Here is a 57157-nt window from a genome sequence, read left to right on the forward strand (position 1 = left end):
CCGTCCAGCTGAAAATCCTCGAATTGCTCAAGCAATTGCAGGCCCGTTTGGGCATGGCGCTGCTACTGATCAGCCATGATTTGAACCTTGTGCGAAGAATTGCGCATCGCGTATGTGTCATGCAGCAAGGTTGCATCGTCGAACAGGCATCGTGCGAAGAACTGTTCCGCGCGCCGCAGCATCCGTACACTCGGGAACTGCTGGCAGCGGAGCCCGACGGCAAGCCTGCAAGCAACGTGATCGGCCCGCCCTTGCTGGCGGTCGAAGACCTGAAAGTCTGGTTTCCGATCAAGAAAGGCCTGTTCAAGCGCACGGTGGATTACGTCAAGGCGGTCGACGGCATCAATTTCAGCCTGCCCCAGGGCCAGACCCTGGGGATCGTGGGAGAAAGCGGTTCCGGCAAATCGACCCTGGGCCTGGCGATTTTGCGGTTGATCGCCAGCAAAGGCGCCATCCGCTTTGAAGGCCAGCCGCTAGACTGCCTGACGCAGCAACAGGTACGGCCGCTGCGGCGGGAGATGCAAGTGGTGTTTCAGGACCCGTTCGGCAGCCTGAGCCCGCGGATGTGCGTGAGCCAGATCGTTGGCGAGGGCCTGCGGATCCACAAGATGGGCACCGAGGCGCAACAGGAACAAGCGATTATTGCGGCACTCAAGGAGGTAGGTCTGGATCCGGAAACCCGGCACCGCTACCCCCACGAATTTTCCGGCGGGCAACGGCAGAGAATCGCCATTGCCCGGGCATTGGTGTTAAAACCGGCGTTGATTTTGCTGGACGAGCCGACTTCGGCCCTCGACCGCACGGTACAACGCCAGGTAGTGGAGCTTTTGCGTTCACTGCAAAGCAAGTACAACCTGACGTATCTGTTTATCAGCCATGACCTGGCTGTGGTGAAAGCGCTGAGCCACCAGTTGATGGTGGTCAAGCATGGCCAAGTGGTCGAACAGGGAGACGCGCAAAGCATTTTTGCCGCCCCCCAACATCCGTATACACAGCAGTTGCTGGAAGCCGCTTTTTTGGCTCCGGCCACTGCGCAATAACCTGAAAGAGGAGCAACACATGGGTTTTCTCGCCGGTAAGCGCGTACTGATCGTCGGTGTCGCCAGCAAGCTGTCCATCGCATCCGGCATCGCTGCCGCCATGCATCGCGAGGGCGCTGAGCTTGCCTTCACTTATCAGAACGACAAACTCAAGGGTCGTGTCGAAGAGTTCGCACAAGGCTGGGGTTCGAACCCTGAGCTGTGCTTCCCGTGCGACGTGGCCAGCGATGAAGAAATCGCCAAGGTCTTCGAAGCACTGAGCAAGAAGTGGGACGGCCTGGACTGCATCGTGCACTCCGTCGGCTTCGCCCCGGGCGACCAACTGGACGGCGACTTCACCGAAGCCACCACCCGCGAAGGTTTCCGCATCGCTCACGACATCAGCGCCTACAGCTTCGTGGCCCTGGCCAAGGCCGGCCGCGAAATGATGAAAGGCCGCAACGGCAGCCTGCTGACCCTGTCGTACCTGGGCGCCGAGCGCACCATGCCGAACTACAACGTCATGGGCATGGCCAAGGCTTCCCTGGAAGCTGGCGTACGCTACCTGGCCGGCTCCCTGGGCCCGGACGGTACTCGCGTCAACTGCGTATCGGCAGGTCCGATCCGCACCCTCGCCGCTTCCGGCATCAAGAACTTCCGCAAGATGCTGGCCGCCAACGAAGCGCAAACCCCACTGCGCCGCAACGTCACCATCGAAGAAGTCGGCAACGCCGGCGCCTTCCTGTGCTCGGACCTGGCGTCCGGCATCAGCGGTGAAATCATGTACGTGGACGGTGGTTTCAACACCACGGCCATGGGCAGCATCGAAGAGTAATCTTCGGTCAGCCCATAAAAAACCCGCCTGTTTTGGCGGGTTTTTTATGGGCACCACAATCAAAAGATCGCAGCCTTCGGCAGCTCCTACACAGATCTCTGTAGGAGCTGCCGAAGGCTGCGATCTTTTGACCTTCAGAGCAAGCAGTTCGCAAACAACCGCTGAATAGGCTGATTACGCTGGCTGTAACGCTGCAACAAGACAATCTCTCGAAAGAAGGTCAGCTCGCCCAATCGGATCACCCTGACCTTCGCCCCATGCTCAAGCCACAACCCGGCCTCCGGCAACAGGGAAACCCCCAAGCCACACTCGACCATTTTCACGATGGCCTCCAGTTCATCCAGTTCCAGCGCCACCTTTACCTCGATCTGCCGCTCCCGCAGAAACCGCGTCACCAGCCGCCCGTCGAATGAATTGCGGTCGTAGCGCACATGAGGGTGCTCGGCGAGCAGTTGCAGCGGATCACCTGGGGCAGGAGCCCGGTCTGGGCGGTGGCCACTGCACCGATTTTCAGTTCGCCACGGTACTCGCTGACATCGTCACTGACGGCCATGCGGCTGAAGGTCTCGAGCATTTCCCTGGCCATCGGCAACGCTCGCTGCCCCGCCGCATTGAGCAGCGCCTGGCGGCCGGTGCGGTCGAACAGACGGATGCCGAGAGCCTGTTCCAGGTTGCGAATCTGCGCGCTCACCGCCGACTGTGTCAGGCCGATGTGCATGCCGGCGGCGGCGAAGGTTCCGTAACGCGCCACGGCGATAAAGGTTTTCAGTTCTCGCAGCATGGCGACCTCGATTGATCGAAATAATTTGAGCTCGATGCAAAAATTATCGTCTTTCAATCAAGAATCACAGGACTAAACTCGACACATTCCCAGCCACACCGAGGTAAGCCTGATGCAACTGTCCCCTTTTCACTTGGCCATCCCGGTCTACGACTTGGCGGCCGCCCGACAATTCTATGGTTCAGTGTTTGGCCTGGAAGAAGGTCGTTCAAGCGAGCATTGGGTGGATTTCAATTTTTTCGGCCATCAACTGGTGATTCACCTGGCACCGAAAAACCCCGCGCAAGAAGCCGCGCACACCAATGCCGTGGATGGTCACGATATACCGGTGCCGCATTTTGGCGTGGTGCTCGGGATGGCCGAGTGGGAGGTGCTGGCCGAGCGGTTGAAGTCACTGGGGACGCGCTTCGTGATCGAACCGGGGATTCGTTTTCAGGGGCTGGTGGGCGAACAGGCGACGATGTTTCTGTTTGATCCTTGCGGGAATGCGCTGGAGTTCAAGGCGTTCAAGGACATTGGGCAGTTGTTTGCCAAGTGAAAGTTGTGGTGCCTGTTCGGGCCTCTTCGCGGGCAAGCCCGCTCCCACAGGGATTGAGTGAACAATACTGGCCTGTGTGGGAGCGAGCCTGCTCGCGAAGAGGCCCGCTAATACAACACCGCCCTAACGGCTCATCACCCGCTCGGCCTCCTCAAGCAGCTCCTCGATTGAGTCATGAACAATGGGGTCATATTCGACCTGGGTAACGCTGAACCGAATGTCATAACTGCGATGCGCCGTGGCGTTGCGCTCATCGAGCATCTCAGCGAGCCGTGCCTTGATCGCCGCAATCTCCACGGCGCTGGACCCGGTCAGCAGCGCCACGAACCGGTCGCCGTCGAGTCGGCCGACCACATCGTTTTCACGAAAGCCGATCCGCAGGACATCGGCGAACGTCCTGAGTGCGTCGTCACCTTTGTCCCGGCCATACAGATAGCAGATGAGCTTGAATTCATCGAGGCTGAAGTACAGCAGCGTCGCCGGGGTCTCCAGATGTCGACAGACGTCCAGCCCGAGTTGGGCCAGAGCGATGAAACCATGGCGATTGGACAGCAGCGTCAACTCGTCCATGCTCGCCATCTGCACCCCTGCCAGTTCTTGTTCTGCCTGGCGAGCCAGTTCGCGCAAGCGTTCACGCTCTTGCTGTGGCGTGAGCAGCGGGTTGGCTGGTCGGCCCGATTTGCCTGTTTTACCTGAGATCAACATCGTTCACTCCCTTGGCGGGTATGTACGTTAGAGTCGCCCATACCCACATTGACTCCCTGTAAGCGTGCCGCTGGTCAGCTACCCGCCACCGGACACGGTCCTCCCGCATCGGCCCAGCGCTTGAACCGGGTGACGAAAATATCGTGAGGAACCGGCACCGGCGCGCGATTGCCGCCGGGGTTCCAGCCCCACAGCACCAGCTTGTCGTCGCTGACGTGCTTGATCAGCGCGGCAAAATCCCGATCGCCGTTGCTGGAGCGATCCTTGATCATCGCGCACAGCCGGTCGGCGGGCAGGCCGATCCAGGCCATGCGGTGCGCGGCCGCAGGCAAACTCCAGTGCGGCGCACCCGGTGGCGCGTGAGGTCCGTAACTGGCCGGTGGATTGCTTTCGGCATGACATGTGGCACAAGGCAACCCGGCCGAGCCCTTGCCGTCCATGCCCCGCACGACATTCATGGCATGGGGAACGCCGGCATCGAATTGCAGCGGCGATTCCCCGGGAATGTGGCAGTTCTGGCAACGGGGGCTCTGGAAGACCTTCTGCACAGTATCGAACGCCTGCAAGGCCTCGCGGTCATCGGCGAACACGTGGGAGGCGTAGGCGACGAGAACGATCAGGATCACCGTCCCAAGCAACCAGTGATGTCGTTTCATCTCACACCCCCGACAGCTGCAAGGGCAGCTCCCGCAGGCGCTGCCCGGTCAAGGCAAACACCGCGTTGGCCACCGCCGGCGCCATGGGTGGCACACCGGCCTCGCCGATACCCCCGGGTTTGTCGCTGCTGGGCACGATATGCACTTCGACCACAGGCATTTCGTTGAGCCGCAGCACCTGATAGTCGTGATAGTTGGACTGCACCACCTGCCCGTCCTTGAGCGTCAGCTTGCTGTGCAAGGCGAAGCTCAGGCCAAAGGTAATGCACGACTCCATCTGCGCGGCGATGCTCTGCGGATTGACCGCAATACCGCAGTCCACCGCACAGACCACCCGGTGCACGCGGATGGCGAGGTTGTCCTGGGACACCTCGGCCACCTGGGCCACGTAGCTGCCGAACGACTCATGCACCGCCACACCCAGGGCGTGGCCGTCCGGCAGTGGCGCCGTCCAGTTGGCCTTCTCCACCGCGAGGTTCAGCACACCGAGGTGGCGCGGATGGTCCTTGAGCAAGGTGCGCCGATATTCCACCGGATCCTTGCCGGCCGCCGTGGCCAGCTCATCGATCAGCGACTCCATGACAAACGCGGTATGGGTGTGCCCCACCGAACGCAGCCACAACACGCTGATGCCGGTTTGCGGGGAGTGCAGTTCGATCTGGTGATTGGCCAGTCCTTCGAAGTAAGGGCTGTCGGCCACGCCTTCGACGGAGGTCTTGTCGATCCCGTCCTTGACCATGGTCGCTTCAAGCGAGGTCCCGGCCATGATCGACTGTCCGACCATCACATGTTTCCAGGCCAGTGGCAGACCGTCGGCGCCCACCCCGATAAGCGCATGGTGCAGGAACGCCGAGCGGTAATAGCCGCCCCGGATGTCGTCCTCCCGCGCCCACACGGTTTTCACCGGCGCACCGGCGGCCTTGGCGACATACACCGCTTCACTGACGAAATCCGACGTCGGATTGGCCCGGCGCCCGAAGCCGCCGCCGAGAAACTCGGTATGGATCACCACCTGTTCCGGTTTGAGACCGGTGATTTTCCCGGCGACTATCTGGTCCAGGGTCTGGAACTGGGTGCCGGTCCAGATTTCGCATTTGTCCTGGGTAATGCTCACCGTGCAGTTCAGCGGTTCCATCGGCGCGTGGGCCAGATACGGCACACTGTATTCAACGTCGATCCTCCTGGTCGCTTTCGCCAGCGCAGCCTGGGTATCCCCCGCCTGACCGGCGTTGGTGCCTGAGGTGGTGGCGAGTTTGCGGAAGCTTTCCAGCAGCGCCTGGCTATTGAGCCCGGCGTTCGGTCCCGGATCCCACTCGATTTTCAGCGCATCGCGCCCCAGCTTCGCCGCCCAGAAATGATCGGCAATCACCGCAATACCCGTCGGTACTTGCACCACTTTGTGCACCCCCGGAATCGCCAGCGCTTCGGCGCCCTCAAAGGATTTGACGCTGCCGCCGAAGGTGGGTGAGCGGGCGACCATCGCAGTCATCAGCCCGTCAAACTGCACGTCCATGCCGAATTTCGCACGGCCAGTGATTTTTTCCGGTGTGTCCAGACGCTTGGTGGGCTTGCCGATCAGCCGCCAGTCTTTCGCGTCCTTGAGCTTGATCGAAGCCGGATCTGGCCGTGGCAACTGCCCGGCGTCATCGGCCAATTCGCCATAGGTGGCACGGTGTTCACCGGCAATAACCACCCCCGATTCGGTATGAATCTCGGATGGCGCGACGTTGAAACGCTTGGCCGCCGCTTCGATCAACATCAAGCGCGCCGCCGCGCCGGCCTGGCGATAGCGGTCGAACTCCATCCAGGTGGACGTCGAGCCGCCGGTGATTTGCATCCCGCCAAAGCCTGGCAGGCCGTAGTCGGCGGCCGAGGCCGGGGAATGCTCGACGCGGATTTTCGTCCAGTCGGCGTCCAGTTCTTCAGCGATCAGCATGGTCAGGCCGGTCCAGATGCCCTGGCCCATTTCCGAGTGGCCGAGCAACACGGTGACACTGTTGTCGTTGCCAATGCGCAGGAAGGCGTTGGGCGCAAACACGTTGCCCTGGTTCTCCGCGCCCATGGCGAAACGGTGCGCACCGGGCATGGCAAACGCGACCACCAGTCCACCGCCCAGCACGGCACTGCCCTTGAGAAAACCACGACGGGATAATGCATTGATGATGTTCATGGCCACCTCAACCCAGCTCGGCGGCGCGTTTGACCGCCGCACGGATCCGCGGGTAAGTGCCGCAACGGCAGATGTTGCCGGACAGCGCCTGATCGATGTCGTTGTCGGTTGGCTTCGGAATCTTCGCCAGCAATGCCGCCGCCGACATGATCTGCCCGGACTGGCAGTAACCACACTGAACCACGTCAAGCTCCGCCCAGGCCTGTTGCACCGGGTGCGAGCCGTCCGCGGAAAGGCCTTCGATGGTGAGAATTTTTTGCCCATGGGCCACGGCCGTGGCCGGTGTGATGCACGAGCGCAGCGGCGCGCCATCGACGTGTACGGTGCAAGCCCCGCATTGGGCGATGCCACAGCCGAACTTGGTGCCGGTGAGGTGGGCAACATCGCGCAAGACCCAGAGCAGCGGCATGTCGGCGGGGACATCCAGCTCCTGATCCTGGCCATTGATGTTCAGGGTCAGCATGGCGCAGTTCCTCAGACTCAGGGTGATCTGAAGGGGCGTCGCTGCGGCCTTGTAAAACCTGCGCGCGCCTCAGGCTATCCCTTCAGCTAAGCGCAAATTTGCCGGCAGGCCGTGGCGCATCGACCACCGGTCATGAAAAAGCCGCCTCGAAAGGCGGCCCTGAAGGTCTTGGCTAGAGCCTCGGCCCCAATAAAATGCCGGTGTAGCGCCAGACAAAAACACCGAAAGCGCTACACCACAGCAACGCCGACAGCGCCAGGCCATGACTGGAAAACGGCACCAACCACACTCGAAGTACACCCGCCAGCAGCAACAGGGAAAACCCCGCGACGATCGCTTTGGACGGCTGCAACAAGCGCCCGGTATGCCCCAGGCTGACCCGGGCGATCATCGCCAGAACCAGCCCGCCGATGCCGCCGACGGCCAGCGCATGGGTGGCCAGGCTTTGTTGCGGCATCCAGCCCAGGTGCCACAGCGCCATGGCCAGCGTCGCCACCGCTAGCCAGGCGTAAGCCAGGTACAGCGACCACAGCAGCGGCACGCGCCACAGGCCGCGATCATGCCAGCGCCACAATCGCAGCAGATGCAAACCGCTGATCAACGCAAACATCAGCGCCAGCCACACCCGTGGGACGTCATTCAAACCGACGGCAAAGGACACCGCTGCCAGCATGGCGCTGATCAGCAACACCTTGCCCGGCAATGGATGGGCAGCAGGCGTTGCGGGACGGTTCAAGCCGCGCGGGATAAAAAACGGAATCACCCGTCCGCCGATCACGCTCATCAGCGCGCCCACCAGCCACAAGGCAGCCAGCACGCCATGACGTTGCAGATTGGCGTCTTCAAGGGCGAGCCCCAGCAACGTCAACGCCTGACACCCGGCCAGCAGCGTCACCATCAACAGAATCGGATAATTCTCGCGTTTGCCCGCCGCCAGCAGATCGCGCCCCAACGCCCACGCCAGCAACGGCAGAAACGGAACCTGCAAGGCCAGCAGCCAGGGCGCAGGTATCGGCAGGCACCAGGCCAGCCGTGCCAGCAGCCACACCAGCACCAGGCCGATCAGCGGCCAACCCTTGAGCCCTGGCCGGCCGGTCCAGTTGGGCACCGCCGTGAGCAGGAACCCGGCAATGATGGCCGTGGCAAATCCGAAAGGCATTTCATGTCGGTGCCAGGCGAGCATGCCGCCCACCGGCTGCGCACCGGGCAAGCGGCCGTACAGCCACAAGGCCCAGATCGCGATGGCGAGGGCCGCGAACCCGGCCCCCGCCAGAAAGAAGGGGCGAAAGCCCAGGCTGAAGACTGGTGCAACGGCAAGCCGACGCATCAAGCCACCACTCGAGCCGGGAACTGGCTCAGGCGATACGCGCCGAGCATACGGCTCGACCATTGAAGAACGTTCCGAGGGTTGCTGAAGAAGTTGAACATTGTGCGTACTCCTGAAGGCGTTCAGTTGCACCTTTACCTCTTCAAGTCCCGTGCCAGCTTTTTGCCCCTTTAAATCCAGGCACTTGCGCATATACGAGTCATAACGACCCACGGCAAAAATAGTCTGTTTGACTCCACTTAAAGTCATTTTGACTACCGTCACGCTACCCTGCGGCAATTTTCTCGATCTACGGTACGGCCAGACGACCAGAGGCTGACTACGCTGAAAGTCCGGAACATGCGTTACCTGCAGAGGAGCTGGCGCCATGCTACGCGTACAAAAACTCACGCCCTGCCTGTGGTTCGACGATCAGGCCGAAGAGGCGGCGAAATTCTATTGCTCGATCTTCGACCACTCGAAAATCACTGCCATCACCCATTACGGCCACGCCGGATTCGAGTTCCACGGCCGGCCCGTGGGTTCGGTCATGACCGTCAGCTTCGAGCTCGACGGGCAGAGTTTCACCGGCCTCAACGGCGGGCCTTTATTCAAGTTCAGCGAAGCGGTTTCGTTTCAGGTCAATTGCCTGACACAGGATGAAGTCGATCATTACTGGGGCAACCTGTCGGCCGGTGGCGCGCCCGAAGCCCAGCAATGCGGTTGGCTCAAGGACAAGTTCGGGCTGTCGTGGCAGATCGTCCCCGTCGCGATGATGGACATGATCAAGGACCCCGACACGAAGAAATCCCAGCGGGCCATGCAGGCGATGATGCAGATGAAAAAACTCGATATCGCCACACTGCAACGAGCCTTTGACGGCGAGAGCTAATACACTCGGGCGCTGACCTGCCGAGGAGTGAGCATGAAGCACGCCGTTGCCAAGAACGCCGACAAGGCCCCGCGCTTCTGGCGTGATGATGCCCTGCCCTTCATCGAAGCCCGCTCCATCGCCGACGGGCGCGAAGTCTGCTACACCCGGCACGCCCACGAGCACTTTTCCATCGGGGCGATCACCGCCGGGCGCAGTACTTATCTGCATGAGCAGTCGGCGTTCGAGGTCGGCGTCGGCACGGTGGTGCTGATGAACCCCGGCGACGTCCACGCCTGCAACCCGATCGAAGACCAACCCTGGTCGTACCTGATGCTGTACGTCGATACGCCATGGCTGACCGATTTGCAGCATCAGCTCGGCTTCAGCGATGACGCGGCGTTTCGCCGCTTCTCGCTGACCCACACCCGGGACGCCCAACTGTTTGCCGGCCTCGCGGGCTTGCATGAGGTGCTGGTCGATCCCCAGCAGGACGTGCTGCGCAAACACAGCGTGGCCGTGGAGTTCTTTACCGAGGTTCAGCTACGACTCAACCCGGCCAACCCGCCGCTGCGCGAACCCAATTTCAAGCTGGAACGCGCAGCCGATTACATCCGCGACCACTGCACGCAAACCCTCAGGCTCGAAGACATATGCGAGGCGGCGCAACTGTCACCGTCCTACCTGATCCGCGCCTTCAAACAGCATTACGGCATGACGCCCCACGCGTTCCTGGTGAACCGGCGCATCCAGTTCGCCCAGGATCAATTGCGCAGCGGCAAGCTGATCGCGGACGTGGCACTGGAAGCGGGGTTCGCCGATCAGGCGCATTTTCAACGGGCCTTCAAACAGCATCTGGCGGCTACGCCGGGGCAGTATCGGGGGTGAAGCGTTGTATGAGTCTGTGGCCTTACAGAACCTGTGATTTGGTTGAACCTGCGGCGAGGGAGCTTGCTCCCGCTCGGCGGCAAAGCCGTCGCAAAACCGGCATGCAAGATTTGTCTGAAGGAAAGCGGGGCCGCTTCGCAGCCCAGCGGGAGCAAGCTCCCTCGCCACAAAAGCTGTAACTTCGCCACAAAACCGTGGTGACTGCCGTTACGGCAACACCAGATACACCGCACTCACCACCAGCAACAACGCCATGGCGCGATTGAACAGGCGCATACCCGCCGGGTTGTTCAGGAAGCCGCGTAAAAACGTCCCGGCATACGCCCAGCAACCGACCGACACATAACAGATCACCAGATAGATCGCGGCGAACTGCCAGACCAGGCGCGCCTCGCCATCGGCGACGAACGCGCCCATGCCGGCCACGCAGGCCAGCCAGGCCTTCGGGTTGAGCCATTGCATGATGGCGCCATACAGCATCGATGGCGACTGGGCCGACTCACTGGCCTGCACCTGCCCATTGTCGGCCGCCAGCTTGTAGGCCATGTACAACAGAAAGGCCACCCCCGCCCATTGCACCACCTGGGTCAGTGCCGGCCAGCGTTGCAACACCTCATGCAGGCCCAACCCCATCAGCACCAACAGCAAGACAAACCCCAGCGTCGCCCCGGCCACGTGACGCTGGCTGGCCCGGAAACCAAAGCGTGCGCCGGAGCTCAACGCCACAATGTTGACCGGCCCCGGCGTGATGGAAGCGACCAGCGCAAACGCCGCCATGGACATCATCAGATTCATTGCACACCTTCTTCCATCGGATTGAACAAGGCCCCAAGGTAAAGAGCCCAGCGGCTCGCGTATTGAAGAAAACTGCCCTGCAGCGCTATGAGTAATAGCCAACGATCTTTTCAACCTTGCCCAGGGCAATACGCAGCGAGTCCATGTCTACCGAACCCAGGGCCAGGCGTATCGCGTGCGGTACATAGGCCGAAATCGCAAAGGGCTCGGCCGGCGACACCGACACCTGCTCGCGCATCAGCGCCATGGCGATCTGGTCGGCCCGGGCGTCTTCCGCCAACGGCAGCCAGATGAAATAAGAGTTCGGGTGGCTGACGGTCCTGAGCCCGGCCAGCACCTCGCGGGCCAGGGTTTGCCGGGCCCGGGCATCCGCGCGTTTTTGCGCCTCCAACTGGCTGACGGTGCCGTCGTCGAGCCAGGCCGTGGCGATGGCGGTCATCACGCCCGGGGTGTTCCAGGTGGTCGCCATGATCGTGCGCTCGAAGGCGGCGACCCATTGCGCGGGTGCGGCGATGAAACCGACGCGCAGCCCGGTGGCGACATTCTTCGACAGGCCGGACACGTACACCGTTCTCTCCGGTGCCAGCTCGGCCAGCGGTGGCGGTACGTCTTCGGCCAGGAACGCGTAGGCAGCGTCCTCGATGATCGTCAACTCATGCCGACGCGCAATCGCTACCAACTGCTCGCGCTGATCCAGATCCATCACCCAGCCCAGCGGGTTATGCAAGGTCGGCATCGAGTACACGGCCCGTACCGATCGGCTGCGGCAGAGTTTTTCCAGGGCAGGCAAATCAGGCCCGGTATCGGTGACCGGAATCGGCAAGACTTCCAGATGCAGGGTTTCGGCCAAGGTCTTGAAACCGGGATAGGTCAACGCATCGGCGGCAATTACATCGCCGGGCTTGAGCAGCGTCATCATCGCCACCGCCAGGCCATGCTGGGCACCGCTGACGATCAACACCTGCTCGGCCGGCACGCTCAGCCCGCGGTCAAGCAGATGACGCGCGACCGAGGCCCGCTCATGCAGGCGTCCCGCGTGGGGCTGATAGCGCAGGAGCGATTCCAGGTCCCCGGACAACGCCAGCTGACGCAAGGCCATGCGCAACAAGTCGGCCTGACCGGGCAATGACGGGTAGTTGAAATTCAGGTCGATCATCCCCGCCGCCACCACGTGCTGCGAGATGCCCTGCCCCGGCGGCAGCGAGGTTTCCCTGACAAAGGTACCGCGCCCGGTTTCGCCGCTGACCAGGCCCATGCCCTCCAGCTCGGCATACACCCGGCTGGCGGTGACCAGCGCCAGACCGTGCTCGGTGGCCAGTTGCCGGTGAGTCGGCAGGCGCGTGCCGGGCGGCAGACGCCCGGAGCGGATGTCGGCGGCAAAGGCATCCACCAGGGTTTTGTAGCGGGATCGAGGCATGTCGAGATGTATCCATGACAATTTTTTGATTGTATCGATAGTCGCTCATAGGATGAGTTTCGTGCAATCAGACAATGAGCGTGAGCCAAATGGAACGGACTTCGAACCTGCAACACCGGACGCTGGAAAACAGCACCAGCGGCTGGATCAACGGCCTGATCGGCGTGGTGATCTTCAGCGGCTCGCTGCCGGCGACACGGGTGGCGGTGCTGGAGTTTGACCCGGTGTTCCTGACCGTCGCACGCGCGACCATCGCAGCGGTCCTGGCGCTGTGCCTGCTGTGGCTGTTCAAGGAAAAACGCCCGGCGCGCCAGCAACTGATACCGCTGCTCATCGTTGCCCTGGGCGTGGTCATCGGCTTTCCCCTGTTGACCGCGCTGGCGCTGCAATACGTGACGTCCGCGCACTCGATCGTCTTCGTCGGCCTGCTGCCCCTGGCGACAGCGGTGTTCGGCGTCCTGCGCGGCGGCGAGCGGCCACGGGCGGCGTTCTGGATTTTCTCGGTGCTGGGCAGCTTGCTGGTGGTCGGGTTTGCCCTGTCCCAGGGGCTGACCGCTTCCCCCCAGGGCGACATCCTGATGCTGCTGGCCATCCTCGCCTGCGGCCTGGGTTATGCCGAAGGCGCGAAGCTGTCGCGCACCCTCGGTGGCTGGCAGGTGATCAGCTGGGCGCTGGTGCTGTCGCTGCCGGTCGTGGCGGTGCTCAGCTGGATGCGCATGCCGGCCTCGTTCAGCGGCATCAGCACGCCGGCCTGGTTCAGCCTGGCTTACGTCTCGCTGTTCAGCATGCTGATCGGTTTCGTGTTCTGGTATCGCGGCCTGGCCCAGGGGGGCATCGCCGCCGTCGGGCAATTGCAGCTGCTCCAGCCGTTTTTCGGGCTGACGCTGGCCGCCACCCTGCTGCATGAACATGTCAGCATCGGCATGCTGGGTGTCACCGTCGCCGTGATCCTCTGCGTCGCCGGGGCGAAAAAGTTCGCCAGATAGCCCTGTGTACGGTGGTTTGCGCCCATGACTGTATGGGTCTGGCCACCGCTGAGCCGTGATAAAAATAGCGCTCTTGCTACAGGAGCCCACCATGGACCTCGCCACCCTCACCCTGTTCCTGCCGGCCTGCTTCGCCCTCAACATGGCACCCGGCCCCAACAACCTGCTGTCGGTCAGTAATTCGACCCGCTATGGCTACCGCACCGCGTGTGTGGCGGGGATCGGCCGGCTACTGGCGTTCGCCGGGATGATTGCCCTGGCCTCGGCGGGGCTGGCGGTGGTGTTGCAAACCTCCGAGCTGCTGTTCTACGCGATCAAGATCCTCGGCGCGGCCTACCTGTTCTACCTCGCCTGGCAATTGTGGCGCGCCGATCCGGGCGTAGAAAACGTCGTGGCCTCAGCCCCCGTGGGCACGCTGGCGCTGGCCCGGCAGGAGTTCCTGGTGGCGGCCGGCAACCCCAAGGCCATCCTGATCTTCACCGCGTTCCTGCCGCAATTCGTCGACTCGACCCACGCCATCGGGCCGCAATTCGTGGTGTTGGGCGCGCTGTTTCTGGTGCTGGAATGGATCGCCATCGGCGCCTACGCCTACATGGGCCTGCACATGCGCCGTTGGTTCGCCAGGCCGTCGGGCAAGCGGATGTTCAACCGTTGCTGTGCGGGGTTACTGTCGGCGGCAGCTTCGGTGCTTCTGATGGCCAGACGCGCCTGAAGTCGATATTTTCCCCATGTGAGCGCGCTTGCTCGCTCCCACATTGACTCGCAGTGATCAAAGGAGCGAAATTCACTGTCGATTCTCCGGTGGAGGTCGCCCATGACGCGATCTATGCTGCGCCCATGAACCTACAGAAAACGCTGCTTCCACCCCGTGCCGAGATGGTTCGCGCCATGCTCGAGCGAGACACCTCCTACGAGGGGGTGTTCTTCACGGCGGTCAAGACCACAGGCATCTTCTGCCGCCCCGGCTGCACCGCCCGCAGCCCGAAGCCTGAGAATGTCGAGTTCTTTGCCAACGCCGAACAATGCCTGGCGGCGGGCTATCGCGCCTGCCTGCGCTGCAAACCGCTGGACACCGCCGCCAGCGCGCCGGACTGGGTGCAGACACTGTTCAAATCGCTAGACGCCGACCCGGAGCAGCGCTGGACCGACGCCCAACTACTGGCCCAAGGCATCGAACCACTGAAACTGCGCCGTTGGTTCAAGCAGCATTTCGGCATGACCTTCCACGCCTGGCTGCGCGCCCGACGCCTGGGCATGGCGTTGGGCGGGATCAGACAGGGCGACTCCATCGACGACGTCGCGTTCGATTCGGGCTACGAGTCCCTGAGCGGATTTCGCGATGCCTTCCAGAAATCGTTTCACATCACCCCGGGCCGCGCGGCCAACAGCGAGCCGCTGCTGTTCACGCGCCTGACCACGCCGCTGGGACCGATGATCGCCATGGCCGAGCGGCGTGGACTGGTGCTGCTGGAGTTTCTCGGCCAGGCCTCGCTGAACCCAGCGGTCGAAGCGCTGCAAAACCGTTTCGGTTATGCCGTGGCACCGGGGCACAACGCGCATTTGCAGCAGATCGAAGAACAATTGTCCGCGTATTTCGCCGGCACGCTCACTGAGTTCAGCGTGGCCTTGCACATGCCCGGCAGCGAGTTCTCCCGCCGGGTCTGGGCCGAACTGGCGAAGATCCCCTACGGCCGGACCACCACCTACGGCGCCATCGCGGCGAGCCTGGGCAAGCCAGGTGCCAGCCGGGCGGTGGGTCTGGCCAACGGGCATAACCGCTTATCGATTGTCGTGCCCTGCCACCGGGTGATCGGCGCCGACGGCTCGTTGACCGGCTACGCTGGAGGCCAGCCACGCAAGGCGTTTTTGCTCAGGCTGGAGAACGCGGCGGTGCAGCTCACGGAGCAACTGGCGTTCTGATCCCCACGACTTTTTCAAAAGGAAGGAAACCCGATGGACAGGCTCGACAATCAATTGCACCAACTGCATCACGAGGGTTTGCTGATCCTCACCAACGTCGCCGATGCCGCCGGGGCGCGGTTGGTAGAACAACTGGGCAACAAGGCCGTAGCCACCAGCAGCGCGGCAGTGGCCTGGGTGCATGGTTATCCGGACGGCAACACCCTGCCCCTTGAGCGCCTGGTCTCGACGGTCGAGTCGATTGCCCGGGTCATTTCGGTACCGCTGACCGTGGACATCGAGGCCGGTTATTCCGATGACCTGGAACGGGTGACCCAGGTGGTTGATGCGGTGATCGCCGCCGGCGCTGTCGGGATCAACATCGAAGACGGTTCCTCACCGCCGGAGTTGCTGGTACGCAAGATCGAAATCGCGCGCCAGGTGGCCGACCGGCGCAACGTGAACCTGTTTATCAATGCGCGCACCGATGTTTACCTGCGGGGCCTGGTGCCCGCCGAAGATCGCGTCGCCGAAACCCTCAGGCGCGCCGCGCTGTATCAGGCCGCCGGTGCCAATGGCCTGTTTGCCGCCGGCGTTACTGCAGAGTACGAGATCAAGGCGTTGTGCCAAGGAACCTCGCTGCCACTGAATGTGCTGGGGTTCCCCGGCCTGCCGTCCCCCGAAGCGCTTGAGGCACTCGGTGTACGCCGCCTGACCGCGGGTTCAGGCATCGCCGAATTCCTCTACGGTGCCATGGCCGGCATCGCCAAAAGCTTTCTGCAAACCGGCAAGTTCGATAGCCACGACCTGAAGGCCTTGACCTACGGCGAAGTGAACGCCCTGCTGCAACCGTCCGGGAAAGCCTGAGCCCATGGTCGACGGCTATCAGGCGGCCAGTGCGTTCCTGGCGGCCATCGATGATGACTGGCGCCGCCACATCGACGCCATCGGCCCGTGCCTGCACCAGCCGCATGCGGCACATGATCCGTATGAGTCGCTGGTGCGGGCGATTGCCTATCAGCAACTGCATGCCAAGGCTGGGGATGCGATTGTCGGCCGGTTGCTGGCGCTGTTCGGTTCGGGTTCGTTTCCCAGGCCGGAACAGATCGTCGCCACTGATTTCGACCGACTGCGCAGTTGCGGGTTTTCCGCGAGCAAGATCGCGACTATCCAGGGCATCGCACAGGCGTCGCTGGACGGCGTGGTGCCGGATTACGCCACGGCGCTGGCCATGGACGATGAAGCGCTAATCGAGCGCTTGATCACCCTGCGCGGCGTGGGTCGCTGGACCGTGGAGATGCTGCTGATCTACAGCCTGGAGCGGCCGGATATCCTGCCGGCCGATGATTTTGGTGTGCGCGAGGGTTATCGACGACTCAAGGGCCTGGAGATGCAGCCGACGCGCAAGCAGATGATCGAGATCGGGTTGGCGTGGAGTCCCTACCGGACGGTGGCCTCCTGGTATTTGTGGCGGGTGCCCAACCGTTAGACCACATCGCGGTCCCTGTAGGAGCTGCCGAAGGCTGCGATCTTTTGATCTTGATCCTGAAAAACAAAATCAAAAGATCGCAGCCTTCGGCAGCTCCTACAGGGGTCGGCTTGACCTCACAACCCCGACTTCAACCGACTGAACGCCCGGATCAACGCCCGGTTGAACGCCTTGCCATTGTCATTCTTGCTGTACAGCGAAGCCCTGACCGCCGCCGGCGGATACGTCCCCGGATCGTTGCGAATCGCCGGGTCGACCAGGGCGTCCGCCGCCGTGATCGCATTGGCGTAATGGATAGTGTCGGTGATCGGCGCGATCACTTGCGGGATCATCAGGTAGTCCATCAATGCCAGGCCGGCCTTCGGGTGCGGCGCATCCTTGGGAATGACCATGGCATCGAACCAGATCAACGTGCCCTCCTTCGGAATGCGGTACTTGAGCGAATACGGCTTGCCCGCCGCCTCGGCCTGGCCCGCCGCGATGGCCACGTTGCCGTTCCACGACATCGCCACGCAGGTGTTGCCGTTGGCCAGGTCGCTGATGTTCAGGTCGTTGTCGAAATAGCGAATGTACGGCCGAATCTTCGCCAGTTGCTGCTCGGCCAGCTTCAGGTCATCGAGGTTCTGGCGGTTGATGTCCAGGCCCATGTACTTCATGACCGCCGCAAACACTTCGTTGGGATCGTTGAGCAGGCTGACCCCGCAATCGGCGAATTTCGACACCACGGCCGGGTCGAACAGCATCGCCCAACTGTCGGTCGGCGCGTCGGGCAGCCGCTGTTTGACCGCCTGCTCCTGATAACCCACGCCCGTGGTGCCCCAGGCGTAGATCCCGGCATGGCGGTTGCCCGGATCGAACACCGCCATGTGCTGGCGGAACTCCTCGCCGACCCCGGCGAAATGCGGCAGTTGCTGCTTGTCGACCGGCTGCACCGCGCCACTCTCGATGGCCCGGGACAGATGCTGCCCCGCCGTCAGCACCAGGTCGTAGCCACTACGACCGGTCAGCAGCTTGGTCTCGACGGTTTCCAGGGAGTCGAAGTGGTCGACCACCACATGGATGCCGGTTTTCGCTTCAAAATTCTTCAAGGTGTCCGGGGCCAGGTACTCGCCCCAGATGTACAGGTTGACCACCGGTTTGGCGGTGTCGGCGGCCTGCACACACAGGGGTGCAAGCACCAGCAGTATTGCTTGAGTCAGTTTGTGCAGGCCCACGGTCACGCTCCTTTCTTGTTGGAGTGGGGGGCGGCGTACTGCGGCATGGTGATGCACGCGACGTTGCCGCCACCGAGAAGGATTTCCCGGGAGTTTTCGATGCCGACGATGCTGTGTTTCGGGAACAGCTCGGCCAGGGTCGCCAGCGCCACCTTGTCGTTGCGATCACCGAACAGCGGCACCACGATCGAACTGTTGCCGGCGTAGTAGTTGATGTACGACGCGCAGATCTTCGTCCCGGCCTGGCGGGTATGGGTGCTGTCCTGCTGGTCCAGGCCTTCGGCTTCTTCGGCGGTCCACTCCAGCACATCCGGCTGCGGCAGCTTGTGCACGATCAATTCGCGGCCGCGACTGTCGCGGGTGCTGCGCAGGATGTCGTAGGCCTCCTGATAGATTTCCCACTGCGGGTCGTCGCGGTTGTCGGTCCATTGCAGCACCACTTCACCGGGGCGCACGAAGCACGCGAGGTCGTCGACATGGCCGTCGGTTTCGTCGAACTTGCAGCCCCGTGGCAGCCAGATCACCTGCTCGGCGCCGAGGTAATCGGTCAGGCGACGGGTGACTTCGTCCTTGCCCAGGTGCTGGTTGCGGTTGCGGTTGAGCAGGCATTGCTCGGTGGTCAGGATGCTGCCCTGGCCGTCGCTCTGGATACCGCCCAGTTCGGCGATCAACGGCGCGCGATAGCGGTCGAAGCGCTCGATTTCGAGGATCTTGCTCGCGATCTGGTCGTCCTTGTCCCACGGGTAGTACAAGCCGCCATCGAGGCCACCATACGCGTTGAATTCGAAGTCGACGCCGCGCACTTCGCCGCTCTGGTCATTGACCACGAAGCATGGGCCGCTGTCGCGGAACCAGGTGTCGTTGCAGGTCATTTCCACCACGCGCACTTGCGGCGGCAGTTGGCGACGGGCGGTGGCGAACTGAGCCGCCGAGGCGCAGACGGTGACCGGTTCGCTCATGGAAATGGCGGTGACGATCTGCACCCAGACTTTCTGCGCAGGCTTGGCCCCGTTGCGCCAGACGTCGGTGCGCTCCGGCCAGCCGAGCCAGCAACCGGACTTGGTTTCGAATTCGCCGGGCAGACGGAAACCGTCCTGTTTGGGAGTGGTGTCGAGCAAGCGGGCCATGGTCAAACCTCTTCAACGGGGATTGGAATGACCACAGGCTAAGGGCGTTGGCGACTGGCTCGCCAACGATGATTATTTCGGAATACTTGAATCTAACTCATCAATCGAGCAACTGATCGTTGAACCACTCCAGCATCTGCGCCACCGCCGGGCGCTCCAGCCGCAGCCGCTCGCACACCAGTGCGTATTGCCCCAGCGCAGTCATGCTCGACGTAAACGGCCGTACCAGCCGCCCACTGAGCAAATCTTCCTGGGCTGTGAGGTTGTCGCCCATGGCCACGCCCTGCCCTTGGGCCGCGGCCTCCAGTGCCAGCCCGGCGTGGGCGAAATACAGTTGCCGGTCGGGGCGCTGGTCACCGGCATGGCTGGTGAGCCACGCGGTCCAGGTCTTGCCGTCCTGGTCGTCGTGCAGCAGACAGTGGCGAGCCAGGTCCTTCGGGGTTTTCAAGGTGCCCTGGTTGAACAGGCCGGGACTGCACACCGGGAAGAACTGCAACGCCGGCAGCGGCCGGACGAAATACGCGGAGCTGTCCACCGGGCCGGTGCCGTAGGTGATCGCCAGGTCGATATCTTCTCCGGGCGCCGTGGCGTCGATCGGCTGTTCGTACAGATGCAAGGTGATGTGCGGGTAGCGCGCGTAGAAATCCGTGAGCCGGCTCATCAGCCACTTTTGCGCAAGCTCGGCGGTGACCGCCAGACGCAATACCGCCAGGGATGAAGGGTCGCGCAGTTCATCGCAGGCATCGCCGATCAGTTCGAAAGCCTGCTGCAAGCTCTGCATCAGGCGCCCGGCAGCCAGGGTCGGGCGAATCTGCCGACCCTCGCGCACGAACAGCGGCACGCCGAGTTGCTCTTCGAGCTGGCGAATCTGGTGGCTGACCGCGCTGTCGGTGACGCACAACTCAGCCGCCGCCCGACCGAAATGGGCGTGGCGGGCGGCGCATTCGAAGGTTCGCAGGGCGGCCAGGGAAGGTAAACGTCGCATCAGGTCATGTCCCGGTTTCGAGGGGGACATGCTGGATTGGCTGGCGGTGGCTGTCCAGCGGGACCGCGTTATCGTTCTTCGACTTGCTCGTGAAAGGGCCAGCCCATTCACCACCAACCCACCTGCCCATCACCTTCCCTTATGGACCATGACATCCACCCGCACCCGGCGCATGTTGAACCCTCAACCGCTGGGCCGGCAAGAAGCAGGTGTTCGCGCAAACCGGTGATCAACTGAAACTGGTGGCGACCGGCGACGCGATCCTGGTGCCGGTCGAGTAGCCCTGACGGTCTAGGCTGTCCGGGGTACGTTCCAGACAGCCGGAGGCTCCCATGCAACTCGAAGGTTCCTGCCATTGCGGCGCGGTGTCGTTCAGTTTGACCAGCGTCCACCCCTACCCTTACCAGCGCTGCTACTGCTCGATCTGCCGCAAGACCCAGGGCGGCGGCGGTTATGCGATCAACCTCGGTGGCGATGCCGCCAGCCTCAAGGTTCGCGGACGCAAACACATCGCGATTTACCATGCGCGACTCAAGGAAGAAGGCGACAAGCGCGCCCACAGCAGCACCGCCGAGCGGCATTTCTGCTCGGTCTGCGGCTCGGGCCTGTGGTTGTTCAGTCCGCAGTGGCCGGAGTTGATTCACCCGTTCGCCTCGGCCATCGATACACCGTTGCCGGTGCCGCCGGAACACACGCACCTGATGCTGGGTTCGAAGGCGCCGTGGGTAGAGGTCCAGGCGCAGCCTGGAGATCTACAGTTCGATCTGTACCCCGAAGAGTCCATCGCGCAGTGGCATGAACGCTTGGGTCTGCGTTGCTGATGGCCCCTTCGACTTGCTCGCGAAGGCGTCCGCCAGAACAACACCGAATAATCAGGCCGCCGCCGGCACACCACTATGAAAACGGAATTCCACGTCCGGCGACTCGATCAGTTCCTGCTCGGCGGCGCGGACCCTGTCGATCACCTGGGCGATGTCCTTGGCGTCTCCATATTGATAAGCCAGCTTCAGGTAACCCTGGAAATGCCTGGCTTCGCTCTTGAGCAAGCCGAAATAGAACTTGCCCAGTTCTTCGTCCAGATGCGGCACCAGCGCTTCGAAACGCTCACAACTGCGGGCCTCGATGAACGCGCCCACCACCAATGTGTCAACCAGCTTCACCGGCTCGTGACTGCGTACCACCTTGCGCAGCCCCGACGCGTAACGCCCGGCGGACAGCTGGCGCAGTTCGATCTTGCGCCGTTTCATCAGGCGCATGACCTGTTCGTGGTGCACCAGCTCTTCCCGGGCCAGGCGCGACATCATGTTGATCAGATCGACGTGAGAGTGATACTTGGCGATCAGGCTCAACGCGGTGCTCGCGGCCTTGAATTCGCAGTTCTTGTGGTCGATCAGCAGGGTTTCCTGATCGGCCAGCGCGGCCTGGATCCAGCCGTCGGGGGTGCGGCAGCCAAGGAACTCGTGAATTTCGGGAAGGATCATGGGGCTCACGGAAAAATAGGTTCAAAACGAAGGGCGCCGATTATACCGGCCTGCCCGCAGACCACCAGTCGCCAACCGTTGATATGCATCAAGTCCCCGAATCGCAGACAGCAACTATAGTTGTGCAACGCCGTGCTTTTTTATTTTCAGGAGATCCCGCACATGCAAGCCATTCGCAGCATTCTGGTGGTCATCGAACCCGAGCACTCGGAAAGCCTGGCGCTCAAACGGGCCAAACTGATTGCCAGCGTGACCCAGGCACAGTTGCATCTGCTGGTGTGCGACCGCAAGCATGATCACAGTGGCATGCTGGGTGTGCTCAAGGCCGCATTAACGGAGGACGGCTACGTCGTCACCACCGAGCAGGCCTGGAACGAGAGCCTGCACGAAACCATCATTGATGTGCAGCAAGCCGAAGGCTGCGGTCTGGTGGTCAAGCAGCACTTCCCCGACAGCCCGTTGAAAAAAGCCCTGCTGACCCCAGAGGACTGGAAACTGTTGCGGTCCTGCCCGACTCCGGTGCTGCTGGTGAAAACCGCCGGTTCATGGAAAGACAAAGTGATTCTGGCAGCCGTCGACGTCGGCAACACCGATCTCGAACACCGCCACTTGCACGACACCATCATTGATCATGGCTATGACATCGCCACCCTGGCCAAGGCCCACTTGCACGTGATCAGCGCCCACCCGTCGCCCATGCTGTCGGCGGCCGACCCGACGTTTCAACTCAGCGAAACCATCCAGGCGCGCTATCGCGAACAGTGCAAGGCGTTCCAGGCGGAATTCGACATCGACGATGATCACCTGCACATCGAGGAAGGCCCGGCGGACGTGTTGATTCCGTTCATGGTGCACAAGCTGCAGGCGGCGGTGACAGTGATCGGTACCGTGGCACGTAGCGGGTTATCAGGGGCACTGATCGGCAATACGGCGGAAGTGGTGCTCGATTCGGTCGAGAGCGACGTGCTGGTGCTCAAGCCGATGGAAGTGGCGGATCATCTTGAGGAGATTACCGACAAGCATTGAGATCTTTGCTGTTTGGCCGGACGCCATCGCGAGCAAGCTCGCTCCCACAGAGGATTTGTGAACGATACAGATCCCCTGTGGGAGCGAGCTTGCTCGCGATGCTTTTAAGGGCTACCCACCAAAGGCATCTTTCAGGAACCCCGGCGCAATGTAGCGCTGGTAATGGGCTTCGGAGAGCAGGAAAAATTCCCGATCAATGGCGTCGCGCAATTCCGGCAGGTTCCACTCACGAAACTCCGGCAGCAGCACCATCCCGTAGGCTTCCAGGTTGTTGATCACCCGCGCGCCTCGCGCAATCAACTGATAGGCCCAGCAATATTCCGACTGATGGGGCACGAAGCGGATCTTGCGTTGCTCCAGCTGCATTCTGAGCAGCGCCGGATCGAAAATTTCCACCTTGGCGGCCATCACCTGGGACAGCAACTGCTCAAGACGCAGCCATACCGCGCGCTTTTCTTCCTCGTTGTAACCGTTCCAGTGGATCACTTCGTGGTGGAAACGCTTGCAGCCACGGCACACCAGGTCACCGTAAACGGTGGAGCAGAGGCCGACGCAGGGGGTCTTGATGGTCTGATTGGGCATAGATAGGCAAAAACGCGAGAAAGCAGAACAGGCCCGCATGTTAGCCCTTTGTCGGCCATTGATCACCCCTCAAAGTTCAGGGCCCATGGAGAATCGGGCTCTGCTGAGCGCCTCCACCAAAGTCCAATAAACACTGACTTACCTTTAATTTTTTTTTGCCGTAGAATCAGCCTGCCTTTTTAGGCGCCAATGTCCGTTAGAAGCTGTTTTCAAAGCGTCACGAGCACAGTCGTTCCTTCAGAGCGGTGTTGGCGAGGGGTTTTTCCAGCGGGGAAAAGCCCAACGCCAACCCTCATCAGCTCCCGTTCTGCAGGCGTAAAACTTTGAAAGCAGCTTCTGTAAGGAATTGCCGGTAATTCTGGCTAAGTGGCTCACAACGCCATGCAGCGCATGAGTACGGCAATTTCGGGATGAGCGTCCCGGACACCCATTTGGGACCACTGATGAGGGTAATAACTGTGCTTGAAGCCTACCGCAAACATATCGAAGAGCGCGCAGCACTGGGTATCGTTCCCCAGCCGCTAAACGCCGAACAAACTGCAGGCCTGGTCGAGCTGCTGAAAAATCCCCCGGCTGGCGAAGAAGCATTCCTCGTTGACCTGATCACCAATCGCGTTCCGCCTGGAGTGGACGAAGCTGCCTATGTAAAGGCCGGCTTCCTGTCCGCCATCGCCAAAGGCGAAGCCAAATCCCCCCTGATCGACAAGAAGCGCGCTGTTGAACTGCTCGGCACCATGCAGGGCGGCTACAACATCGTGACTCTGGTTAACCTGCTGGACGACGCCGAACTGGCTCCAGTAGCGGCTGAAGAACTCAAGCACACCCTGCTGATGTTCGACGCCTTCCACGACGTCGCTGAAAAAGCCAAGAACGGTAACGTTCACGCCCAAGGCGTGCTGCAATCCTGGGCTGACGGCGAGTGGTTCGTGAAGCGCCCGACCCTGGCCGACAAGATCAGCCTGCGCGTGTTCAAGGTCACCGGCGAAACCAACACCGACGACCTGTCCCCTGCGCCTGATGCCTGGTCCCGTCCAGACATCCCGCTGCACGCCCTGGCCATGCTGAAAATGGCTCGCGACGGCATCGTGCCTGACGCACAAGGCGTCACCGGTCCGATGAAGCAGATCGAAGAAATGCGCAACGCCGGCTTCCCTATCGCCTACGTCGGCGATGTGGTCGGTACCGGTTCTTCGCGTAAATCGGCGACCAACTCCGTACTGTGGTTCTTCGGCGACGACGTTCCTTACGTGCCGAACAAGCGTGCCGGCGGTTTCTGCTTCGGCAGCAAAATCGCTCCGATCTTCTACAACACCATGGAAGATGCCGGCGCACTGCCAATCGAATTCGACGTTTCCAACATGCACATGGGCGACGTGATCGACCTGTACCCGCATGCTGGCAAAGTCTGCAAGCACGGCACCGACGAAGTCCTGACCACCTTCGAAATGAAGACTCCGGTACTGTTGGACGAAGTTCGTGCTGGCGGCCGTATTCCGCTGATCATCGGCCGTGGCCTGACCGAGAAGGCTCGCACCGAGCTGGGTCTGCCACCTTCGACCCTGTTCAAGAAGCCTGAAGCTCCGGCTGAAAGCACCAAGGGTTTCACCCTGGCGCAGAAAATGGTCGGCAAGGCGTGCGGCGTAGCTGGTGTGCGTCCAGGCACCTACTGCGAACCGAAGATGACCACCGTCGGTTCCCAGGACACCACCGGTCCAATGACCCGTGACGAACTCAAAGACCTGGCGTGCCTGGGCTTCTCGACCGACCTGGTGATGCAGTCCTTCTGCCACACCGCGGCTTATCCAAAGCCGATCGACGTGACCACCCACCACACCCTGCCTGACTTCATCATGACCCGCGGCGGCGTTTCCCTGCGTCCGGGCGACGGCATCATCCACTCGTGGCTGAACCGCATGCTGCTGCCAGACACCGTCGGTACCGGTGGTGACTCCCACACCCGTTTCCCGATCGGCATCTCGTTCCCGGCCGGTTCCGGCCTGGTTGCGTTCGCCGCTGCCACCGGCGTCATGCCGCTGGACATGCCTGAGTCGATCCTGGTTCGCTTCAAAGGCGAACTGCAACCAGGCGTCACCTTGCGTGACCTGGTTCACGCCATTCCTTACTACGCGATCCAGGCTGGCCTGCTGACCGTAGAGAAGAAAGGCAAGAAGAACGCCTTCTCCGGTCGCATCCTGGAGATCGAAGGTCTGCCTAAGCTGACCGTCGAGCAAGCGTTCGAACTGTCTGACGCCTCGGCTGAACGTTCGGCTGCCGGTTGCACCATCCAGCTGTCCAAAGAGTCGATTGCCGAATACCTGCAGTCCAACATCACCCTGCTGCGCTGGATGATCGGCGAAGGCTACGGCGATGCACGTACTCTTGAACGTCGCGCTCAAGCGATGGAAGCCTGGCTGGCCAACCCTGAGCTGCTGCAAGCGGACAAAGACGCCGAATACGCTGAAATCATCGAGATCGACCTGGCCGACATCAAGGAGCCTGTGCTCTGCGCGCCAAACGACCCGGACGACGCCCGCCTGCTCTCCAGCGTTGCTGGCGAGAAGATCGACGAAGTGTTCATCGGTTCGTGCATGACCAACATCGGTCACTTCCGCGCTGCCGGTAAGCTGCTGGAACAGGTCAAGGGTCAGCTGCCAACCCGTCTGTGGCTGTCGCCGCCGACCAAGATGGACGCTCACCAACTGACCGAAGAAGGCTACTACGGCATCTACGGCAAGGCTGGCGCGCGCATGGAAATGCCGGGTTGCTCACTGTGCATGGGTAACCAGGCACGTGTAGAGCCGAACTCGACTGTGGTGTCGACTTCGACCCGTAACTTCCCGAACCGTCTGGGTGACGGCGCGAACGTCTACCTGGCTTCGGCTGAACTGGCGTCCGTGGCTTCCATCCTGGGTCGCCTGCCGACCGTCGAGGAGTACATGGAATACGCCGGCAAGATCGACAGCATGGCGGCCGATGTCTACCGCTACCTGTCCTTCGACCAGATCGCCGAGTTCCGTGAAGCTGCTGCGAACGCCAACATCCCGGTCGTTCAAGCCTAACGTAGCAACGCAATGAAAAACGCCGCCCATCGTGAGATGAGCGGCGTTTTTTTATGCCTTCAATTTGAACACCGCCCACACAGAGGGTCATGCATTCAACTGGAGGGCCTGCTGCACCGCCCCATCCACACTCAACCCACTCAGCACCACCCCACTAACCTCCGCCTGCGGCAACACCGCCAACGCCGCTTGTGCGTCGTCTTTCAGACGCGCCAGAATCAGCTGTTTGCCCCCCTGATGCACCCGCACAAAAAACTCCTGCAACGCCTCAATGCTGGTGCCATCCAGATCGGGCGATTCCTCAAGACTGAGGATCACCGTATGAACCGGCGTTTGCGAATGCCGGATCAAGTGCAAGGCACCGCCAAGAATCCGCTCGACGTTGGCAAAAAACAACGCCTCACCCGGCCGCACAATCAACACGCCCGGCACCGTTTGCGCCGTTGGATGGCGCTGCAGGTCGACAAAGTCGTGACCGCTATCGATGCGCCCCAGGATCTGGATATCCGCCGCCGACATCTGCTTGAGCATCAGCAACACACTGATCGCCACCGCCACCAGCAAACCGTCCAGCACCCCCAGCAGCAACACAGCCCCCACGGCGCAGATCACCAGCAAGCGGTCTCGGCGCCAGATGAAATAGCGTCCCAGCGGCTGCAGGCTCAAGCCCCGCCCCAGGGCATGAATGACGATGGCGGCGAGGATCGGTTCCGGGGTCAGGGCGATGTAAGGCAGCACCGTCAGGACAATGACCAGCACCACCAGCGCCGCCACGATACCGGCCAGGCGCGAAGTGGCACCGGCTGCCTCATTGGCCGACGTCGCCGAATACCCCGCGCCCGCCGGCATGCCGTGGAACAGGCCGGACAACAGGTTGGAAGCCCCCAGCGCCAGCAGGTCGCGGTTCGAGTTGACGCGGTCGCCATGCTTGAGCGCATAGGCACTGATCGAGCCATAGGATTCCGCATACAGAATCAACACCATGGCGAACGCCAATTCCCCCAGACGCAGCCAGTCGGCAAACGGCAGCACCGGCAGTTTCGGCACCTCCAGGCTCAGGTCGATCACGCCGATCAGCTTCACGCCATAGGCCGGCAGGTCCAGCCACTGTCCTGCCGCAATGCCGATCACCACCACCAACAAACCACCCGGCAAACGCCGAAACCGCGCAAACAGCCATAACAGGGCCAACGCCACGGCACCGACCACCGCTGCGGTCCGGTTCCATTGCGGCAATTGCTCCAGCAGTTGCGGCAGAAACCCCACCAGATTGGCATCGGTCAAATGCACGCCGACCACGCTGGCGACCTGCTTGAGGATGATGGTCAGCGCCAGGCCAAAGGCAAAGCCGCGCAGTACCGGCTTGGCAATGAACGAGGTCACGCCGCCGAGCTTGAACATCCCGGCCAGCAAAAAAAACACCCCGGTCACCAGCACCAGGCCGAAGGCCAGGGTCGAGCGAAGCCCGGGGTCGCCATTGGCCAGGGTGGCGGTCGCCGCAGCCAGTACGGCGGCGGAGGATGAAGTGGCCGAGACAATCGCAAAGCGGCTGGTGCCGAACAGGCCATAACACAGCAGCCCGGCAAACAAGGCGATCACCCCGGCCTGAGGCGCCAGTGCGGCGATGCTTGAATAGGCGACCGCTTCGGGCAGCAACAGGCCGGCAATCGACAAACCGGCCAACAGGTCCTGCCAGCGGTTGGGTTGCTCGGTGGGATTAGCCTTTGGGGCGTTCGACAATCCAGTGCCTCCAGGCGAAAAAAAACCGCTGCACGTATCACGTGCAGCGGCCACTGTAGCTGTCAATCCGGCACTGCGCGAGCAGGCCGGTCGATCATGCGGTCAGCGAGTAGATCAACGCCGTGATCGCCACCAGGCCCACCGCCGTCACGAAGACGTTGGATGCCTGACCGCGATAGCGTGCCATCGCCGGCACCTTACGGATGGCGTACATCGGCATCAGGAACAGGATCGCCGCGATCACCGGGCCGCCGAGGGTTTCGATCATGCCGAGAATGCTCGGGTTCAGCGTGGCGACGATCCAGCACACCACCAGCATGAACGCGGCGGTCATGCGGTCCAGAGCCTTGGCGGACGGACGCTTGCCGCTCTTGACGATCAGGCCCTTGAGGCCTTCGCTGGCGCCGATGTAGTGCCCCAGGAACGACTTGGAAATGGCCACGAAGGCAATCAACGGCGCCGCGAAGGCGATGGTCGGATTGCTGAAGTGGTTGGCCAGGTACGACAGGATCGACAGGTTCTGCGCCTTGGCTTCAGCCAGTTGCGCTGGCGACAGGGTCAGCACGCAACTGAAGACGAAGAACAGCACCATCACCACCATCAGCAGGTGGGCGCGGGACAGAATCTGCGAGCTACGCTCCTCGGCGTGCTCACCGTAGCGACGCTTCTGGTCCACGGCGAACGCCGAGATGATCGGCGAGTGGTTGAACGAGAACACCATCACCGGAATCGCCAGCCACAGGGTATGCAACAGCGCCGATGGCGCCGGCACGTTGCTCGCGGTGGCGAGGATGCCGCCGTTCCAGTGCGGAACCAGGTACACCGCCAGGAACAGCAGCGCGACGATGAACGGATAGACCATCAGGCTCATGGCCTTGACGATCAATTGCTCACCGCAACGCACCACCGCCAGCAGGCCGAGGATCAGCACCAGCGACAGCACGGCGCGCGGTGGCGGCATGATGTGCAGTTGATGCTCCATGAAGCTGCCGACCGTGTTGGTCAGGGCCACGCTGTAGATCAGCAGGATCGGGAAAATCGCGAAGAAGTACAGCAAGGTGATCAGCGCGCCGGCCTTGATGCCGAAATGCTCTTCCACCACTTCGGTGATGTCGGCGCCTTCGCGACCGGACAGCACGAAGCGGGTCAGCCCGCGGTGTGCGTAGAACGTCATCGGAAATGCCAGCAACGCCAGGACCAGCAGCGGCCAGAAACCGCCCAGGCCTGCGTTGATCGGCAAAAACAGGGTACCCGCACCAATCGCCGTGCCAAAAAGGCCCAGCATCCAGGTGGTGTCCTGGCGATTCCAGCTTGAAAGCGTCGCGGGTGTCGCTTCTACATAGCGTTCGTTAACGCTATTGGCCTGATCATTCATCCGGTGGGATCTCCACATTCCGGTCACTTGCCACCCGGCCAGGACGCGTCGGAATACCCGACAGGCGGCGTCCGGCCGAAACAGGGGCGGCATTCTGGGGGATTAGTGAGCAGAAGCAAAGACTTAGGTGAGGAACGGTGGTACCAGATAGACGAAAATCCTCTGTGGGATATCCCCTGTGGGAGCGAGCTTGCTCCGGGCGGCGTTCCGACGATAGCGGTGTATCAGTCGGAGAATAGGTTGCATGTGCCGCAGCCATCGCGAGCAAGCTCGCTCCCACAAGGACCTGCGGTGCAACTGCGCGTCATCGCCAAAACGCAATGCGCGCTTGATAAAGGTCTACCATCATGTATTTATAACCGACCAACATTCCTTCCGGAGTCTTCCCATGCCACTGGTTCGCGTCGACATCAAAAAACACCGGAACCCCACCCACGCCAAACGCATCGGGCAACTGATCTTTGCCGCCATGCGCCAGACCATTGGCGTACCGGAACACGACAACTTCCAGATCCTGGCCGAACACGACGAGCAGCATTTCATCTTTGATCCCGAGTATCTGGGCATCAACCGCAGCGACAACCTGGTCGTCATCCAGATCACCCTCAACGAAGGGCGAACCCTGGAGCAGAAAAAAAACCTCTACAAAACCATCGCCGAAAGCCTTAACGCAGAGCTGGCCGTGCGCCTGGAAGACGTTTTCATTAATCTGGTGGAAGTGAAAAAAGAGAACTGGTCATTCGGCAACGGAGTTGCCCAATACGCCCTCTGATGTCCAACCTGCAAACCGAGAATGACCCATGCCCCGAGTTTCCCGCAAACAAGCCGACCTCAACCGCGAGACCATAGTCGATGCCGCCACACGGCTGTTTCGTGAACGCGGCTTGCACGGGATCAGTGTGGTCGATGTGATGGCCGCCGCGGGCCTGACCCACGGCGGTTTCTACGGGCACTTCGAATCCAGGGAAGCCCTGGCGCAAGAGGCCAGTGGCCGGGCTTTCGATCAGGCCGCGCAACGCTGGCTGGGACGGGTGGCCGAGCATGACAGCAAGGACGCCGCCCGCCGCGCCGTGGTCGAAACCTACCTGTCCAACGAAAGCCGGGACAATCCGGGCGACAGCTGCCCAGTGGTGGCGTTTGCCGGGGACATGTGCCATGAGGCCGCCGAGAGCGGATTGCGCCAAACCTATCTGCAAGGCCTGAACAACCTGCTTGATTCCCTCGGCTCGCTGCTGGACGCAGAGGACGAAGCCGGCAAACGGCAGCAGGCGCTGGTGCAGTATTCGCTGATGTTCGGCGCGCTGATGCTGTCCCGGGCCACCCGCGGCGATCCGCTGTCGGATGAAATTCTCGAAGCTGCCCGGGCCGCCCTCACGCCGTCGAAGTAAATCGCCCGCCCCCACGCAATAAAAAGATCGCAGGCTTCGCCAGATCCTACACTCAGCGCAGTGCCCTCAACGGCGCAGGAGCTGCCACGGGCCGCGATCGCTGGTGGTTGCCAAGCCACCCTGAAATCAGCAATCTCAAGTGACGTTCGAACCGATTTTTCGATGCCCAGGGAGCCAAGCATGCCCGTAACCGTTCTGGTACTGGTTGAAACCATCAATGATTACCTGCCTATCCTTGAACATCAGGGCTTTCACCTGATCCTGGCCCCGACGCCCACCGAGCGCGCCGAAGCCATCGCCCGCCACACCGGGCAGATCGACGCCGTCCTCACCCGTGGCCCTCTGGGGCTATATGCCGATGAAATCGCCGCCCTGCCCAACCTCAAGATCATCTGCGTGATCGGCGCCGGCTATGAACACGTCGACCTGCAGGCCGCGGCGAACCGGGGCATCACCGTCACCAATGGCGCCGGGGTCAACGCCTCGTCCGTCGCCGACCATGCCATGGCGCTGCTGCTGTCGCTGGTACGCGACATTCCTCGCTGTGACGCCGCCGTACGGCGCGGCGAGTGGCCGAAGATCATGCGCCCTTCCCTGGCCGGCAAACGCCTGGGCATCCTCGGCCTCGGCGCGGTCGGCATGGCGATTGCCAAACGCGCCAGCGCCGGTTTCGACATGGACATTTGCTACCACAATCGCCAGCGTCGCAGCGATGTGTCCTACACCTTGTGCTCGACCCCGACCGAACTGGCACGGGCCTCGGACTTCCTGATCGTCGCCACCCCCGGCGGCGTGGGCACCCGGCAACTGATCAATCGCCAGGTGCTGGACGCGTTGGGCCCCAACGGGTTTATCGTCAATATCGCCCGGGCCAGCGTGATTGCCACGGCCGACCTGATCGCCGCCCTGGAGCAACGCCGGATCGCCGGTGCCGCGCTGGATGTGTTCGACGCCGAGCCGAAGGTGCCGGATGCACTCAAGACCCTGAGCAACGTGATCCTCACTCCCCATGTCGCCGGGCTGTCCCCGGAAGCCACCCAGGGCACCGTCGAACTGGTGGGCAAGAACCTCGTGGCGTTTTTCTCCGGCCAACCGGTGCTCACACCGATCGAACTACCGTCGGCCGAGAGCCAGCTCGCCCATTGATGGCGAGTCAAACAGCTGTATCAAAAACAATGATTGGCCGGCAACACGCTCACCTATAAGAGCCGTTCGCGGTTGTAGGTGCGCAGTGTGCGCATTAGATTAGCCAATAGTTCAAGGCCTCCAGAATAAGCAGAAGGGATAAGCATGGCGCTTAACGACCAGTCCACCCGTATCCGCACCGGCGAAGAGCTCGATGCCAGCCTGATCGATCCGTATCTCAAGGCCCATATTCCGGGGCTCAGCGGCTTGCCACGGATCAGCCAGTTTCCGGGCGGCGCTTCAAACCTCACCTACTTGCTGGAATACCCCGAACAGGAATTAGTCCTGCGTCGCCCGCCCTTCGGCCACAAGGCCAAGTCGGCCCACGACATGGGCCGTGAATTCCGCATCCTCAATCAACTGCGCGACGGTTTTCCGTACTGCCCGAAAGCCTACGTGCACTGCACCGACGAATCGGTGATCGGTGCCGAGTTCTATGTCATGGAGCGGGTCAACGGCATCATCCTGCGCTCAGACCTGCCGCCGGAACTGGGCCTGGACTCGGCGAAAACCGAAGCCCTGTGCAAGAGCTTCATCGACAAGTTCGTAGAGCTGCACCGCGTCGACTACAACGCCTACGGCCTGGGTGACCTGGGTAAACCCGAAGGTTACGTGGCGCGGCAAATCAAAGGCTGGAGCGATCGCTACGAAAAGGCCCTGACCCCCGATGCGCCACATTGGGACACGGTGAAGGCCTGGCTCAACGACAAGATGCCGGCCGACCATCCGACCTCCAGCATCGTGCACAACGACTACCGCTTCGACAACGTGATCCTCGACCCGAACAACCCGATGCAGATCATCGGCGTGCTCGATTGGGAACTGACCACACTGGGCGATCCACTGATGGACCTGGGCAATACCCTCGCCTACTGGATCGAAGCCGATGATCCGGCGCCGGTGCAGATGATGCGCCGCCAGCCGAGCCATGCACCGGGCATGCTGACCCGCCGCGAATTCGTCGACTACTACGCCGAACGCTCGGGCATCCGCATCGACAATTTCGACTTCTACTACACCTACGGCCTGTTCCGCCTGGCCGGCATCGTGCAGCAGATCTACTACCGCTTCTACCATGGCCAGACCCAGGACAAACGCTTCGCGCAGTTCATTCACATGAACAAGCTGCTGGAGCAGATGAGCTTGCAGGTCATTTCGAAATCCAGCCTCTGATCAGCTTCATCACAAGGCTTAATAACAAGGGAATCCCATGTCCAAGACTCAGTTGTTCGACCTCGACGGCAAGATCGCTTTCGTCTCCGGCGCCAGCCGTGGCATCGGTGAAGCCATTGCCAAACTGCTGGCCCAGCAAGGCGCCCACGTGATCGTGTCGAGCCGCAAGCTCGAAGGCTGCCAGCACGTCGCCGACGCCATCATCGCCGCGGGCGGCAAGGCCACTGCCGTTGCCTGCCACATCGGCGAAATGGAACAGATCAGCCAAGTCTTCGCCGGCATCAAGGAACAGTTCGGCCGTCTCGACATCCTGGTCAACAACGCCGCGACCAACCCGCAGTTCTGCAACGTGCTGGACACCGACCTCAGCGCTTTCCAGAAAACCGTCGACGTGAACATCCGCGGCTACTTCTTCATGTCGGTCGAAGCCGGCAAGCTGATGCGCGAAAACGGTGGCGGCAGCATCATCAACGTGGCGTCGATCAACGGTGTTTCGCCGGGCATCTTCCAGGGCATCTACTCGGTGACCAAGGCGGCGGTGATCAACATGACCAAAGTCTTCGCCAAGGAATGCGCGCAGTTCGGGATTCGCTGCAATGCCTTGCTGCCGGGCCTGACCGACACCAAGTTCGCCTCGGCACTGGTGAAAAACGAAGCCATCCTGAACACCGCGCTGCAACAGATCCCGCTCAAGCGCGTGGCGGACCCAAGCGAAATGGCCGGCGCAGTGTTGTACCTGGCCAGCGATGCTTCCAGCTACACCACCGGCGTTTCGCTGAATGTGGATGGCGGTTTCCTGTCCTGATCGTCTGAACAGCACAAATCCCTGTAGGAGCGAGCCTGCTCGCTCCCACAGCGTAAAAACCCGATTTACTGCGTGACGCAACGCGTCGTGGTGGTGACTCGGGTCACCTGCCCGTCTTCAGCCCGTACATCGCCCAGGACATCGGTTTTATCCATGGCCTGGCAGGTGCGTTCAGGAGGGGGTGGAGTGACCACAGGCGGGGGTGGCGGACTGGAGCAGCCGCCGAGGATCGCCACGCACAATGCCAGCGACAAGGGTGAGATAACGCGTTTCCCAAGAGTTTTCATAGGTTGACCCGCGATAAGTGATAGACACATTTTTTGTGACAACAAAACCGGCGCGCAAAGTCCATACACCTGTCAAAAAAAATAAATATCTGCGAATCACTCATAGCGCAGCCCGTGGCCAACACCCGTAAAAGCTGACAGTTCTTACATCGCCGTATCAGGCCGTTGCAAGGAATTACTGTCCAGTTCGTAACGCAGTTCTTCGATCAATACAGTGACCGACTGCGCCGTCTGCAACGTGCTCATGTGCAGGCCACTGACCACCAGGTCCACCTGGCCCGACACCGGGTGGTAGAGCTTCACGGTCAGCGAATGGTCGCCGGTGACACTGCATTCGCAAGCCAGGGGTGAAAAACTGCGCTCGATCAGCATCCGCAGTTGCGCCTGGGTAATCATTGCAGCGAGGCCTGGCGGGTTGAAGCATCGGGTAACTGGCTCATGAGGCTGTTCCTTTTGGCGGTTTACCAAGGCGGCGCCGACGACTTGAAGCCATCTGCCGCACCTCCTCAGCCTAAAAACCACCACACCGGGTCGACACATGAATTTGCACCCTGCGCTCTAGTGCATTTGCACCTTAACGCTACCCCCTGGGTCGCCATTCACTGGAGAACAGTCCCCGCTCCCTCGCCCAGACAATCGCCTCGCTGCGGCTGTGCACACCGAGCTTGGAATACACCGTCGCCACATGGTTGCGCACCGTGTTCGGCGCCAGCTTCAGGCGCGCGGCGATTTCCTTGTCGGCCCGGCCTTCGCAGATCAGCCCCAGCACATCGCGCTCCCTGGCGGTCAGGTCGGCGAAGGACACACCGGGCAGTTCCGGTGAGTTGAAGCGCTTCACGTTGGCCAGTTTTTCAATCAGCGTGCGGCTGAACCATGAGGCGTCCTTCATCACCTCCTCGATGGCCGACACCAGTTCCAGCTCGGTGCGCTTGCGCTCGGTGATGTCCATCAGCACCAGCAGATAACAGGGGATGCCCTGAATGTTCACGGTGTCCGCCGACACCGCGCAATCGATCAGCCCGGCGTCTTTCCTGCGCAGGCGCACGTCGATGCGATCCAGGCTGCCGGTTTTCTCCAATGCGGCGAACAACCGAGTGCGTGCGCCCTTGTCGTCGATGAAATCGATCTGCGCGATGTTCTCGCCCAGCACCTCTTCACCCGGATAACCGAGCGTATCGAGGAACGCCTCGTTGACGTCCAGCACCACCTGGTCACCCGCGCCACACACCAGTATTGGCACCGGAGACAGCCGAAACGCCTTGGCAAAGCGTTCTTCGCTTTGGCGCAGAGCCACTTCGGCCTTGTGTCGAGGCTCCATGTCGACGAAGGAAAACAGCATGCAGGCCTCATCGTTGAGTTCCAGCGGCTGGCCGGCGACGATGACCTGCTTGCTGCCGCCATCCGGTAGCCGCAATTCGGCCTGCATCTGCGCGATGGTCCCCCCTTCGCGCAAACATTGCTTGGCCAATGCCTTGTTTTCGGCTTGCTCCAGTACATCCAGTTCATAGGTGGATGTGCCGATCACCTGATCGCGAGAGTAGCCGGTCATTTCAAGGAAGCCGGGATTGACCTTGATGTAGCGCAGATCACTGAGGCGACAGATCACCGCTGGCGCGGGGTTGGCAGCGAAGGTTTTCTCGAAGCGCTGCTCGGCGCTGGCCCACTCGGTGACATCGTCCATGATCAGCACCAACGACTCTGGTTCGCCCTGGCTATCGGCCAGTACCAGGCTGCGCACGCGATGGACCCAGCTGTGCTCTTCTTCATCGGCCGCCGATGCCACCACCACCAGCACGTCACTAAACGTCTCGCCACGGGCCACACGGTTGATTGGATAGCTGTCGACCGGCACCAGGTGATTGTTGCGATAGCGCAGGACGAAGCGCTTGGCGTAGGCCTTGGCATCGGGCCCCAGATCGCTGACCTGCGAGACGCCGTGCATGGCCAGGGCAGCCTCATTGGCCCAGCGAATGGTCTGGTCGGGGTCGAGCAGGATCACCCCGTCGGACAGCCCGGCGATGATCTGCTGCAACTGGCGACGATTGGTTTCGGTGGTCAGGACGTCCTGGCTCATTGCGACCCCACAAGTATGGTGACCCTGTGAAGAGTACGACCTTCGAGCTTAAGGTTAGTGCAACGAACCCTGTGGGAGCGGGCTTGCCCGCTCCCACAGGAATTAGTGTTCAGTTGGAGTTTTGCAACACCAGTTCGCGCAACGTATCGAGAAACAGCTTGAGCACCGGCGAATCATCGTCCGCGCGGTACGTGGCGTACAGCGGCACCTCCGGCAACGCCGGGGTCAGGCGCCGGAACACCAGGCCCGCCGGCGCCAATTGCTCGATGGATGCCGGCAGCAACGCCACGCCGAAACCTGCCCGCACCAGGCTGAGCAAGGTTTGCACCTCGATCACCTGCTGGCGGATCTGCGGGGTGAACCCGGCCTGGATGCAGCACTGGAAGAGAAAATCGGCGAACCGTGATTGCTTCAACTCCAGGGCGACGAATGGCTCCTGAGCCAGATCCGACGGCGCCAGGGTTTCACGCTTTGCCAACGGATGATCGACCGGCATGACCACCCGGATCGGCTCGTAGATCAGCAGTTCATTGCGCAACTGCGGGTCGTCATACCCGACCCGGAACACACAGGCGTCGATGCGTTTTTCCTTGAGCGCCTTGACCTGCGCCGCCGGGGTCATCTCATGCAGGTGCCAGTTTACTTGCGGATAACGCTCGCGAAACAGGTGCAAAGCCCGAGGCAGCACCCCGACCATCACTGAGCTGATCATGCCGATTTCCAGTTCGCCCAACTGGCCACGGCCGGTCTGGCGCGTCAGGTCCAGCGCGCGGTTGAGTTGTTCGAACACCAGCGGCGCCTGTTCCTTGAGCATCTGCCCGGCGGCGGTCAACTCGACCCGGTGATGGCTGCGCTCGAACAATGGCGTGCCCAGTTCCTCCTCCAGCAGACGGATCTGCTGGCTCAGGGGTGGCTGGCAGATATGCAAGCGGGTGGCGGCCCGGCCGAAATGCAGCTCTTCAGCCAGGGCCATGAAGTACCTCAGCAAGCGCAAGTCCATGCCCGTTATCCCAGGTTCAGCGGTGTAGAGCGCTGGCGCACGCCGGTCAGGCTGAACAGGGCATTGGCAATGGCCGGGGCCACCGACGGGCTGCCCAGCTCACCGACACCACCGGGCTTGGCCGGATCGCCGTCTACCAGCAGGATGTCCACCGCCGGCATGTCCGACATGCGCGTCACCCGGTAATCATGGAAGTTGCTCTGCACCACCCTGCCTCGCTTGATGTCCATCCGATCGAACAACGCGTGGCCGAGCCCCCACATCAAGCCGCCGTAGATCTGCTCTTCAACGCCGCCGGGCGACACCGCCAGGCCGCAATCGACCACGCAGGTGAGCTTCTCGACCTTGATCACGCCGTCCTTTTGCGACAGGCGCGCGACCACCGCAATGAAGCTGGTGTAACCCTGGTTCGTGGCGATTCCCAGCGCCGTGCCTTCGGGCAGCGGCTGCCCCCAGCCGGCACGTTCGGCAGCGCTTTTCAAAACAGCGACATGCCGTGGCCGGTCCTGCATGTTGGCCAGGCGAAAAGCCAACGGGTCTTGCCCGGCGCCATGGGCCAGTTCATCCATGAAGCTTTCCACGGCGAACACATTGGGGATGAAGCTCACCGAGCGATACCAGCCACTGGGCACCTGGCTCTCGTGCCTGACCCATGTCAGGTCGAGGTTGGCCGGGCGATAGGCGAAATCCCAAGCGGTGATGGCTTCGGTGGTGCTGTAGTCCATTTTGCCGGGGCGCTCGAAATAGCCCGGCTCCCACTGCTCCGGCGAGGCCGGCGACACCGCGTCGAGCTGCAGCGCGGTCAAGCGACCCTGCGCATCCAGCGCACCTTTGGCCCGGTGCAGCGTGGCCGGGTGCATGAACAATGAACGCATTTCGTCTTCGCGGCTGTTCATCAGTTTCACCGGCACCCTGGCTTGCTGCGCCAGGTAGGCCACTTCGAACAACCAATACTTGGCCTCCCGCGCTCCGAAGCTGCCGCCGGACACCCGTTCGTTGATGGTGACTTTGTCCTTGGTGAACTTGCATATGACTTGCGCCGCTTCCAGCGCCGACGAAGGCACCTGAACCCCGCCCCAATAGGTGATGGCGTTGTCCTTGACCTGCGCGGTGATGCAGATTGGCTCAAGCGGGTTCTGCACCTTGTAGGGCATGCGGTAATCGGCTTCGAGCAGCTTTGCCGCATTCGGCCATTGTGCGTTCACATCACCCGCAGCCATGGCGGACACCCGTTGCGCGCCTTGGTCCGCCAGCGCCGCTACCTGGGCCTTGGCCAGTTCATCACTGTCGAAACCCGCCAGCGGCGAGTCGCTCCACTGCACCTTGAGCAATTCGCGCCCCTGATGCGCGGCCCAGTAACTATCCGCCAATACCGCCACGCCTTCGACGTTACCGCCGAGGACATCGGGACGCCCCGGCACCTTGATCACCTTACGCACGCCCGGTACCTGCAGCGCAGCCGCACTGTCCATCGACACAACGGTCGCCCCCAGCACGGGAGCGCGCTGAATCACCGCCACCAGCATCTCCGGCAACACCACGTCGATGCTGTATTTGAAGCGCCCGCAGACCTTGGCCTGGGCATCGCGCTTGTGCCGCAGCTTGCCGATGTACCTGAACTGCGCCGGGTCCTTGAGCGTGACCTTGGCCGGTGCCGGCAGATGCGCGGCGACACCCACCAGTTCGCCATAACCGAGGCTGCGCTTGCTCGCCCCATGAACCACGCGGCCTTCTTCAGTGATGCAACTGTCGGGGCTGACTTTCCACTGTTTGGCAGCCGCCGTGATCAGCAACGCCCGGGCCGTGGCACCGGCCATGCGCAGGCGGTCGTATTCCAGCGAGACGCTGGTGCTGCCGCCGGTGGAGAAGACTTTCCAGATCGGGTGAATGTAGGTTTCGAAGAACGGATCTTCCGGCGAGATCACCTGCACGGTCATCGGATTGACGTCCAGTTCCTCGGCCACGCAGGCGGCCAGGGCCGTGTGTGTTCCAGTGCCGGAATCGTGTTTATGCACCACCAGCTTTACCGTGCCGTCGGGCAGGATACGCACCCAGGCGTTGGGTTCGAATTCACCGGCAGGTGCCGGGGCTTTCGGGTCAGTCGCGGCAAGGCTCGAAGGCAGGTAAAACGCAATGGCCAGGCCGGAAGCAACAGTCGCGGTTTGCTTGAGAAACACCCGTCGCGAAACATCCATCGGGGAGATCGTCATCACGCCTCCTTCGGCGCGTTTGCCGCGTGCTTGATCGCTTTGTTGATCCGCCCGTAAGTGCCGCACCGGCACAGATTGCCGGACATGGCATTGCGGATCGAATCGTCGGTCACCGCGGCACCAGTGTTGAGCAACGCGGCGGCGGACATGATCTGACCCGATTGACAGTAACCGCATTGCGGCACATCTTCGGCAACCCAGGCCAGTTGCAGCGGATGCTGCTCAGTCGGCGACAAGCCTTCGATGGTGGTGATGCTGTGCCCCGCCACGGCGGCGACCGGCAGTTGGCAGGAGCGCACCGCGACGCCGTCCAGGTGTACGGTGCAGGCACCGCACAGGCCCATGCCGCAACCAAACTTGGTGCCGGTGAGTTTCAAGTGGTCACGCAGTACCCATAACAAGGGCATGGAGGGCGATGTCTCTGCCAGCTCGCGTCGTTCGCCGTTTACCGTGAATTCGATCATTGTCAGGCTCCAAGAGAGCGGCCCGTCTTTGTGCAGGCCTGGTGATCGATTATTGGAAGCCTTGGGAAAAACGGGCCAGCGACGATTTCTGCCATCCTGTGTAAGTAGGACTAACAGCATGTACAAGCGATACCCGTCGGTGCAGTCCATGAGCGCGTTCATCCAGGCGGCGCGCAGCGGCAGTTTCTCCAGCGCGGCGCGCAAACTCGACCTGACCCACAGCGCCATCAGCCAGCAGATCCGCTCGCTGGAAGACTTCATCGGCCAGCCGCTGTTCGTGCGCGAAGGCGGCGGCAGCAACCTGACCGATGCCGGGCAACTGTTCGCCAGTGTGTTGTCCGACGGCTTGGCGCAGATCGACCGGGCGCTGTCTTCGGTGAAGAACCGCAGCGTGGCCCAGCGCCTGACCCTCGACATCGACAGCGAACTGGCCCAGAGCTGGCTCAATCCGCGCCTGCCGCAGTTGCTGGACCTGTTGCCCGACCATGAGGTGGTGCTGTTGTCGATGCCACGCTCGGACCGCAGTGCATTCGAACGGGTGGACCTGGCCTTGCGCTACGGTTATGGCGACTGGGACGACTGCGAGATGACGCAGATTTGCGGGGACCGGGTGATGGCGGTGGCTTCACCGGAACTGCTGAAACGTCATGGTCTGGAACTGCCGTTGAGTCCGGCGCAGATCCTTCAACTGCCATTGCTGGGGTATACGCGACGGTCATGGATTCCGTGGCTGGATGCGGCCGGCATGCCTCCCGTCGAACCTGCGGCGCGGGTGGTGTTCGATAACGCAGCGAACCTGATTGCCGCTGCCGAGGCCGCCGTCGGTGCGGGACTGGTGCGTGGTTTGCTGGCCGCAGATGCCTTGCGCAGCGGTCGGCTGGTGGTGCTGAACGAGGCGCAGATTGCGGCGCATTACAACCTGTATGCGGTGTGGCCGCCGGGGCAGGCCGAGCGGGTGGCGCCGGTGGTTGAGGCGGTCAAGCAGTTGGCTGAAAACACATTGCTTTAGGGTCAAAAGATCGCAGCCTTCGGCAGCTCCTGCACTCGTCTCCCGTAGGAGCTGCCGAAGGCTGCGATCTTTGATTTTCCTTCCCCCATATCGAACGCATATCAACCCCTCGCCCAATTAATATTGTACGAACCCGACACCCCCTTCCAATACTTGCCCCCAAGCAGCCAGCGTCCCGAGCCGGATGCGACCAGGCGAGGGAATGCGTGATGCTTTGCGCATAGAAATGGCCGATTACCCGGGACGTGGCTGCTGTGAACCGCAAGGTTCCCTTCCCCGCTATCAGGAGATCGACTTCAATGATCATCGATATCAGCTGCTATCCCACCGATCTGGTGGACCTCGCCTGGAGGCATGACGGTGACCCGTTCACCGGCGAGCGTCTGCTGGAGATGATGGATGGCCCGTACATGGTCAACGGCAAACCTCGCCGCATCGACAAAGCCTTCATCCAGCCACCCCAGGGCAACACCATCTACACCTGGACCGACGGCGATCTGACCGGCCGCGAGTCCATCGACGCCTACATGGCCTACACGCTGAAAATGGTCCAGACCTACCCGGACCGTTTCATCGGCTGCTTCGTCTATAACCCGCGCTGCGGCGTGGAGAACGGCGTCGAGGCCATCGAGCGCTATGTCAAGGAACACGGCTTCAAGATGGTCCAGATGCAGGCCAACATGCACGCCTACCGTCCGGACCGCGCCCTGGACTGGGTGCGCCCGGCCTTCGAGAAATGCGCCGAGCTGGGCATCCCGGTCAAGCTGCACACCGGCGACGGGCCTTACAGCATCCCGTCGGAATGGGTGCCGATGATCAAGGAATTCCCCAACGTCGATTTCATCATGGCCCACTTCGGCGTGCAGACCGGCGGGGTCTACGTGTTCGAGCCGATGCAATGGGCGATGGAATTGCCCAACGTCTACTGCGAATCGGGCTGGTGCCTGCAGTCGCGGATCGTCGAGTTCGCCAAGGTCCTGCCGACCCACAAGATCCTGTTCGGAACCGATACGCCGCCGAACGAACCCGGTATGTGGCTGCGCCTGCTGGAAGTGTTGTGCCACGAACCGCCGCAGGGCCTGAACCTCGACGAGGACACCCTCGAAGAGTACCTGGGCAACAACACCGCACGGATGATCGGCCTCGAACCGACCCCGCCACCTCGTTCCGTTTGCGAAGCAGAGGCGCAGCTCAAGCGCCCCGTCACCACGCAACTGGCCAGGAGCTGAACCGATGATTATCGATACCCATCTGCACCCTACCAACCTGGTCGACGAGGCCTGGCGCCACACCGGCGAACCCTTCACCGGCGAGCGCATGCTCAAGCTGATGGACGGCCCGTACATGATCAACGGCAAGCCGCGCCGCATCGACATGGGCTTCATCCAGCCGCCACCAGGCAACACTGGTTATCGCGACGGCAACCGCCGGGGTCGTGAGGGTGTGCGTGACTACATGTCCTACGTCGCCGAACTGTGCGTGAAATACCCGGACCGCTTCATCGGCAACTTCAACTTCAACCCGCGCTGGGGACCGGAAAACGGTGCGGCGGAGCTGGAATTCCACATCAAGGAATACGGCTTCAAGATGCTCAAGCTACACGCCAACATGCACGGCTATCGCCCGGACCGGGCGCTGGACTGGTTGCGTCCGGCGATGAAGGTCTGCGCCAAGTACAACATCGTGGTGCTGATCCACACCGGGGACGGGCCGTACACCATCCCGACGATGTTCTACCCGATCATCCGCGAGTTTCCGATGGTCAATTTCATCATCGGCCACTTCGGCATCCAGACCGGCGGCAACTACTCGTTCGAAGCGTTCTGGATGGCGATGGACACGCCGAACGTCTATTGCGAATCCGGTTGGTGCTTCCAGTCGCGGATCGTCGAGTTCGCCAAGGACCTGCCGCGTAACAAGATCGTCTTCGGCACTGACTCGCCGCCGAATGAACCGGGCATGTGGCTGCGCGAACTCGAAGTGTTGTGCTCGCCTGCGCCGCAAGGCCTGGGCATCGATGAGGATCACCTTGAGGACTACCTGGGCAACAACATCGCCCGGTTGTGCGGCATCGAACCGACACCGCCGCCCAAGGACCTGATCGAGGCGGACATTCGTCTGACCACGACTTACCTCTAGCGCCTCGGAACCTGTGGGAGCGAGCTTGTTCCGGGCGGCGTTCCGACGATGACGGCGTCACATTCAACACTGACGTCAACTGACCCTCTGCTATCGCGAGCAAGCTCGCTCCCACAGGGTTCTCGCTAGCTTCAAGAGTTACTTGAACGCACAGCATTGCTTTTCACGAGGTGAAACCATGACCCTCTCGACGCTCGGCGATACCCAGGATTTTCACGATTTTCTAGACGCCTATCGCCGGCAATACCCGGACGATGTGCTCACCGTCCGGCAATCCCTTTCAGCCGACCAGGACGTCACCGCCCTGGTCGACACCCTCGCCACCCAGGGCCGCGATCCGCTGCTGATCTGCGAAAAAGTCGGCAACTTCGGCGCGCCGGTGGTCACCAACCTGTTCGCCTCCCGCACCCGCATCGCCCGGATGTTCGGCGTTGCCCCGGCGCAATTGCACGAGACTTTCCAGAAGCGCGCCAACAACCCCATCGCCCCGCGCTACGTGGAAACCGGCCCGGTGCTGGATGAAATCTTCGAAGGCGAAGCCGTGGACCTTGCGCTGCTGCCAATGCTCAAGCACTTTGACAGTGACCGCGGCCCCTATATCACCAACGCGATCATCATTGCCGAAGACCCGGTCACCGGCATTGCCAACATGAGCTATCACCGCTCGATGCGCCATGCACGGCAGACCCTCGCCACCAGCCTGCATTCACGCGGTCACCTGTGGCGCATGCTGCAAACCGCCCGGGAGCGCGGCGAAGAATTGCGCGTGGCCATGGTGGTCGGCGCGCACCCGCTGTTCATGCTGGCGGCGGCGGCACGCTTGCCGTTCGGTAGCGATGAGCGCGCGGTGGCCGGCGGCTTGTTCGGCGCGCCGCTGGAGCTGGTGAAAACCCCGCGCTACGGCATCGGCGTGCCGGCCTTTGCGGAGTTTGTCCTGGAAGGCGCCATCGATCCGACGGCCTATGCCGAAGAAGGCCCGTTCGGTGAGTTCAGCGGCTATTCCTCGGATCGTTCGACCAACAATGTGCTGCGGGTCGACACCCTGATGCGGCGCAAGGATGCCTGGCTGGTGGACGTGGTCGGTGGGCGATATGCCGAACACCTGACCCTGGCGCGGCTGCCCCGGGAAGCGGAAATGAGCGAGAAACTCAAAGCTCGCTTCCCCGCCGTCACCGCCGTGCACTACCCCAATTCCGGCACCCATTTCCACTGCTACGTCGCCCTGGACCAGAGCCGCGACGGCGAGGCGCGGCAGATCATGCTCGCCCTGCTCGGCTGGGACCCGTACCTGAAGACCGTGATCGCGGTGGACAGCGACATCGACATCGGCGACGACAGCCAGGTGCTGTGGGCGCTGGCCACGCACTTCCAGCCGCATCAGGACATCTTCGTCATCGATGGCCTGCCCGGCAGCCCGCTGGACCCGTCGTCCTCGGTCAACGGCACCACCTCGCGCATGGGCCTGGACGCCACTCGCGGCTCTGGTTTCGACGGGATCAAGGCGCAGCTGGACCAGGAGGTGGTCGAGCGTGCCCGCCAACTGCTCGCAGGCCTGCAATCATGAACCGCCAGCGCATGGTGGTCGGCATCAGCGGTGCGTCGGGCTTTATCTACGGCGTGCGCCTGCTGCAATTGCTCGCCGAGTTGAACATCGAAACCCATCTGGTCATCAGCCGCGCCGCACTGCTGACCATGGCCCACGAAACCGACTACAAACTGGCCGACGTCACCGCGCTGGCCAGCCATTACCACCGTGCCGACGACGTGGCCGCCGGGATCGCCAGCGGTTCGTTCCGTTGCCTGGGCATGGTGGTGGCGCCCTGCTCCATGCGCACCCTGGCGGAAATCGCCACCGGCACCTCTTCGGGCCTGATCGGCCGCGCCGCCGACGTCACCCTCAAGGAACGCCGCACCCTGGTGCTGATGGCCCGGGAAACCCCGCTGACCCTCGCCCACCTGCGCAACATGACGGCAATCACCGAGATGGGCGGGATCATCGCCCCGCCCGTGCCGGCCTTTTACGCCCGCCCGCAAGACCTTGCGCAAATGGTCGACCACAGCCTCGGCCGTGTCCTCGACCTGTTCGGCCTCGACGCCGGGACAGCGCGACGCTGGAGAGAACACCCAACCCCCTGTGGGAGCGAGCTTGCTCGCGATAGCGGTGGGTCAGTCCGCATCAATGCCAGCTGATATGGCCTCATCGCGAGCAAGCTCGCTTTCACAGTTGAAAGCACTCCGACCGATCGTTACCAAGGAGCATCACATGAACACCCCATTCAACGCCCCGACCCCGAACACCAAAATCCCGGTGACCATCCTCACAGGCTTCCTCGGCGCCGGCAAAACCACCCTGCTCAACTACATCCTCAAGGAAAACCACGGACGCAAGATCGCCGTGATCGAAAACGAATTCGGCGAAGTCGGCATCGACGGCGACCTGGTGCTCAGCTCCGAAACCGAAGAAATCTATGAGATGGTCAACGGCTGCGTGTGCTGCACCGCCGAGGTCCGCGAGGACCTGGTGCGCATCGTCCGCGAACTGGTGGCGCGGCCCGTGCGGCTAGACCACATCCTGATCGAAACCAGTGGCCTGGCCGACCCCTACCCGGTAGCCCAGAGCTTCTTCATCAACGACCCGATTGCCGATGAAGTGGAACTGGACGCCATCGTCACCATGGTCGATGCCAAGCACATCGCCCAGCACCTGGAAGACCTGCAACTCGACGGCGTGGACAACCAGGCGGTGGACCAGATCGTCTGCGCCGACCGCATCGTCATCAACAAGGTCGACCTGGTCAGCGCCGCCGAAGTGGCGTCCCTGAGCGACAAAATCCGGGGCCTGAATGCCACGGCGGACCTGGTGACCTCGAGCTACGCCGAGATCGATCTGTCGAAGATCCTTGGTATCGGTGCCTTCGAGTCCACGCAGAAACTCATGGAAATCGGCGCCGAACACGACCACCACGCCGATGAGCATCATCACGACCATGACGAGCCCGACCATGAGCACGACCCGAGCGTGTCGTCGGTGGGCATCGCCGTGGACGGCGCGGTCAACCTCGGTGATTTCCATCGCTGGATCACGAAACTGCGTACCGAGCAGGCCGACAACCTGTACCGCATGAAGGGCGTGCTGGCGGTGGCCGATCAAGACCAGCGCTATGTGCTGCAAGGGGTGCACAGCCTCGTCGAGTTCCGGGCCTCCACTTCATGGGGCACCGAACCGCGCTCCAGCAAGATTGTGTTCATCGGCCGCGACCTGGACCGCACGGCCCTGAACCAGGGCTTTGCCGCCTGCCTGGCAGGCTGAAAAAAGGCATCGGAGCCGGTGGATGGCGGTTCCGGGCACACGAATGACTGATGCCAATCGGTCAAGGCAACACAGAGCCTGTGGGAGCGGGCTTGCTCGCGAAGAGGCCGTCACACTCAACATCTTCGTTGACTGACACACCGCTTTCGCGAGCCCGCTCCCACCGGGATCACTGTGAACCTGAACTCTCCGGCATCAGAACGAATACCCCTCTCTACAGCATAAAAACAGCAAGAGGTGATTCCCCATGTCGTCAGCCAATACCCCTGTAACGTCCACCATCCACCCCGTCGACCGGATTCTGCCGGTACGGCAAATGCTCACCCTCGGCCTGCAACACATGGCCGTCTCGTACATCGGCGCCATCGCCGTGCCGTTGATTGTCGCCAGCGCCTTGAAGATGTCACAGGCCGATACCGTGGTGCTGATCAGCACCACGCTGTTCTGCTCGGGCATCGCCACCCTGCTGCAAACCGTCGGTTTCTGGAAATTCGGCGTGCGCCTGCCGATCCTGCAGGGCGTGGCGTTCAGCAGCGTGGGGCCGGTGATCGCCATCGGCACCAACCCGCAAGTCGGTTTCGCCGGAGTCTGCGGCGCGGTGATCGGCGCGGGGATTTTCACCATGCTGATGGCACCCTTCGTGGGTCGACTGCGGCGCTTCTTTCCACCGGTGGTCACCGGTTGCATCGTCACCGTGATCGGCTTGCAGTTGTTCCCGATTGCCTATGAGTGGGTCGGCGGCGGGCGGCATGCCAGCGACTTCGGGGCACCGGCGTACCTGGCTGTTGCGGCAGTGGTATTGCTCAGCATCCTGCTGGTCAACCGCTACGGCAGCCCGATGCTGCGCAATATGGCGGTGCTGGTGGGCATGCTGGTGGGCGCGGCGCTGGCCTACGGGCTGGGCATGGGCAGTTTTCACAGTGTGCAGGAGTCGCCATGGCTCACCGTGCCGTACCCCTTCTACTTCGGCTTGCCGACCTTCAGCCTGATCCCCATCGCCACCATGGTGGTGGTGATGATCGTGCAGATGGTCGAGTCCATGGGGCTGTTCGTGGCCATCGGCGACATCGTCGACAAACCGGTGGAAGAAAAACAGGTGATCAACGGCCTGCGCGCCAATGGCCTGGCCAGCACCATCGCCGGGATGTTCGCGGCGTTTCCGTTCATTGCCTTCATGGAGAACGTCGGGCTGGTGATCCTCACCGGCGTGCGCAGTCGCTGGGTCGTCGCGGTCAGCGGCCTGCTGATGTGCTCGGTGGCGCTGGTGCCAAAGGCCGGCGCGATCATCGCCTCGATGCCGACCGCAGCCCTCGGCGGTGCCGGGATCGCCATGTTCGGCGTGGTCGCGGCGGCGGGGATCCAGACCCTGGCCAAGGTCGACTACGAGCGCAATCGCTACAACGTGCTGATCGTCGGCTTCACCATCGCCGCCGCCCTGGTGCCGGTGCTGGCCCCGGCCCTGTTCAAGCAACTGCCCGAGTGGTCGCAGCCGTTCCTGCACAGCAGCGTGGTCATCGCCTGCCTGGTGTCGGTGTTGCTCAACGCCACCCTCAACGGTGTCAGCGTGCCTGATGCCGCCGCCAGCAAATCCGCCACCCACAGCCTCTGACCGGAGCCGACCATGACTGAACTGCAAAACATCCTGATCAAGAACCCGCTGGCGGTAATGACCGGCCTGCGCGGCCCACGGGCCCGGGCCGGCGCCGTGGATATCCGCATCGTCAACGGTCGCATCGCCGAAATGGCCGCCGGCCTTGACGCGCAACCCGGTGAACGGGTGATCGATGCGCGCAACTCGGTGGTGTATCCGGGCTGGATCAACACCCACCATCACCTGTTCCAGAACCTGCTCAAAGCCGTGCCCGAAGGCTTGAACCAGGACCTGCAAGGCTGGCTGGCCAGCGTGCCCTACCCGCGCCTCAACCGCTTCACCCCACAATTGGCGCGGATCGCCGCACAACTGGGCATGGCCGAGTTGCTACTGTCGGGGGTGACCACCTGCGCCGATCACCATTACCTCTACCATGCCAACGGCAGCACCGAGACCGGTGACCTGCTGTTCGACATGGCCGGGGAATTCGGCCTGCGTTTCGTGCTGTGCCGGGGCGGCGCGCTGGAGTCGGCCAGCGCCCATCCGGGTTTCTCGAAGACCGCGCTGCAACCGGAAACCCTGGACCAGATGGTCGGTGACATCGAACGACTGAAATCCCGTTATCACCAGGACACCCCGGACGCCTTGCGCCGGGTGGTCGTCGCACCGACCACGCCGACTTTTTCCCTGCCGCCGACGCTGCTGCGGGAACTGGCCCACACCGCCCGGGGCCTTGGCTTGCGCCTGCACACGCACCTGTCGGAAACCCAGAACTACGTGAATTTCTGCCGCGAGAAATATAACTGCCTGCCGGTGGAGTTCGTCGCCGAACACGAATGGCTCGGCCCGGACGTGTGGTTCGCCCACGCGGTGCACCTGCAACCCGGTGAAATCCGCATGCTCGCGCAAACCGGCACCGGCATTTCCCACTGCCCGGTGAGCAATGCGCGCCTGGGTAGCGGCGTGGCACCGGTGCCGCAGATGTTCGAAGCCGGGGTGCCGATTTCCCTCGGCGTGGATGGCGTGGCGTCCAACGAATCCGGAAGCATGGTCGGTGAAGCGAACACCGCGTGGCTGATTCACCGGGCCGGGCAAGGCGCCTCGGCCACCACCGCCGAAGATGTCATCCACTGGGGCACGGCGGGTGGTGCACAGGTGCTGGGGCTGGGTGCGGTCGGCACCCTTGAAATCGGTCAGGCGGCGGACCTGGTGATCTACGGTCTGGACCATCCGCGCTTCTTCGGCTTCCACGACATTGCCGTGGCGCCCGTGGTGGCGGGCGAACCGATTGCGGTGAAGTACAGCCTGGTCGGTGGCCGGGTGGTGGTCGATAACGGCGTGATTCCGGGGCTGGATGTGCAGCGGATGCGGGCCGAGGCGTGGGATGGGGTGCGGCAGTTGATGAGCGTGGACGACTGACCCACCACCAACACAAATCCCCCTGTAGGAGCTGCCGAAGGCTGCGATCTTTTGATTTTGCTTTTTTTAAGATCAAGGTCAAAAGATCGCCGCCTTCGGCAGCTCCTACAGGATCGCCTTCATTTTCAGGAAGAGATGCCATGTCCGGCCTCAATGATCTTCTACAAGCCATCGACACCGGCGCCCAGGCCGGCGAAGAAACCATCCTCGCCACCGTGGTCAAGGTCGAAGGCTCGGCCTATCGCCGCCCCGGCGCACGAATGCTCATTCCCCTGCATGGCCGCACCGTCGGCACCGTCAGCGGCGGTTGCCTGGAGCAGGACCTGGCGAAAAAAGCCTGGTGGCTGACCGACTCCGGCGAACCCGTGGTGCGCCGCTACAGCACCGGCGCCACCGAGGATGAGGACGATGAGCAAAGCGCCCTGACCTTTGGCCTGGGTTGCAACGGCACGGTATTCGTCATGCTTGAACGCCTGCACGCAAAGTCGCCTTCACCTGCAATCGAACTGCTGCGCCGTGTACGTGACAGTCAACAACCGGCCGCCATGGCCACGGTGATCGCCACGTCTCGCAATGCCTCGGCGCGGGTCGGTGACCGTCTGCTGTCCGACACCGATAGCACCCTGCGCAACCTGCCATTGAAAATCGCGATTCGCCAGGACCTGCGCAAGACACTGGCGCAAAAAAAATCATCGATACGCCTCTACACCGACGCCCGTGGTGAAGTCGAAGTGTTTTTCGAATACATCGCCCCGCCACCTCGTTTGGTGATCTTCGGTGCCGGCCACGACGCGCAGCCCTTGGTGCGCATGGCCAAACTGCTGAACTGGCACGTCTCGGTGATCGACAGTCGCAGCCACTTCGCTCGCCCCGAACGCTTCCCCCAGGCCGATGCGGTGATCTTCGCCAGCCTCGACAACCCGTTCGACCTGCGCCCCCTGACCGACGGCGCCGCCGTGACCGTGATGACCCACAGCTATTGCCAGGACCGGCACTGGCTCGGACAACTGTTGCAAGCCGCGCCCGCCTACCTTGGCCAACTCGGTCCGAAGGAGCGCACGGAGCGCTTGCTGGCTGAAATCGGTCCGGGCACGTGCGCCCTGCATTACCCGATGGGCCTCGACCTGGGTGGCGATGCACCGGAAAACGTGGCGCTGTCGATACTCGCGGAGATAACGGCGGTGATGAATCAACGCCAGGGCGGGATGCTCAGGCATCGGCGCAAACCGATTCACCTGGCGGATCTGTCGATCAGTGAAAAGCTTGAGGTCGTAGCGGTGGGTTGAAGATCAAAAGATCGCAGCCTGCGGCAGCTCCTACAGGGGACGCATTCTCCGTAGGAGCTGCCGCAGGCTGCGATCTTTTCAAGTTACTCGAAACAAACCGAAAAACCTCGGGCAAATGGAGCGAAAACTCTCGGCTAGTGTTCAATGATCCACTCGTTCAAAGAGGGCAACGGAATGCCTATCGCTGCAAAAGGATGCCGTCTGCGTAAAGCTCGGGTTTCCGAATCAGGGCGTATCTATCTGCTGACCGCAGTCACTCATCAACGTCGACCGGTGTTCTCAGACGTTCATTTGGGACGTCAGCTTGTCAGTCAACTGCGCAGTGCCGATGAAAGCGCCACCGTAAATTCCTTGGCCTGGGTAGTGATGCCGGACCATTTGCATTGGTTGGTCGAACTGAACCAAGGCACATTGGCCGAGCTTATGTGTCGCATCAAATCCAGAAGCAGCCGGTCGATCAATCTGATGTTGGGAGACTTAGGCCAAGTGTAGCAACGCGGCTATTACGATCGGGCACTGCGCAAAGAGGAAGACATCAAAGACGCTGCCCGCTACATCGTTATGAATCCCTTGCGCGCAGGGCTGGTGAAGCGAATTGGGGACTATCCGTTGTGGGATGCCATTTGGGTTTGAAGAATCACGATCAAAAGATCGCAGCCTGCGGCAGCTCCTACGGAGAATGCGTCCCCTGTAGGAGCTGCCGCAGGCTGCGATCTTTTGCTGATCAAGCAGCCAATGCCGCCGAAGCCGCCAGCATCGCCCGCAACAACACCGCACAACCGGCCGCGAGGTCATCCGGCGCGGCGTTTTCGATTTCGTTGTGGCTGATGCCGCCTTCGCAGGGCACGAAGATCATCCCGGCCGGGCCGAGTTCGGCGAGGAAGATTGCGTCGTGGCCTGCGCCGCTGACGATGTCCATGTGCGACAGGCCCAGGCCTTGGGCGGCGCCGCGCACGGCTTCGACGCAGCCTTTGTCGAAGTACAGCGGCGGGAAGTCGGCCGTTGGCGTGAGTTCGAAGGTCAGGCCGTGTTCTTCGCAGGTGGTTTCGATGACTTCGCGCACTTCAGCGATCATCGAGTCCAGGCGCGCCGGTTCCAGGTGCCGGAAGTCCAGGGTCATGCGCACTTCGCCGGGTATGACGTTGCGCGAGCCGGGATAAGCTTGCAGGCAACCCACGGTGCCGCAGGCATGAGGTTGGTGGCTGAGGGCGGCGCGGTTGAGCGCACCGACGATCACCGCGGCGCCGACCAGGGCGTCCTTGCGCAGGTGCATCGGGGTCGGGCCGGCGTGGGCTTCGACGCCGCGCAACGTGAGGTCAAACCATTTCTGCCCGAGGGCGCCCATGACCACGCCTATGGTCTTGTGTTCGTCTTCAAGGATCGGGCCTTGCTCGATGTGGGCTTCAAAGTAGGCACCGACTTTGTGGCCGCTGACTTTGCGTGGGCCGGCGTAGCCAATGGCATTCAGTGCTTCACCCACGGTCACGCCCTCGGCATCGACCTTGGCCAGGGTTTCCTCGAGGGTGAATTTTTCCGCGAACACGCCGGAACCCATCATGCACGGGGCGAAGCGCGAGCCTTCCTCGTTGGTCCAGACCACCACTTCCAGCGGCGCTTCGGTTTCGATGTTCAGATCATTGAGGGTGCGCAGCACTTCGACGCCCGCCAGCACACCGAAGCAGCCATCGAACTTGCCGCCGGTGGGCTGGGTGTCGATGTGGCTGCCGGTCATCACCGGTGGCAGGTCGGGATTGCGCCCGGGACGACGGGCGAAGATATTGCCGACGGCGTCGATGCTGACGGTGCAGCCGGCCTCCTCACACCATTTGACGAAGATGTCCCGGGCCTGGCGGTCGAGGTCGGTCAGGGCCAGGCGACACACGCCGCCCTTGACCGTGGCGCCGAGCCTGGCCAGTTCCATGAGCGATTGCCACAGGCGGTCGCGGTTGATGTGCTGATGGCTGGACTGCAGAACGTCTACGGCCGCGTTCATGATGATCTCCTCAGGCTGTTCTTGTGTGTTTCTTCAGGCAATTTGTTGGTGTTTGTGCGGCCGTCTTCGCGAGCAAGCCCGCTCCCACATTTGGAATGCATTCCCCTGTGGGAGCGGGCTTGCTCGCGAAGAGGCCATCAGCTACACCGCAGATTTCGCAACAGATGGGCTGGGCCGCATCACACTCAACCCGTAATAAATAACCCCACCCAGCGCCGAGCCGGTGAACCAGCCATAGCTGTAGAACCAGCTGAACGCATCGCTGCCCAGGGACAACAACGTCAGCACCACCGGCACACCAAACGCGATGAACCCGCTCCAGTTCCACGCCGGATACACGTCATCGCGATACAGGCCCGCAAGGTCCAGTTGCTGTTTCTTGATCAGGAAATAGTCCACCACCATGATCCCGGCGATCGGCCCCAGCAGGCTGGAATAGCCAAGCAACCAGTTGGAATAGACGGTTTCGAGACTGACGTCCGAGACAATCAGGCCCAGTTTTTTCAGCAGCTCATGGGCCATCAATGCCAACCCGACAAACCCGGTGAGCAATACTGCCTTGGTGCGGTTGATCGCCTTGGGCGCGATGTTCTGGAAGTCATTGGTCGGCGACACGATGTTGGCTGCGGTATTGGTCGACAGCGTGGCGATGATGATCAGCGCCATTGCCAGTGCGACCCAAACGGGGCTCTGGATATGGCCGATCAAGGTCACCGGATCGGACACCGTCACCCCCACCAGTTTCACCGACGCGGCGGTCATCACCACGCCGAGGGACGCGAACAGGAACATGGTCAGCGGCAAACCGATGATCTGCCCGACGATCTGGTCCTTCTGGCTTTTCGCGTAGCGACTGAAGTCCGGGATGTTCAGTGACAGCGTGGCCCAAAAGCCGACCATCGCCGTCAGCCCGGCGGCGAAGTAGCTGGCCACGCCGGCGCCTTCGGGACGCTTGGCCGGAATTGCCAGCAATTCGGTCATCGACACGTTGGGCATGGCCCAGACCAACAGGCCTACGCCCACCAGCACCAACAGCGGAGCCGACAGGGTTTCCAGCCATTTGATCGACTCGGCGCCGCGAATCACCACCCACAGGTTCAGCGCCCAGAACACCATGAAGCCGATGACCTCGCCGGTGCCGCCCAGGGATTTCCAGCCCTCGAACACCGAGCCGAGGAACAGGTGAATCGCCAGCCCGCCGAACATGGTCTGGATGCCGAACCAGCCGCACGCCACCAGGGCGCGAATCAGGCACGGAATATTGGAACCGAGCACGCCGAAGGACGAGCGCAGCAGCACCGGAAAGGGAATGCCGTACTTGGTGCCGGGAAAGGCGTTAAGCGTCAGGGGAATCAGCACGATGATGTTGGCAAACAGAATCGCCAGCAGCGCTTCACCGACGGACAGGCCGAAGTACGCGGTCAGCACGCCACCGAGGGTGTAGGTCGGCACGCAGATCGCCATGCCGACCCACAGCGCGGTGATGTGCCATTTGTTCCAGGTGCGTTCGCGCACCTTGGTCGGTGCAATGTCGTGGTTGTAACGGGGACTGTCGAGGACATCGCTGCCGGCTTCGAGCTCGAACAAGCCGTCGCGCTCGGTCACTTGCGATCTGATCTGTTGCATGGCCGCTCCACTGTTCTTTTGATTATTGTTGCTCATCGGGGGCTGGCGACATCAATAAACGTGCCGTGTACCCCGAATACGCATCGGGCAGTTCCATAAACACATTGCAACCCACTGATGTTTATCAGTTTTATTCGCTGACTCGACTATTTGTCAGGCCACTCAGGCCGAATGCCAGGCAAGTTGTCGAAACAGTCAGGACTCAAACTGGTGCATTGATCTTTTTTTCAATGGCTGCGCATCAACCATAGACCATACTCAAACAGCTGATTTCACATAAGAAATCTTGACTATTTTTCGATCCTGTCAAGTGCGTCAAAATGGTGAACAGCCTCACCATTTTGGTGATTCTTAAATTTAATCATTAAATATCAATTAGTTAGTAACAGAATAAGCTTATAAAAAATATTCTTGCCGATTCGGAAAACTGCAGCTAGCGTTTAATCCTGACAGCACTGACAGGAATCAATCTGGCCGGGCTGTTTTTAAAATAGAACATCTAGAACCGGCATAAGCCGGTCATTGCCTGCGAGGAACTCGGAATGTCTCTGTTGATCCGTGGCGCCACCCTTATTACCCATGATGAAAGTTATCGCGCCGATGTGTATTGCGCAGACGGCGTGATCAAGGCCATCGGCGAAAATCTCGATGTACCCGCAGGCGCCGAAGTGCTCGACGGCAGCGGCCAATACCTGATGCCCGGCGGCATCGACCCGCACACCCACATGCAACTGCCCTTCATGGGCACAGTGGCCAGCGAAGACTTCTTCAGCGGTACGGCGGCGGGACTGGCCGGCGGTACCACCTCAATCATCGACTTCGTGATTCCCAACCCGCAGCAATCCTTGCTCGAAGCCTTCCATCAGTGGCGCGGCTGGGCCGAGAAGTCGGCGTCGGACTACGGCTTTCACGTCGCCATCACCTGGTGGAGCGAACAGGTCCGCGAGGAAATGGCCGAGCTGGTCAGCCAGCACGGCGTCAACAGCTTCAAGCATTTCATGGCCTACAAGAACGCGATCATGGCCGCCGATGACACCCTGGTGGCGAGTTTCGAACGCTGTCTGGAATTGGGCGCGGTGCCGACCGTTCACGCGGAAAACGGTGAACTGGTGTATCACCTGCAACGCAAGCTGATGGCCCAGGGCATCACCGGGCCGGAAGCGCATCCCCTGTCGCGTCCTTCCCAGGTTGAAGGCGAAGCCGCGAGCCGGGCGATCCGCATCGCCGAAACCCTGGGCACGCCGCTGTACCTGGTCCACGTCTCGACCAAGGAAGCCCTGGACGAAATCACCTACGCCCGGGGCAAGGGCCAGCCGGTCTACGGCGAAGTACTGGCCGGGCACCTGCTGCTGGACGACAGCGTCTACCGCGATCCGGACTGGCAAACCGCCGCCGGTTACGTGATGAGCCCGCCGTTCCGTCCTCGCGGCCATCAAGAGGCGCTCTGGCATGGCCTGCAGTCGGGCAACCTGCACACCACCGCCACCGACCACTGCTGCTTCTGCGCCGAGCAAAAAGCCGCTGGCCGCGACGACTTCAGCAAGATCCCCAACGGCACCGCCGGCATCGAAGACCGCATGGCCGTGTTGTGGGAGGAAGGCGTGAACAGCGGACGCTTTTCGATGCAGCAATTCGTCGCGCTGACCTCCACCAACACAGCGAAGATCTTCAACCTCTACCCACGCAAAGGCTCGATACGCGTGGGTGCCGATGCCGACCTGGTGCTATGGGACCCGCAAGGCACGCGGACCATTTCCGCCAAGACCCACCATCAGCAGGTGGACTTCAACATCTTCGAAGGCAAGACCGTGCGCGGCGTGCCCAGCCACACCATCAGCCAGGGCCGCGTGGTCTGGGCCGACGGCGACCTGCGGGCCGAACGCGGCGTCGGGCGCTATATCGAGCGGCCGGCGTATCCGGCGGTGTTTGATTTGCTGAGCAAGCGGGCTGAGTTGAATCAGCCGGTTGCTGTGAAACGCTGAGAACGACCCATCCCTCTGTAGGAGCTGCCGAAGGCTGCGATCTTTTGACTTTGATCTAAAAAAGCAAAATCAAAAGATCGCAGCCTTCGGCAGCTCCTACGGGGGGGGACTGAGCAAGATTCAAATAATGCCCATTCAGAGGCAGCACCTCAAATAACCGTGAGGCCAAAACCGTGATCAAGACCCTGGACCACCTCCCGCATCCCCAAGAGAATGCGGCCGCCCTCGCTGGCCACTTCACCGATCTGGCGCCGCCGCTCAACGAGCGCCAGGCGCACCTGGAAGCGTCGCGCTGTCTGTATTGCTACGACGCGCCCTGCGTCAATGCCTGCCCGAGCGAGATCGACATTCCCTCGTTCATCCGCAACATTGCGCAGGACAACGTGCAAGGCGCCGCGCAGAAGATCCTTTCGGCCAACATCCTCGGCGGCAGTTGCGCCCGGGTTTGCCCAACGGAAATTCTTTGCCAGCAAGCCTGCGTGCGCAACAACGCTCACGAATGCGCGCCGGTCATGATCGGCCTGTTGCAACGCTACGCCGTGGACAACGCCCACTTCAGCACGCACCCGTTCCAGCGTGCTGCCGCCACCGGCAAACGCATCGCCGTGGTCGGTGCCGGTCCGGCCGGTTTGTCCTGTGCCCACCGCAGCGCCATGCACGGGCATGACGTGGTGATCTTCGAGGCGCGGGAGAAGGCTGGCGGCCTCAACGAGTACGGGATCGCCAAATACAAACTGGTGGATGACTACGCGCAAAAGGAGCTTGAGTTCCTGTTGCAGATTGGCGGGATTGAAATCCGCCACGGGCAA

The 57157-nt window shown here is 61.8% G+C and carries 51 protein-coding genes and 2 pseudogenes (2 of these 53 cut by a window edge); 30 read left to right on the forward strand and 23 right to left on the reverse strand.

Translation table 11 applies throughout. The features are described from left to right. Both ACM6G4_RS28400 and fabI read left to right on the forward strand, forming a co-directional pair. Positions 1–1040, forward strand: the 3' portion of a protein-coding gene (locus ACM6G4_RS28400) for an ABC transporter ATP-binding protein (RefSeq protein ID WP_056727655.1). It extends 571 nt beyond the left edge of the window; only the last 1040 of its 1611 coding nucleotides appear in the window; its start codon lies off the left edge, out of view; it ends in the stop codon at positions 1038–1040. 19 nt (positions 1041–1059) lie between these two features. Continuing rightward, complete coding sequence (gene fabI / locus ACM6G4_RS28405; RefSeq protein ID WP_056727657.1) at positions 1060–1854, forward strand: enoyl-ACP reductase FabI; 795 nt, start codon at positions 1060–1062, stop codon at positions 1852–1854. Between the two features lie 134 nt (positions 1855–1988). On the opposite strand, the pseudogene ACM6G4_RS28410 reads toward fabI, so the two are convergent. Beyond that, positions 1989–2635 (reverse strand): annotated as a pseudogene (locus ACM6G4_RS28410) (LysR family transcriptional regulator). A gap of 112 nt (positions 2636–2747) precedes the next feature. On the opposite strand from ACM6G4_RS28410, the gene ACM6G4_RS28415 reads away from it, so the two are divergent. Further along, positions 2748–3173: a VOC family protein gene (locus ACM6G4_RS28415; RefSeq protein ID WP_414915098.1), complete on the forward strand. Its 426-nt coding sequence runs from the start codon at positions 2748–2750 to the stop codon at positions 3171–3173. A 123-nt stretch (positions 3174–3296) separates the two neighbouring features. Here the strand turns inward: ACM6G4_RS28415 and ACM6G4_RS28420 are convergent, their stop codons facing one another. The 5 genes from ACM6G4_RS28420 to ACM6G4_RS28440 form a co-directional block, all read right to left on the reverse strand. Continuing rightward, positions 3297–3878, reverse strand: coding sequence for a GGDEF domain-containing protein (locus ACM6G4_RS28420; protein WP_414915099.1), 582 nt, complete (start codon positions 3876–3878; stop codon positions 3297–3299). Between the two features lie 74 nt (positions 3879–3952). Beyond that, complete coding sequence (locus ACM6G4_RS28425; RefSeq protein ID WP_414915100.1) at positions 3953–4534, reverse strand: hypothetical protein; 582 nt, start codon at positions 4532–4534, stop codon at positions 3953–3955. A gap of 1 nt (position 4535) precedes the next feature. Then, a complete protein-coding gene (locus tag ACM6G4_RS28430; protein ID WP_223542573.1) occupies positions 4536–6704 on the reverse strand; it encodes a xanthine dehydrogenase family protein molybdopterin-binding subunit in 2169 nt (722 codons plus the stop codon). Positions 6705–6711: 7 nt separating this feature from the next. Then, entirely contained in the window at positions 6712–7167 is a 456-nt protein-coding gene (locus tag ACM6G4_RS28435; protein WP_056727666.1) for a (2Fe-2S)-binding protein, read from the reverse strand. Between the two features lie 172 nt (positions 7168–7339). Further along, positions 7340–8494: an NnrS family protein gene (locus tag ACM6G4_RS28440; protein WP_414915101.1), complete on the reverse strand. Its 1155-nt coding sequence runs from the start codon at positions 8492–8494 to the stop codon at positions 7340–7342. A 367-nt stretch (positions 8495–8861) separates the two neighbouring features. On the opposite strand from ACM6G4_RS28440, the gene ACM6G4_RS28445 reads away from it, so the two are divergent. Next, positions 8862–9365: a VOC family protein gene (locus tag ACM6G4_RS28445; protein ID WP_056727670.1), complete on the forward strand. Its 504-nt coding sequence runs from the start codon at positions 8862–8864 to the stop codon at positions 9363–9365. A gap of 33 nt (positions 9366–9398) precedes the next feature. Further along, a complete protein-coding gene (locus ACM6G4_RS28450) occupies positions 9399–10232 on the forward strand; it encodes a helix-turn-helix transcriptional regulator (protein ID WP_223542575.1) in 834 nt (277 codons plus the stop codon). Between the two features lie 207 nt (positions 10233–10439). Here the strand turns inward: ACM6G4_RS28450 and ACM6G4_RS28455 are convergent, their stop codons facing one another. Together ACM6G4_RS28455 and ACM6G4_RS28460 are read right to left on the reverse strand one after the other, a co-directional pair. After that, positions 10440–11027 carry a LysE family translocator gene (locus ACM6G4_RS28455; protein WP_409078785.1) on the reverse strand — a complete coding sequence of 196 codons (588 nt, stop codon included), beginning with the start codon at positions 11025–11027 and terminating at the stop codon, positions 10440–10442. Between the two features lie 85 nt (positions 11028–11112). Next, on the reverse strand, positions 11113–12444 hold the full coding sequence (locus tag ACM6G4_RS28460) for a PLP-dependent aminotransferase family protein (RefSeq protein WP_409078784.1): 1332 nt from the start codon (positions 12442–12444) through the stop codon (positions 11113–11115). Positions 12445–12533: 89 nt separating this feature from the next. Here ACM6G4_RS28460 and ACM6G4_RS28465 point away from each other — a divergent pair, with 89 nt between their 5' ends. From ACM6G4_RS28465 to ACM6G4_RS28485, 5 genes are all read left to right on the forward strand, one after another. Continuing rightward, positions 12534–13430: a DMT family transporter gene (locus tag ACM6G4_RS28465; protein WP_414915102.1), complete on the forward strand. Its 897-nt coding sequence runs from the start codon at positions 12534–12536 to the stop codon at positions 13428–13430. Positions 13431–13521: 91 nt separating this feature from the next. Beyond that, entirely contained in the window at positions 13522–14142 is a 621-nt protein-coding gene (locus ACM6G4_RS28470; protein WP_056727687.1) for a LysE family translocator, read from the forward strand. 125 nt (positions 14143–14267) lie between these two features. Next, positions 14268–15350, forward strand: coding sequence for a bifunctional transcriptional activator/DNA repair enzyme AdaA (locus ACM6G4_RS28475; protein WP_056728092.1), 1083 nt, complete (start codon positions 14268–14270; stop codon positions 15348–15350). 33 nt (positions 15351–15383) lie between these two features. Then, on the forward strand, positions 15384–16196 hold the full coding sequence (locus ACM6G4_RS28480) for an isocitrate lyase/PEP mutase family protein (RefSeq protein WP_056727689.1): 813 nt from the start codon (positions 15384–15386) through the stop codon (positions 16194–16196). Between the two features lie 4 nt (positions 16197–16200). After that, entirely contained in the window at positions 16201–16818 is a 618-nt protein-coding gene (locus ACM6G4_RS28485; protein WP_409078782.1) for a DNA-3-methyladenine glycosylase family protein, read from the forward strand. Positions 16819–16934: 116 nt separating this feature from the next. Here the strand turns inward: ACM6G4_RS28485 and ACM6G4_RS28490 are convergent, their stop codons facing one another. The 3 genes from ACM6G4_RS28490 to ACM6G4_RS28500 form a co-directional block, all read right to left on the reverse strand. Further along, complete coding sequence (locus ACM6G4_RS28490) at positions 16935–18032, reverse strand: extracellular solute-binding protein (RefSeq protein WP_056727692.1); 1098 nt, start codon at positions 18030–18032, stop codon at positions 16935–16937. Positions 18033–18034: 2 nt separating this feature from the next. Beyond that, positions 18035–19159, reverse strand: coding sequence for an agmatine deiminase (gene aguA, locus ACM6G4_RS28495; RefSeq protein ID WP_223542581.1), 1125 nt, complete (start codon positions 19157–19159; stop codon positions 18035–18037). A 100-nt stretch (positions 19160–19259) separates the two neighbouring features. Beyond that, entirely contained in the window at positions 19260–20144 is an 885-nt protein-coding gene (locus tag ACM6G4_RS28500; protein ID WP_223441856.1) for a LysR substrate-binding domain-containing protein, read from the reverse strand. A gap of 332 nt (positions 20145–20476) precedes the next feature. Between ACM6G4_RS28500 and ACM6G4_RS28505 the strand changes: the two genes are divergently transcribed. Then, a complete protein-coding gene (locus tag ACM6G4_RS28505) occupies positions 20477–20965 on the forward strand; it encodes a GFA family protein (protein WP_223542582.1) in 489 nt (162 codons plus the stop codon). A gap of 51 nt (positions 20966–21016) precedes the next feature. Here ACM6G4_RS28505 and ACM6G4_RS28510 read toward each other — a convergent pair whose 3' ends face one another. Then, entirely contained in the window at positions 21017–21625 is a 609-nt protein-coding gene (locus tag ACM6G4_RS28510) for a tRNA-(ms[2]io[6]A)-hydroxylase (protein WP_223542583.1), read from the reverse strand. A 162-nt stretch (positions 21626–21787) separates the two neighbouring features. Here ACM6G4_RS28510 and ACM6G4_RS28515 point away from each other — a divergent pair, with 162 nt between their 5' ends. Continuing rightward, positions 21788–22651: a universal stress protein gene (locus tag ACM6G4_RS28515; protein WP_056727703.1), complete on the forward strand. Its 864-nt coding sequence runs from the start codon at positions 21788–21790 to the stop codon at positions 22649–22651. Positions 22652–22762: 111 nt separating this feature from the next. Here the strand turns inward: ACM6G4_RS28515 and ACM6G4_RS28520 are convergent, their stop codons facing one another. Then, positions 22763–23233, reverse strand: coding sequence for a DUF1289 domain-containing protein (locus ACM6G4_RS28520; protein WP_056727706.1), 471 nt, complete (start codon positions 23231–23233; stop codon positions 22763–22765). Between the two features lie 458 nt (positions 23234–23691). On the opposite strand from ACM6G4_RS28520, the gene acnB reads away from it, so the two are divergent. Beyond that, complete coding sequence (acnB, locus tag ACM6G4_RS28525; protein WP_056727708.1) at positions 23692–26292, forward strand: bifunctional aconitate hydratase 2/2-methylisocitrate dehydratase; 2601 nt, start codon at positions 23692–23694, stop codon at positions 26290–26292. 87 nt (positions 26293–26379) lie between these two features. Here acnB and ACM6G4_RS28530 read toward each other — a convergent pair whose 3' ends face one another. Both ACM6G4_RS28530 and ACM6G4_RS28535 read right to left on the reverse strand, forming a co-directional pair. After that, entirely contained in the window at positions 26380–28032 is a 1653-nt protein-coding gene (locus ACM6G4_RS28530; RefSeq protein WP_409078780.1) for a SulP family inorganic anion transporter, read from the reverse strand. Positions 28033–28126: 94 nt separating this feature from the next. Beyond that, positions 28127–29407 carry a serine/threonine transporter gene (locus ACM6G4_RS28535; protein ID WP_223542585.1) on the reverse strand — a complete coding sequence of 427 codons (1281 nt, stop codon included), beginning with the start codon at positions 29405–29407 and terminating at the stop codon, positions 28127–28129. A gap of 388 nt (positions 29408–29795) precedes the next feature. On the opposite strand from ACM6G4_RS28535, the gene ACM6G4_RS28540 reads away from it, so the two are divergent. From ACM6G4_RS28540 to ACM6G4_RS28560, 5 genes are all read left to right on the forward strand, one after another. After that, positions 29796–30179, forward strand: a complete 384-nt coding sequence (locus ACM6G4_RS28540; protein ID WP_414915103.1) for a tautomerase family protein — start codon at positions 29796–29798, stop codon at positions 30177–30179. Positions 30180–30207: 28 nt separating this feature from the next. Beyond that, complete coding sequence (locus ACM6G4_RS28545) at positions 30208–30795, forward strand: TetR/AcrR family transcriptional regulator (RefSeq protein WP_223542586.1); 588 nt, start codon at positions 30208–30210, stop codon at positions 30793–30795. A 180-nt stretch (positions 30796–30975) separates the two neighbouring features. Then, positions 30976–31941 carry a 2-hydroxyacid dehydrogenase gene (locus tag ACM6G4_RS28550; protein WP_409078778.1) on the forward strand — a complete coding sequence of 322 codons (966 nt, stop codon included), beginning with the start codon at positions 30976–30978 and terminating at the stop codon, positions 31939–31941. Between the two features lie 144 nt (positions 31942–32085). Further along, entirely contained in the window at positions 32086–33153 is a 1068-nt protein-coding gene (locus tag ACM6G4_RS28555) for a phosphotransferase family protein (protein ID WP_056727719.1), read from the forward strand. 37 nt (positions 33154–33190) lie between these two features. Further along, positions 33191–33958, forward strand: a complete 768-nt coding sequence (locus tag ACM6G4_RS28560; protein ID WP_008046696.1) for an SDR family oxidoreductase — start codon at positions 33191–33193, stop codon at positions 33956–33958. Between the two features lie 65 nt (positions 33959–34023). Here the strand turns inward: ACM6G4_RS28560 and ACM6G4_RS28565 are convergent, their stop codons facing one another. The 6 genes from ACM6G4_RS28565 to ACM6G4_RS28590 form a co-directional block, all read right to left on the reverse strand. Beyond that, complete coding sequence (locus tag ACM6G4_RS28565) at positions 34024–34245, reverse strand: hypothetical protein (protein ID WP_156385868.1); 222 nt, start codon at positions 34243–34245, stop codon at positions 34024–34026. A 144-nt stretch (positions 34246–34389) separates the two neighbouring features. Then, complete coding sequence (locus ACM6G4_RS28570) at positions 34390–34641, reverse strand: DUF1652 domain-containing protein (protein WP_056727723.1); 252 nt, start codon at positions 34639–34641, stop codon at positions 34390–34392. 184 nt (positions 34642–34825) lie between these two features. After that, positions 34826–36319, reverse strand: a complete 1494-nt coding sequence (locus ACM6G4_RS28575) for a helix-turn-helix transcriptional regulator (protein ID WP_056727724.1) — start codon at positions 36317–36319, stop codon at positions 34826–34828. 109 nt (positions 36320–36428) lie between these two features. Then, positions 36429–37319, reverse strand: coding sequence for a LysR substrate-binding domain-containing protein (locus ACM6G4_RS28580; RefSeq protein ID WP_223542589.1), 891 nt, complete (start codon positions 37317–37319; stop codon positions 36429–36431). 5 nt (positions 37320–37324) lie between these two features. Further along, on the reverse strand, positions 37325–39529 hold the full coding sequence (locus tag ACM6G4_RS28585; protein WP_414915104.1) for a molybdopterin cofactor-binding domain-containing protein: 2205 nt from the start codon (positions 39527–39529) through the stop codon (positions 37325–37327). Next, positions 39529–39993, reverse strand: coding sequence for a (2Fe-2S)-binding protein (locus ACM6G4_RS28590; RefSeq protein WP_223542591.1), 465 nt, complete (start codon positions 39991–39993; stop codon positions 39529–39531). Before ACM6G4_RS28590 ends, ACM6G4_RS28585 begins: the two co-directional genes overlap by 1 nt. 118 nt (positions 39994–40111) lie before the next feature. On the opposite strand from ACM6G4_RS28590, the gene ACM6G4_RS28595 reads away from it, so the two are divergent. From ACM6G4_RS28595 to ACM6G4_RS28640, 10 genes and pseudogenes are all read left to right on the forward strand, one after another. Continuing rightward, a complete protein-coding gene (locus ACM6G4_RS28595; RefSeq protein WP_056727733.1) occupies positions 40112–41002 on the forward strand; it encodes a LysR substrate-binding domain-containing protein in 891 nt (296 codons plus the stop codon). Positions 41003–41301: 299 nt separating this feature from the next. Next, positions 41302–42231, forward strand: a complete 930-nt coding sequence (locus ACM6G4_RS28600) for an amidohydrolase family protein (protein WP_056727736.1) — start codon at positions 41302–41304, stop codon at positions 42229–42231. A gap of 4 nt (positions 42232–42235) precedes the next feature. After that, complete coding sequence (locus ACM6G4_RS28605; protein ID WP_053158646.1) at positions 42236–43141, forward strand: amidohydrolase family protein; 906 nt, start codon at positions 42236–42238, stop codon at positions 43139–43141. 178 nt (positions 43142–43319) lie between these two features. Then, complete coding sequence (locus ACM6G4_RS28610) at positions 43320–44705, forward strand: UbiD family decarboxylase (RefSeq protein WP_056727738.1); 1386 nt, start codon at positions 43320–43322, stop codon at positions 44703–44705. Then, complete coding sequence (locus ACM6G4_RS28615) at positions 44702–45331, forward strand: UbiX family flavin prenyltransferase (RefSeq protein WP_056727739.1); 630 nt, start codon at positions 44702–44704, stop codon at positions 45329–45331. Before ACM6G4_RS28610 ends, ACM6G4_RS28615 begins: the two co-directional genes overlap by 4 nt. Before the next feature lie 73 nt (positions 45332–45404). After that, on the forward strand, positions 45405–46451 hold the full coding sequence (locus ACM6G4_RS28620) for a CobW family GTP-binding protein (RefSeq protein ID WP_414915105.1): 1047 nt from the start codon (positions 45405–45407) through the stop codon (positions 46449–46451). Between the two features lie 247 nt (positions 46452–46698). Next, positions 46699–48060, forward strand: a complete 1362-nt coding sequence (locus ACM6G4_RS28625) for a nucleobase:cation symporter-2 family protein (protein WP_056727743.1) — start codon at positions 46699–46701, stop codon at positions 48058–48060. Between the two features lie 12 nt (positions 48061–48072). After that, positions 48073–49461 carry an amidohydrolase family protein gene (locus tag ACM6G4_RS28630; RefSeq protein ID WP_056727745.1) on the forward strand — a complete coding sequence of 463 codons (1389 nt, stop codon included), beginning with the start codon at positions 48073–48075 and terminating at the stop codon, positions 49459–49461. Positions 49462–49601: 140 nt separating this feature from the next. Then, on the forward strand, positions 49602–50747 hold the full coding sequence (locus tag ACM6G4_RS28635) for an XdhC family protein (RefSeq protein WP_414915106.1): 1146 nt from the start codon (positions 49602–49604) through the stop codon (positions 50745–50747). 174 nt (positions 50748–50921) lie between these two features. Beyond that, a pseudogene (locus ACM6G4_RS28640) lies at positions 50922–51380 on the forward strand (REP-associated tyrosine transposase). A gap of 91 nt (positions 51381–51471) precedes the next feature. Here ACM6G4_RS28640 and ACM6G4_RS28645 read toward each other — a convergent pair. Both ACM6G4_RS28645 and ACM6G4_RS28650 read right to left on the reverse strand, forming a co-directional pair. Beyond that, the gene (locus ACM6G4_RS28645; RefSeq protein WP_414915107.1) at positions 51472–52740 is read right to left on the reverse strand and encodes a Zn-dependent hydrolase; all 1269 of its coding nucleotides are present in this window, start codon (positions 52738–52740) and stop codon (positions 51472–51474) included. Positions 52741–52881: 141 nt separating this feature from the next. After that, positions 52882–54366, reverse strand: a complete 1485-nt coding sequence (locus tag ACM6G4_RS28650; RefSeq protein ID WP_409078775.1) for an NCS1 family nucleobase:cation symporter-1 — start codon at positions 54364–54366, stop codon at positions 52882–52884. Between the two features lie 542 nt (positions 54367–54908). Here ACM6G4_RS28650 and hydA point away from each other — a divergent pair. Both hydA and ACM6G4_RS28660 read left to right on the forward strand, forming a co-directional pair. Then, entirely contained in the window at positions 54909–56348 is a 1440-nt protein-coding gene (hydA, locus tag ACM6G4_RS28655) for a dihydropyrimidinase (protein ID WP_414915108.1), read from the forward strand. Positions 56349–56521: 173 nt separating this feature from the next. Beyond that, positions 56522–57157 carry the 5' portion of an NAD(P)-dependent oxidoreductase gene (locus ACM6G4_RS28660; RefSeq protein ID WP_414915109.1) on the forward strand. 732 nt of this gene lie beyond the right edge of the window, so only the first 636 of its 1368 coding nucleotides appear in the window; the start codon lies at positions 56522–56524; its stop codon lies off the right edge, out of view.

It is taken from the genome of Pseudomonas sp. IT-P258, assembly GCF_949767825.1.
GTDB classification, from domain to species: Bacteria; Pseudomonadota; Gammaproteobacteria; order Pseudomonadales; family Pseudomonadaceae; genus Aquipseudomonas; species Aquipseudomonas monachiensis.

Excerpts from the sequence above, each read along its gene's own strand:
- fabI (WP_056727657.1), top strand. The coding sequence starts at position 1,060 with ATGGGTTTTCTCGCCGGTAAGCGCGTACTGATCGTCGGTGTCGCCAGC.
- ACM6G4_RS28415 (WP_414915098.1), top strand. The coding sequence starts at position 2,748 with ATGCAACTGTCCCCTTTTCACTTGGCCATCCCGGTCTACGACTTGGCG.
- ACM6G4_RS28420 (WP_414915099.1), bottom strand. The coding sequence starts at position 3,878 with ATGTTGATCTCAGGTAAAACAGGCAAATCGGGCCGACCAGCCAACCCG.
- ACM6G4_RS28425 (WP_414915100.1), bottom strand. The coding sequence starts at position 4,534 with ATGAAACGACATCACTGGTTGCTTGGGACGGTGATCCTGATCGTTCTC.
- ACM6G4_RS28430 (WP_223542573.1), bottom strand. The coding sequence starts at position 6,704 with ATGAACATCATCAATGCATTATCCCGTCGTGGTTTTCTCAAGGGCAGT.
- ACM6G4_RS28435 (WP_056727666.1), bottom strand. The coding sequence starts at position 7,167 with ATGCTGACCCTGAACATCAATGGCCAGGATCAGGAGCTGGATGTCCCC.
- ACM6G4_RS28440 (WP_414915101.1), bottom strand. The coding sequence starts at position 8,494 with ATGCGTCGGCTTGCCGTTGCACCAGTCTTCAGCCTGGGCTTTCGCCCC.
- ACM6G4_RS28445 (WP_056727670.1), top strand. The coding sequence starts at position 8,862 with ATGCTACGCGTACAAAAACTCACGCCCTGCCTGTGGTTCGACGATCAG.
- ACM6G4_RS28450 (WP_223542575.1), top strand. The coding sequence starts at position 9,399 with ATGAAGCACGCCGTTGCCAAGAACGCCGACAAGGCCCCGCGCTTCTGG.
- ACM6G4_RS28455 (WP_409078785.1), bottom strand. The coding sequence starts at position 11,027 with ATGAATCTGATGATGTCCATGGCGGCGTTTGCGCTGGTCGCTTCCATC.
- ACM6G4_RS28460 (WP_409078784.1), bottom strand. The coding sequence starts at position 12,444 with ATGCCTCGATCCCGCTACAAAACCCTGGTGGATGCCTTTGCCGCCGAC.
- ACM6G4_RS28465 (WP_414915102.1), top strand. The coding sequence starts at position 12,534 with ATGGAACGGACTTCGAACCTGCAACACCGGACGCTGGAAAACAGCACC.
- ACM6G4_RS28470 (WP_056727687.1), top strand. The coding sequence starts at position 13,522 with ATGGACCTCGCCACCCTCACCCTGTTCCTGCCGGCCTGCTTCGCCCTC.
- ACM6G4_RS28475 (WP_056728092.1), top strand. The coding sequence starts at position 14,268 with ATGAACCTACAGAAAACGCTGCTTCCACCCCGTGCCGAGATGGTTCGC.
- ACM6G4_RS28480 (WP_056727689.1), top strand. The coding sequence starts at position 15,384 with ATGGACAGGCTCGACAATCAATTGCACCAACTGCATCACGAGGGTTTG.
- ACM6G4_RS28485 (WP_409078782.1), top strand. The coding sequence starts at position 16,201 with ATGGTCGACGGCTATCAGGCGGCCAGTGCGTTCCTGGCGGCCATCGAT.
- aguA (WP_223542581.1), bottom strand. The coding sequence starts at position 19,159 with ATGGCCCGCTTGCTCGACACCACTCCCAAACAGGACGGTTTCCGTCTG.
- ACM6G4_RS28500 (WP_223441856.1), bottom strand. The coding sequence starts at position 20,144 with ATGCGACGTTTACCTTCCCTGGCCGCCCTGCGAACCTTCGAATGCGCC.
- ACM6G4_RS28505 (WP_223542582.1), top strand. The coding sequence starts at position 20,477 with ATGCAACTCGAAGGTTCCTGCCATTGCGGCGCGGTGTCGTTCAGTTTG.
- ACM6G4_RS28510 (WP_223542583.1), bottom strand. The coding sequence starts at position 21,625 with ATGATCCTTCCCGAAATTCACGAGTTCCTTGGCTGCCGCACCCCCGAC.
- ACM6G4_RS28515 (WP_056727703.1), top strand. The coding sequence starts at position 21,788 with ATGCAAGCCATTCGCAGCATTCTGGTGGTCATCGAACCCGAGCACTCG.
- ACM6G4_RS28520 (WP_056727706.1), bottom strand. The coding sequence starts at position 23,233 with ATGCCCAATCAGACCATCAAGACCCCCTGCGTCGGCCTCTGCTCCACC.
- ACM6G4_RS28535 (WP_223542585.1), bottom strand. The coding sequence starts at position 29,407 with ATGAATGATCAGGCCAATAGCGTTAACGAACGCTATGTAGAAGCGACA.
- ACM6G4_RS28540 (WP_414915103.1), top strand. The coding sequence starts at position 29,796 with ATGCCACTGGTTCGCGTCGACATCAAAAAACACCGGAACCCCACCCAC.
- ACM6G4_RS28545 (WP_223542586.1), top strand. The coding sequence starts at position 30,208 with ATGCCCCGAGTTTCCCGCAAACAAGCCGACCTCAACCGCGAGACCATA.
- ACM6G4_RS28550 (WP_409078778.1), top strand. The coding sequence starts at position 30,976 with ATGCCCGTAACCGTTCTGGTACTGGTTGAAACCATCAATGATTACCTG.
- ACM6G4_RS28555 (WP_056727719.1), top strand. The coding sequence starts at position 32,086 with ATGGCGCTTAACGACCAGTCCACCCGTATCCGCACCGGCGAAGAGCTC.
- ACM6G4_RS28560 (WP_008046696.1), top strand. The coding sequence starts at position 33,191 with ATGTCCAAGACTCAGTTGTTCGACCTCGACGGCAAGATCGCTTTCGTC.
- ACM6G4_RS28565 (WP_156385868.1), bottom strand. The coding sequence starts at position 34,245 with ATGAAAACTCTTGGGAAACGCGTTATCTCACCCTTGTCGCTGGCATTG.
- ACM6G4_RS28570 (WP_056727723.1), bottom strand. The coding sequence starts at position 34,641 with ATGATTACCCAGGCGCAACTGCGGATGCTGATCGAGCGCAGTTTTTCA.
- ACM6G4_RS28575 (WP_056727724.1), bottom strand. The coding sequence starts at position 36,319 with ATGAGCCAGGACGTCCTGACCACCGAAACCAATCGTCGCCAGTTGCAG.
- ACM6G4_RS28580 (WP_223542589.1), bottom strand. The coding sequence starts at position 37,319 with ATGGACTTGCGCTTGCTGAGGTACTTCATGGCCCTGGCTGAAGAGCTG.
- ACM6G4_RS28585 (WP_414915104.1), bottom strand. The coding sequence starts at position 39,529 with ATGACGATCTCCCCGATGGATGTTTCGCGACGGGTGTTTCTCAAGCAA.
- ACM6G4_RS28590 (WP_223542591.1), bottom strand. The coding sequence starts at position 39,993 with ATGATCGAATTCACGGTAAACGGCGAACGACGCGAGCTGGCAGAGACA.
- ACM6G4_RS28595 (WP_056727733.1), top strand. The coding sequence starts at position 40,112 with ATGTACAAGCGATACCCGTCGGTGCAGTCCATGAGCGCGTTCATCCAG.
- ACM6G4_RS28600 (WP_056727736.1), top strand. The coding sequence starts at position 41,302 with ATGATCATCGATATCAGCTGCTATCCCACCGATCTGGTGGACCTCGCC.
- ACM6G4_RS28605 (WP_053158646.1), top strand. The coding sequence starts at position 42,236 with ATGATTATCGATACCCATCTGCACCCTACCAACCTGGTCGACGAGGCC.
- ACM6G4_RS28610 (WP_056727738.1), top strand. The coding sequence starts at position 43,320 with ATGACCCTCTCGACGCTCGGCGATACCCAGGATTTTCACGATTTTCTA.
- ACM6G4_RS28615 (WP_056727739.1), top strand. The coding sequence starts at position 44,702 with ATGAACCGCCAGCGCATGGTGGTCGGCATCAGCGGTGCGTCGGGCTTT.
- ACM6G4_RS28620 (WP_414915105.1), top strand. The coding sequence starts at position 45,405 with ATGAACACCCCATTCAACGCCCCGACCCCGAACACCAAAATCCCGGTG.
- ACM6G4_RS28625 (WP_056727743.1), top strand. The coding sequence starts at position 46,699 with ATGTCGTCAGCCAATACCCCTGTAACGTCCACCATCCACCCCGTCGAC.
- ACM6G4_RS28630 (WP_056727745.1), top strand. The coding sequence starts at position 48,073 with ATGACTGAACTGCAAAACATCCTGATCAAGAACCCGCTGGCGGTAATG.
- ACM6G4_RS28635 (WP_414915106.1), top strand. The coding sequence starts at position 49,602 with ATGTCCGGCCTCAATGATCTTCTACAAGCCATCGACACCGGCGCCCAG.
- ACM6G4_RS28645 (WP_414915107.1), bottom strand. The coding sequence starts at position 52,740 with ATGAACGCGGCCGTAGACGTTCTGCAGTCCAGCCATCAGCACATCAAC.
- ACM6G4_RS28650 (WP_409078775.1), bottom strand. The coding sequence starts at position 54,366 with ATGCAACAGATCAGATCGCAAGTGACCGAGCGCGACGGCTTGTTCGAG.
- hydA (WP_414915108.1), top strand. The coding sequence starts at position 54,909 with ATGTCTCTGTTGATCCGTGGCGCCACCCTTATTACCCATGATGAAAGT.